Consider the following 57,671-nt stretch of genomic DNA (forward strand, 5'->3'; position numbering starts at 1 on the left):
TCGCTATCAGCAGAAACGAGAGTGAGATTGTGTTGAATTGCTGTTGCTGCTATCCAAAGATCATGATCGCTAAATCCCAAATTTTCAATGCTAAAATTACGACCTTTGCTTTTCTCTTGGGGAGCAAAATAATTAAAAACCGATGATTTTAGACGACTGTAAATAATGGCAGTTTCTTCATCAATAAAATATAAATCAACGTCGGACAAAAAAACCTGAACTGCACCTAAATTTTGAGATTTTAGTGCTGATTTTTCTGTCATATATAGCAGTTCTGCATAAGTGATAATGCTAATGCCAATGGTAACAGAGGAGGAAGATTTTAAGGTATCGGTAACTTGAGGATTACCATTAATAATGTAGCTACAGTGATTAGTATCGAGCAAATAAGACATAGTGACAAAAATTAAAACTGCGTTTGAGAACGAGTTTCTTCAACTAAACGCAGACAATCTTCCAAATCATCACCATGCCAAGTTCCAGTATAATGTAGTAAATCACCTGCTTTTTTACCTCGCTTAATGGGAGAAATACGACGTAATGGGCGTTGATTTACGGTGTTTTTTTCCTGAATAGAGTCGATAAAATCACTAACTAAGGAAAGCTGTTCTGGTGCTAGTTGGGATATCTGTTGTTCAACTTTTTGATGTAGTTCTAAATAAGTCATGTTTACCTCGTTTTTATAGAAAGACAAAATACTTGATTGATTCTATTTTATAGAGATATCCGGTAAGCGTAAAACTCAGTGTCTTTAGACCTGAGATATAAGCGACTCGTGCGGTAATAAAGCGCATAGAGTTTTTCTTTTTATAAAGATTGGTTAAAATGAGCAAAGGTTTATCGCCTTTGTATTTGATGATGTTATACTATTCACAACAGGAATGGTAATCAACCTGTATAAAAACCTAACTGCCTAACGGCAATCTGTACCTTGACAATTGAGGATATAGGGTTCTATTCCATAGTTTTAGTTTCCTACCCAGGAATAGGTAAAATCTTCATGGGAGCTAGACAACACAGAATTTAAACTCAAGCAAAATTTGCAGTAATGCAACTACCTTCGGGCAGAGGGAAAGTTAACGCTTGGGGAGAGAACCACCTCTGGCTTAGATACCGCAAGGGTTCTAAGTTAAGTGGACTCGTTGAACCAAGAATCTCAGCGGCTTTAGCCCTGAGAGTGTCAACTCATAGCCATACCTTCGGTGCGCTTCGCTATCGCACTTCCTAAAATCATCCTACAAGCGATTACTAGGTCGCGCTTCGCTATCGCTCTTGCAAAAATCGCACAAACGAGGATAGCGAAATGCTTGCAGCGGTGCTTAGGCGATCGCTTTTCACCAAACTGCCGTACCTCAGGCAATTTTCGTGTTACGTAGTGATTCTACTTGGGTGAAATACTATCTGCAAATAATACCAGAAGTATCTTACTCACGGTCAAATTCACTTGGCAATTTTTGAATAACGAAGTCTAGAACTAAAGTAGCCATCTCCAATGCCTCCTCAGCTTCGGATCTTTCCGGCTCAATTACATCCCCTGGATATCGAAATTCTGTTGCATAAGGGGTCAAAGTATCCGCTATATCTTTTAAATCATGAAACCCAGGTTCAAACAATGAACAGATATCTAACAAAACATCCAAATCATGGGTTTTTTTGACTACCTGCTCTTGATATGTCAAATAAGCCTTTAATGCTTTTTCGGCAGCCTGTTGACAATGGTAAACAACAGCATCCAACAGAGATTCTTCATTATTAATAAGTAACACATACGCAGCCTTTAAATCTCGCTGGCTCTTGATTAACCACTGTCTAGTTTCTGCAAATTTTGCGTTATCCATACAGGAGTTTACCCTGACGTATTACTTGATTGACTAGTGAGTTGGCTACACTAGCCTTGAGTTCAACTTCTGAGCGGGTCATCACCAGAATATCTTTTGGAATACCAATACCACGCAAAGCTTTATATGCCTGACGCGCTCGACGATAGCGTGGTTCATCTGATTTTGAGATAATCACCAATAAATCAATATCGCTATCCTCGGTCGGTTCACCGTAAGCATAAGAGCCGAACAAAAAAATCTGTTCTGGTTCGAGCGCGCTCACCAGTCGGTTAGTAATTTCATTTAGAAAGTGAGTGCTTAAATGCTTGGCAGCCATAAAATTTAACTTATTCTAATACTTTCTCTAAAATACACTAAATAAGATGGGGCAATGAACTTTTGCAAAATTTTGAACAACCAAAGCGATCGCCATGATTAATATTAGTATAGATTAGGCTGGTTTTAGAGAATTCCTTGCAGCAGCACTGAAGCGATCGCTATGAGTAGTATTTTTAGAAAGGGCAAGTATAGATTAGTATGGCTGGTTTTAGCGATCGCCCTTGGCTTATCTACTATAATTTCTGTGAGGATAGCGATCGCGTAAGCGCTGCTGCAAGCAGTTCGCTACTATTGTCCTTAGTAGTCAAGGGATTGTGGTTACACCTCTTGCTGTACCTTCAGCCTGTGACAAGTCAGAATCTCTGATGCGGGTCTGAAGATAAACTATCTAAAAACTGACTCGGTGTAACAATCAAGATATCTCGAAAAGGATGCAGTTCTAATAAGTCTTTGTCTCCTGTGATAATATGAGTGGCATTTCCAGAAATGGCTAATTCTAAGAATTTATTATCTTTAGGATCTCGACAAATATCAATTGTTTCATTAATTGTGATTAATTCTGTTTCTCTAGCTAAACTGGCTAAAAAGTCTTCACGAATTTTTCTCGATAGATAGCGGTCAAATTTTGGACGACTGAGTACATCAATTAATTCTGATAAAATTTCCACAGAAATTAAGATTACTCCGTTTTGTTTGGCTTCTCTAAGAGCTTGCATTGTGGTAGATTTAGAGAAGATTAATGCACTGACAATTACATTTGTATCAATTACGATACGGTTAGTTTTCATCCTTGAGAATAGATTCTAAAATTTCCGGGGTCATTCCCTTAGCAATGGCTTGTTGACTCGCTTCTTCCATGATATCTAAGAGTGGTTTTTGACTGACTGCTTTTTGTAGCATTATGTTGAGAAATATTTGGATTTTTTGCTGTTTTTCTGGTTCTGCTTCTCGGTACGCTTTGGCAATTTCTGGGTCAACTTGAATGGTAATGTTTTCCATGATAAGTTACAAGTTAATTAGTCTAGTTTTATTATAGCGATCGCCAGTTATTTCTGTTTTACACTATCCTGAATTATCTTAATCTCCTCTTCTGTTAACCTATACAATTTGTACACTATAGGGTGTGTTGGCTAGTGTTAAGGATGTTTTAGATGAGATGCAAGCACAGGGAATGAGAATTTCAGACCCGCTGTATGTGCAGGTTTTGACTTTTTTGATGGCATATCTACGAATACAGTTACTAATTTTACATCTATGGTGAGCGATCGCTACTGCATTGAATATTTTAAAAATCTCTAAACCAATTAATTCTGTAGGGGCAAACCCCCTGTGGTTGCCCATAAATCAGGGTAGCCACGGGGCGCTACCCCTACATTAAATCCAAAGGTCAAAAGCGATCGCTAATATTGTCCTTTCTCCAGAAACTAACTCAATCAAATTAATCTTTGAGAGGTTCTTTGTTCACGCTCAATCCTTGATATATATATCTCTGGTTTATGTTCTTGAATAGTTAATCTCTATTTTAGAATTTATAATTTTTACCAGCCATTTAAACCAAGAATTTTATGTTTTATTAGCTGATAAGCATAACCTAAAGAATGAGCAATTGGCATTGTTAATAAGACTATTCCACAGAAAAACCAGCGACTTAAAAAGGATGGTATTTTACCTTTATCACCTCGCCAAATTTCTGACTCGAAACTAGTTCTTGATTTTAATGTGACTCGCAGACTTTCTAAAAATGGTAATAACAGCCCTAAGATAACTAATATTACCATAGGTAGCCCCAGTCGAGGAAACAGTAAATCAATTAACAACAATAAAGTTATTGATGATATTACCAAAAATGGTACTATGCCTCTTATTTGGGACTTGATAGAGTGTTTAATGCTGGTTAAATAACGACCTCGACCGTATTTAAAATATTGAATATAGAGAGACTTGAATGTTTTTCGGGGATAGTACCAAACACGGATTTTGGAACTGATGTAGATTACATTTTGATCTTTTTTAAGTAGTTTTTGGTTTAGTTCCGCATCTTCATTAGCAGTTGCTTCTGTTGAATAACCTGATACTTCTGTCAAAGCCTTCTTCCAAAAACACCCTAAATAAACAGTTTCTGCATAACCGTTATAATTTGGGTCTCTATATTTTGCGCCTCCACTGCCTAAAATACTCTTGGAACTTAGAGCTATTCCCGCTTGAAAAGGTGTTTTAGCGGCAAAACGTTGCGCTCCACCCACATTTAGAGCTTTGGATTCTAGTAATGCTTCTACACATTTTTCTATATAGTCAGGAGCGTAGTCTGAATGAGCATCGGCTCTAAGGAAAATATCACCCGTGCATTCCTGTAATATGAGATTTAGTCCAGCAGATTGAACCTTTAAAGGGTTATGTATGAGTTTAATTCGGGAATCTTGTGTAGATAATCTTTTTACTATCTCTTGAGTGTTGTCATTACTCCCACCATCAGCGATTATGACTTCAATTAAATTCTGATATTCTGTTGCTAAGAAACCTTTGATTACTCGTTCTATATTAGCTGATTCGTTGTAAGTTGGAATAGATATACTTACAGATGGATTACTTTCTAATATTGATGATGTAAATAAATTTGAATTAATCATGATTAGATGATTCATTTTAGGTGGGAATGGATATACTTACAGATGGATCACTTTCTAATATTGATGATGTAAATAAATTTGGCTGCCCTAAACTTCCTTTGATAAATTAATACTAAAAAATACCTGATATAAATAGGTTTCGCTAAAATATAATGTAACTGTTCACACTCCCCCCTATCTTTAACGAGAGATCAAGGGTTTCGATCATTTTAGAGGGGGGGGAGTGAATAACTACAATATAATCAAAGATTAAATAAAAATATGTTTTCTGATTCTTGAATAGTTATATTGCCAATATTTAGCTATAGAATACTTTGATAAGGCAAATAAAATCCTTGTGTAATAAAGGCAAAATATATTTTTAATAGCATAGAAATAATAATAACTATAGTAACAGTTTTTTCAGTTAAATTAGATTTAAATACATAGGGTAGATAACTGATAATTATTGCTTCAAATGGTCTGCCAAAAATAATTGTTCTCCCAGAAAAATTTTGAGATACACCTAGAAATAAAGCAAATATAGCATAATATACAGAGCAGATAATTAAAAAACTTTTATTTTCTGCCTTAAGCTTTATTAACTTATCTCCAAATAGCACAAATGACAGCAATGTAATTGTATTTGATAACAAAATTATTATATTTCTAGACTCATAGTCTAAACCAGGATTCAAATATTCTTGCCCGTCGATATAGGATGAAAATCTAAAGAAATTTAATCCTTGCAATAAATAACTAATCAATTGAACTAAAGGATTTTGTCCGCGATTAATTAAAATTAATAAATTTATTAAGAAAGAGCTTATAACTACAATTCTTAATTTAAATTTATTTGAACAAAAACTAATGAGTAGCAATGTTAAGCTACTAATATGAAACTGAATTGCAAGTAGCCAATAAAAAGTCGATAAAAATCTCGTTTTTTTCAAGAAATATATTGTACCAACACAACCTAGAACTAAGGCAATAGCCTGGCGATTTCCGCCCCAAAATATGACATAAATATTTGAATAAAGAAACAAGCCAAATATCCATTTATTACAAGCAAAAGATTCTAGTAAGTAATAAAGTAATGCGTATAATCCAGATATTAATATTAAAAGTAAATTATAATTTACGTTTAATTTAGAAAATAAATAATTAAAGAAAAGATATCCTAATTCAAAGTGAGATAACCAATAATTATCAGCATTTTTAAACATATCATAATAGATATCCCAGTCAGATCCAGTTTCATATCTAAGTCCTGAAAATAATACACATAAAATTATTAGAACAAATAAAATATAGTTTTCAACAGTAGAAAAGTGACTATTTTTTGGGTTTTTTGGAAACAGTAACATTCCCAGGATAAAAAAGCACGGAAGAATATAGTAAATCATATATAATAGTTATTACAATTTATTCGCATTATCTTTTAAATAATTGACTAGTTGTTCTGTTGTTCTTTCCCAGGAAAGATGTTCTTCCACAAAATTTCTAGACCATGTTGCAATTTCGCTACGCAGTTCATGACTATTTATCAATCGAGAAGCCTTATCTATATAAGATTTAGAATCCGTGGCTACACATAATTCCTTCAAATGATCCATTTCAGGTTGAAAAATCATTCTAGGTGGGAAAATAGCTGGTATTCCATATGCAAATGATGTAATGAGTTTGTTTTGAATACCACTCGCCACCTTTAGGGGGAATATCATCATATCAATAGAAGGAAGAATTTCTTCCAAATTTTCAATAAATCCTGTAAAGAATAAATCAGGTACATTACTAAATTTAGCTTGTATAGAAGGATTCTCTCTACCGATAATATAAAGTTGAAGATTGCCAAACTGCTTCTTTAATGGTGGAAAAATCTCTTCTATCAATATTTCTACGGCTTCTTGGTTTGGATACCAGTTTAGGCTTCCTATGAAGCCTATTCTAAATTCGGATAAAATAGTAGGCTTCGTGATTAAGTTTTTTTCAGGAATATCAACACCATTAGTAACAACTAAGATATTTTTATGTCCATCATTTTTTCTTGTTTCTTCTAAATATTCACGTTCTTTTATGGTTGATAAAATAGTTATATCAGATTTATTCAAACATAGAATTTCTTCTTGCAATAATCGTTCTTTTTCAAGTGAATAATAAATTTTTCTAAAAACTGATTTAGGGTTAGACTCAGAATAATGTAATGAGTTCGCATCCACTAAATCAGTGATAAAAAATTTGGCAGATCGAATATTTTGAATATTTATTGCTGTATAAATCCAACTAAAGTAAACAAAATCATATTCAGAACTTTCAATAAAGTTTATTAACTTATAATTAATAAATCTTTTATGGAATGAGGAACAAGTGAAAAAAGACTTAAGAGTTCTAATCAAAACCTCAAGCTTTGAATTGGGAATGTATATTAACTTGCGAAAAGGTAAATCATCAATGTTTTCTAAGCACGAGTAATTTTGATATGCTATATCAACATGAAAGTGTTTATTTAGCTGTCTGGCAATACCAATTTCTCTAATTTTTACACCATGATTATTTGATGATGCTATATCTCTTGTAACGAATAGAATTGATTTCATAGTTGTCAAAAATTTATTATACAAGAATCCGGTTTGATTCCTGAATTTACTTATGTAGTCAGGGAACAAGGAAGATAGAATTGATAGCTACTAAGCTACTAAGTCTTGTATGGATACGCCAAGCAAGCTATCAGAAATCAAATATAGGACTCCGGTTTGATTCCTGAATTTTCCTGCGTAGGAAGGCAAGAGGCAAAAGGATTTGAAAATATGAAGGTGTACCGAGTTTTGTTCAAAATCAAATAGGAGTCCTATAGGAGTTTTATGTATCTTATTAAAAATTACTAATTTTTAAATTGCATATCAATTAATATACTATCATACATAAATATGTTATTAGCATGATTTGATATTAAATTTTCATTCTTAATGCTCGACAAAAGTATAAAGTATGTTTATACTAATTATTAGTAATAGCCTCATAAAAACTACGACCAAAATTCTCGACATCAAATTCTGAAATAATCTTTAATTTATTTTTTTTTATAAAATCTGTATTATCCATATTTTTAATTCGTAATAAAGATTTGATAAATGAGTCGCTGTCACAACAATCAAATAACCACTCTTCTGGTAGAACCTCCTTCATTCCATCTCGATTCGAGGCAAGAACAGGAACATTATGATACATGGACTCTAGCATTACTAAAGGCAAACCCTCGAAACGTGAAGGTATTAACACGACATCTAGAGACGAGTATACAAAGGATAGGTCATCATGCCAGGGAATAAAAATTACATATTCAGCTAATCCTTGCTGATTAACCATTGACTCTAAGGCATAACGATCTGGTCCATCTCCAACAACTAATAACTTAAAGTTTCCTAACTGATCTACATTTTCTGACAATGCATTAATCAAAAAATCATGTCCTTTCTGCTTAAATTGTATGCGACCCACAATCCCCATAACATAATTAACGTTTGTTATTCCATAATTATTTAGTATATTTGTACTATTTTCTAAACTGCTGGTTTGACAATATAAGTTAGTATCTATACCACAATAAACTACACGAATTTTCTCTGAAGAAACGCCGTGTCTAATAATCTGCTGACTCATGCTATTACTTACAGTAATAAACCGATTAGGCAATTTATAAAAATATTGATTAACTATATCTCTAATTACGCCTAATCGGAATTCAATCTCTGCAAGTTTAAATGCCATTGGAATATAGCTAATGATTTTACAACCAGATTTATAAGCAGCAAGTAATCCTAATGAAGATAGTTCAATACCACCTTGTGATACTATCACTACTTCGGGCTTGTATGTGTTAATAATGTTGCGAATTATACCAATTTTTCTTAATGAAAATAATGTTCTTATGCTTTGTAGACTTCCAGACTTGAAATTGAGAGTATAAAGAGAAACTCTATTTTCATTTCCTTCTACTAAAAACTTTAGCTTCTCATGTAGCTTTTTATTACCACGATAAAAAATAAATCCTATATCTAGATTTGTATGCCTTATTAAGTAGCTTACCGCATAAACGGTTGCAACTTCATGACCACCAAAAACATCCGAATCGTCATAAAATAATATCTTCATAGCTAATTCCAACTGGAAAATCAAAGTATTTTATTTATTACTTGGCTAATACACAACGGTGTAAGTGAATGAACCATTTTTAAGCCTTGTAATCTATCAAATTTTCAGAGCTTTTAATGGTCATGTTATTTACACTAACCTGTACTAGTATCACAAAAAATACAAGCTAAATCAAAATCAGTTTCTTTAACAAGATATTTCAATGCATCTAGTAAAGTTTTTTCATGACCTCCAAAGTCTAATGTATCATTATAGAAAAAGTATCCTCATAATTCAATAATTACTCCCTAAATTTATAAAAAAAGTACGGACATCAGTATTCGGTATATCTCTAGCCCATTTTTTTACATCAAAATCGGTTTAATTATTTGTTTTTACTTAATATGCACAATGTGTTTAGATAGTATTTTTTCGGTAGATAATCTCCCACTAATTTGCTTAAAACAATGACAACCGAGTTAATTACTATTCGAGATATCAAGCCTATCAGAAAAAACAGATTTTTACTGAAATTTTTGCTATTCATTCTGATCCACATATTGTCTAGAACAGTTGCGACTACTTCCAATTCATTGCCTGATGTAATTAATTCTACAATATTTAAGTTATTATCTCTTGCACATTGTGTAATTTGGTAAGGTGTGAGCCTAACAAAGTCAAAAGGTTCTTCATGAAGAGGATAAGTAAAAGGCACTGTTATGATGATTACTCCTCCAGGTTTAATCAGTCTAGATAATTCCTTAAACGCTTTGTAGGTATCAGAAACATGCTCTAGCACTTCAGTACAAATGATTAAATCTAGTGAATAACTTGTCAGTGGTATCTCTGTTATTGGTGCAACTACATCTACTGTATTTTGTGAATTTTGAATAATATCTACACCTATATATGTTGCGTTCATACCTTTAATCAAATCACAAAATGGCTGCTCTCCACAGGCAATATCCACTACTGTAAAGCCAGGGGATAGATATTTTGTGATACTATCAACAATAAATTTCCGAATATGACTGACAACAAAATAATCTCCGTTGTATAAGTTAACTGAATAAGTCGAATAAGTCTTTTTTCTTTTGACTAAATTCAATGATGACTCTTTCATGTTGTAAAGATATTAATATAAATGTGGTAATGACTTACAGTAACACTCCATTACAGCCTATGGCAAGTTTAGTCACAAGCTAAAATTTTTAAGTGTAAGTACAGTAATATAGTGAACTGAGATACATTTAATTATATTTAGCATTTTGACTGAAATGTTGTTTATATTTTAACTGAAAATAGTAATAGCCTCTTAGTATTAGCATTAGCAAACGCCAGAAATAAAAATATATTTTGTTTTTACTCCTATCTACATAAGATTGATATTGAGCGCGTAGAAATAAGTTGTTGATCCCAGAAAAATGACTGAAGACTTTACCAGATATGATATGAAAATCTTTTCTTTTACTATTTGTGTCCACTCCTGGTGTAACTTCTTGTCGTATTCTTACTCTATAAGCATAAGCACGAGTATCTATAAATCCATAAGCTTGTTTTGCTAACAATCGTAAACACATATCCCTATCTTCAAAACACATGGTTTCATCATACAGTCCAACACCGATTATTGGGTTGAATGCTTTTTTCTTAAAAACCATAATTTGCATAGGAGGAGTCCAAAACATAATAATTTGCTGTGCCATTAAGTTGGTAAATTGCAAAGCATAACGATTAACATTGTAATATTCTATAGCACTATGACTAACGATATTACTATCTGGATCGATTAAAATTGCATCACTAAACACTGCTAACCATTGTGGATTTTTTTTTAATGCGCTAACTTTAGCTTCTATTCCTCCCTTGATTAGATAATCATCACTAGCCAACAAGACTATATATTCACCTTCTGCAATCGATACCAGACGATTTAAAGTCTTACATATTCCTTGATTTTCTTGAGTTTCAATGTGAAATCTATGAAACTTGCCTTGATGAGATTCTCTCCATTTTTTAGCAACTTCTACAGATTCATCATTTGATCCATCATCAATAATAATTAACTCAATATTAGGATAGTCTTCATTGTAAACGCTATCTAAACACTGTTGAATATATCGAGCATGATTATACATCGGGACTATCACACTAACCAACTCAGACATTTCGTTTAACTCCATTATCACTAGTTTAAATAATATTCCAAGTATAAGCTGATGCTGCCAGTACAAATAAAAAGCCAATAAGACTAACAGAGGCTGTGGTTATTGATGGCAGAAACTTGTATCTATCCCAAACAAACCATAATGTGAAAATTAGATAAGAGATATAACAAGCAAGAATAGAAATTCCAATTCCTTCTAAACTGTCTAATCTGGTTAATGACCAATAACAACCAAACAGTATAGTAGCATTCCAGAAAATTTCTGTCCAGAAAAAGATTTTTAAGTGTTTAAATGCCAATATGGGAAATCCTAATACCCAAGATAACATTTTTAAAAAATCTGCAATTAATAACCACCGGATCAGAGATAAACTAGGAATGAACTCACGGGAAAATAACAATGTAACGATTTGTTGTTTGAAAAATACCATACCCACAATTACTACTGTTGATATTATTGCTATAAACAACAATGTTCTTTCTATCATATCACGAATTAACTGCCGATCTTCAAGCTGACTTAAAGTGGGTAAATAATAGGTACCAAAAGCGCCTGTAATTAGGCTAATATAAGTCCCGCAAAGAGTCCATGCCGCGTCAAATATTCCCACTTCTGCTAAAGAATGCTTTTGAACTATTATTCCACGAACTCCTAACATGATCAGATTTTGAAATAGACTCGTGACTACAGTCACTCCTGCAAAAGAGAAAAAATAACGAGCAGAAACTTTATCGAAACTATTTCGTAAATTATGTAAAAGGGGTTGTAAATATTTATTTCTCCACAGCCACAATCCAAATAATCCTAAGCTAGTTGCTTGAGTAGCCGTCATAATCCCTACTAAAGCCAAATCGTAACCACTTTTGACAGCCATAGCGACTGGATAGCTTAATGCCAAGGTTACAACTGAAGCTAGAGTTTGCACTAGTGCCATGTAGCCCAAAGCACGATGAATATTTAAAACTCCACTTACATATCCCGTAATGACAGTTAAAAAAACGGGAATAGCTAACCCTCTGATTAGAGTAACTGCCATTTCATCTTGACGATTTAGAAGATGTAAGGATAGGGTAGGGGCTAAAACAAACAATAGGATACTAAACAGTGCAGCACTGATGATAAATAAGATCAAAACTGTTTTTAGGTAAGCATCTCGATCATCATCTTGCCTTGATGCTCCTCCTTGTACCAAAGCAGTTTGACCGCCCATTGTTGCCGCAATCAAGGTTGTAGAATGAATTTGACGCAAGATAGAATACAAACCCATTCCCGATGGTCCTATAATACTGGCGATAATCTTGACAGATAAGCTACTTATAACCAGAGATACCGCTGTTCCAGAAACTGTTTTAGTGAAAGCCTTGAGTATCTCACGCATATAAATTTTGAATTGACTTAATCACAAATTGACAGTCACTCTCAGATAGATGTGGTCCCATCGGTAAACTTACCACTTCTTTGGCAATGGTTTCAGTAATTGGTAACTTACCTGCTAAATCATTCATTTCCCCATAAGCCTCTGATAAATGTGGCGGAATCGGATAGTGAATGAGAGTACCAATTCCAGCAGCTTTTAAGCTTTCCTGAAACTTCTCCCGTTCTGGATGACGGATTACAAACAAATGCCATACAGGGTCGGAATAATCAGGGATATTCGGCAAAATTAACCCCGATAAACTAGCTAATTCCTGTAAATAAACATTGGCAATTAATCTCCGTCGTTGATTCCATTCATCAAGTTTGGCTAGTTTTACCCGCAAAAATGCTGCCTGTAATTCATCTAACCGTGAGTTTACACCCTTAACTTCATTATGATACTTAACCCGTGAACCATAATTAGCCAGAACTCGCACCTTATCCGCAATTTTATCATCATTAGTCGTTACCGCACCACCATCGCCAAAGGCACCAAGGTTTTTACCTGGATAAAAACTAAACCCTGCTGCATCTCCTAGATTACCTGCTCTTTGCCCTTGATACTTAGCTCCATGAGCTTGAGCCGCATCTTCAATTACTTTCAACCCATATTTTTTGGCAATTAGATTGATTTGCTCCATATCAGCAGTTTGCCCATATAGGTGAACCGCCATAATTGCCTTTGTCCGAGGTGTAATGGCTGCTTCAATCAGTTTTGGATCAATATTATAGGTTTTCTCATTTGGTTCTACTGGTACTGGTATAGCTCCAGTATAGGAAACTGCTAACCAAGTGGCAATGTAGGTATTAGCAGGGACAATAACTTCATCTCCAGCACCAATTTCTAAAGCCCGCAAGATTAGACATAGGGCATCTAAACCGTTACCAACACCAATACAGTGTTTAGCTTGGCAATAATTGGCAAATTCTGATTCAAATGACTGAACCTCCTTGCCCAAAATATAGAAACCTGAATCAAGTACACAACGACAAGTTGCATCTAGCTCTGATTGAAGTTCTTGATAAGTGGCTTTTAAGTCTAAAAAAGGAATATTCATTGCTTGATTTTCACGGCTTCTAAAAACTCTTGATAGTCTCGATAATAATCAGACTCTTCATAGACTGTGGAGGCTAAGACCATACAAACTGATGCTGATGAAAAATTATCTAGTTCTCGCCAAATCATTGAGCCTAGATACAAGCCATAATAAGACCGACTCATATGAAAGCGTCGTTTTTCATAACCGTCATCTAAAATCACATCAAAGCTTCCAGAAATACTTATGATAAGCTGCTGAAGTTGTTTGTGTGCGTGACCACCGCGTTCAGCACCACCTGGAACATCATACAAGTAATATACACGCTTAATGTCAAAGGGAATATGATGATTTCCTTCAATAAAAGTTAAATTACCACGAGGATCAGTGATTTTTGGGAGTTGAATTAGTTTGCATTCTTTAATACTCAATGTTAAGCCCCCTGTAAATACTTAATTATTTTAGCTGGATTCCCGATCGCCACAGCATCATCGGGAATGTTTTGTGTAACCACTGCACCTGCTCCTACCATGGCATTTTTACCTATGGTGACACCAGGCAAGATTGTTGCATTTGCTCCGATACTGGCACTCTCTTCGACAATTGTTTCAGGATATCGATCAAGATATTTTTTAGATCGGGGAAATGGATCATTTGTAAAGGTAACATTAGGACCCACAAAAACATTATCTTTTAATCTGATTCCGTCCCAAACTTGGACACCACATTTAATAGTCACATTATTACCTATTTCTACATCATTTTCAATGAATACATGATCGCATATATTCACATTCTCCCCAATTTTTGCACCTTTTAAAACATGAGCAAAAGCCCAAATTCTCGTTCCTTTACCAATTACTTCTGTTTCTACAAAAGCTAGATCATGTATAAAATATTTTACTATATCTCCCCCCCCCCGTCTAAACTTTTAATTACCCGTGCTGGATTACCTGCAACCATTTTTCTTGGTAGTACATCTTTGCTAACTACAGCAGATGCAGCCACTACCGAGCCTTCACCAATGGATACTCCTGGTAAAATATTTGCACTCGCACCAATAGCCACACCATTACCGATATTTGGACCAATTACTTTCTCCTCGGCATAACCTGATTGACCAATTGCGCGATCATTTGTGGTAGCTACCAAGACACTTATAAATACATCGTCACCGATTTGGCAGTTGCCGGTAATGTGTGTCATATCCATGATTTTAGTTCTATTGCCAATAGAGGTATTGTAATTAATAGTTACACTCCGACTAACAATGCAAAAATCGCCTATGATCACCTGTTCCCGAATAGAGGCATTATCACCAATTAAAGTATTACAACCAATGATGACATCAGAATAAATAATGGCATTCGGACCGATTACACAATTATCGCCAATTTTGACTTTCTGCTCATATTCAATTTTTCTAGCTACCGCTCCAGCACCCTTAGGGGGTTTTCCAATATAAGCGCCTGGAAATATTTCTACATTATTGCCGATAACAACACCAGCTTCTATAGTTACATGAGGATGAATAATAACGTTACTACCAATAATTACCTCCTTATTAATTACTGCAAAACTTTTTATCAAAGTATTTTCACCTATACAATTTGTATCTACCATTGCCATTTTATCAATCATCATAGACCATAATTACAAATTTATACTTCTTACTATACAGTAAGACTCTTATCTTGTCTGAGGTATTGCTTAGTTAAGCCATTTTCAACCAGCCAAATACATCATCAACAGTTAATTTTAACTCTATTCCTGCCAATACAGGCAGAATATCGGTTTTTTCCATTAGTATTGGTTGGCGATCGCACAAAAATACTAGAATACTTAAATCATCAGGATCAAGAAACCATCCTAATTTACATCCATGCTCCATACAATACAAGATATTGCCAATCACTTTATTTGATTTCTGTTCAGGAGAAAGAATCTCAATTACCCAATCGGGAGCTAGTTCAAATCTATCTGGGACTTCTCCACTACTGAGGAAAGGAATATGTTCCCATGTAAAAACTGCTATATCGGGAACAATTGAGCGATTACCAAAGCTACATCTAAGTTCAGGGAAAGCATAGGCAATTTTTTCAGATTCACTCACCAAATTAATTTCGCTGCTAAGTTTCCCTTGCAGTCGGCTGTGTCTTCCTTTCGGCATAGGTTTTTGAATAATTTCCCTACCCAAGAACTCCGATGCTGGCTTTGTTTCTGGTAGCATCAGAAACTCCTGCAATGTGAGAGATTTTATGGTGCTGATGGTCATAAAGGATGATTATTGTAGCCCTTAGTCGACATCGTTTTGAGAATTATACCATAATTTAGACATAGCTTTCCCCTGCTCCGGCCTTCCCAATTACGAGCAGGTTGCGAGGGAGGAACCGAGATCAAAAGACCATCAAAGCTCAACTCCTAAAACACAGACAATTTAATTAATCTCGTCAGAATGTAAAGACAGGTCACACCCGACCAAAAAACCCTGACCGCACATTAGCCTCCGAAGACTTCTTCTTGTCTTCTTTACCTCCGTAATAACCACTGGCATAGTAATATCCACCATAACCACTTTCCTTACCAATACCATTCACCACCATTCCCAAAATAGGCACTTTCGCCTGCTCAAGTAATGACTTCGCCGCAGTTACCGCTGAATACTCCACTGCACCGGGACGGACAACCAGCAATAACCCATCCACATACTTGCCAACAATCAGGGGATCAGTAACAGCCGTTAAGGGAGGTGTGTCAATAATTACGAAATCATAATCCTTACTAGCCTCTTCAACCAAGGTAGCCATGCGCTGGGAATCTAACAGTGCCACTGGGTTAGGCGGAATTTTTCCTGCTGGTAACATATTCACCAGAGGGGATACTTCCTGGACAGCATTTTCTAACTGCGCCTGACCGGCTAAGATATTGCTTAATCCCAGCAAATTGTGTATTTCCCAAATCCGGTGCTGACGGGGACGACGCATATCAGCATCCACTAACAGGACTCGTCTTCCTACATAAGCTGCTGCTAGAGCCAGATTTGCCGCCACAAAAGATTTACCCTCTCCAGGGGTTGCACTAGTCACCAAAATCACCCGCAATTCTTTGTCAGAAACTGTGAACCCCAGGTTAGTCTGGAGCATTTCAAAAGACGTACTGACTGGTGAATAGGGGTTATCCAATAATGGCAACTCTTGCCGACCTTCCTGCCGATTTTTCGGATTTTTTTCCCCATATTGGGGAATCGTCCCCAGCAAAGGAAAGCCTAACAGCCGATTGGCTTCTTCAATATTTTTGAGGGATTGATTCATGGATTCCAACACCAGTGCCGTTCCTGCGCCTAAAATAACTCCCAAAAATCCGCCTAGTGCTAGGTTGAGGGGAATCTTAGGAGAAATGGGACGTTCAGGAACTAAAGCTCCAGAAATGATCCGCGAATTACCTACATTCTGATTCTCTAAAACCTGAACCAACTGGAATTGCTTCAGAAATTCTTGGTAGGTGATTTGTGCGACAGTTAACTGTCTCTGTAGCTGTAGCTGTTGTTGTTCCAGTCGAGGCAAGCTATCCAAACGTTTTCTGTTAACTATAAATACCCTTTGCAATTCCTCCACTTGTTTTGTTAATGCTAACCTTTCTACCTCCGATTTGACAAGGTCTTGAGTTAATGCCTGTTTAAGTTCTCCTATTTGCAAATTCTGTTTAGATAGGGACTCAAAATTACCAACGGTCTGGCCGACTCGTTCTTCTAGTAATTTTTTCAGAGATGTCTCTTTCATGGCTAAATCCACGACCTTTGGATTATCACCAGTATAAAGACTTCGCGCCACTGCTAGTTCAGATTGGGTTTTTTGGTATTCTGTGAGGACTTGTTGTACACCGGGTGATTGACTTAAGGTACTGAGATTCACAGCCTGTTGTGTACCCAGTTTCATTTCATTCTGTAAAGCTACGGAACGAGTCAAGGCCGCCGCCAATTGCCCTTGGCTCTGGGTAATTGATTCATTCAGCTTTCCCAGAGATTCCAAACTAGTTTTCGCTTCTACATCCAGAGCCACCACTCGGTTGTTCTCCTTAAACCGGCGCAAGTTCATTTCTGCTTTCGTAACTCGGTGTTCAACCTCTGGTAATTGCTTGGATAAAAATTCTCGCGCTGACCTAGCTTCGGTGCGGTTAGTGCGAACATTACTCTCTAAGTAATATTTCATCAGGGAATTCACCACATCTGCTGCTTCCTGGGGATTTGTACTTTTGTAAGAAAGCTGCATCACATCTGTTCCTCGGACAGTCTTCAGCTTCAGTTTTTTGAGAAAAACTTCCAAAGAAAGCTGTTTGCCTTGATTATCTGTCAACTTTAGTGTGGTAATAGTTTTTATAACGATGGGATAGGAACGGATGATCTCAGATTCAGTATCTACTGGGTTGCTAAGGTTTGTCAGTGCGCCCAATTCTCCCATCTGTTGAGAGAGACTTGAGAGTGATGAAGCCCCACTTTTTTTAGTGAAAACCAATTTCCCTTCTGACTCGTAAACTGGTTTTGTTGAGTAAGTGACAAGGGCTGTGACTCCGAAGACAAAAGCAAATACGACTGATGCCACAGGCCAACGTCTTTTGAATATTAGCCAGTACTGTTGAATATCAATAGGGGAATCTTGGTCTTCTTGGTTAATGGACATAAATTAATTTAAGAAAATATACTAAGTGTAGGAAGCGCTGTACAAGTTGTAAGTAGGTGAGCGTTGAAAATTGTCGTTATGGCAAGGCAAAAGACAAGAGGCAAGAGTGAAGAGGGTTTGGGCGATTTTACATTTCTTTACACAGTTTGGTTTTATTGTGTTCACCTACTTAGATCATCCGTTTGAACAAAAATCACTCATCCCCGGCTTTTGGCATTTAACATTTGTAAAATAGCGATTATTTGTTACGCAGTTTGATTGTCGTATTGAGTAGGGTGCGTCAGACAGAGGAAATCTGTTTTTTACCAAATTATTGGGTCTGACGCACCCTACAAGAGTAAAATCACTCAAAACTCTCTTCCTGTTCCCTGTTAAGAGTTCCCTGTTCCCTTGCCCCAACGACAATTTTTAACGCCCACCTACTTATAGCTTTGTAACAGCTTACCTTTCTCCCAGGCGAGAAAGCTGGAGATGATATTATCCAGGTCATTATACTTGGGTTGCCAATTCAATACCTGTTTAATTTTTTCTGCATCAGCCGTCACACAGGCTGGATCTCCGGGACGACGCGCCACTTCAATCACAGGAAAATTTACCCCAGAAATGTCCTTAACTCGTTCCACAACTTCCCTGACACTATAACCTTTGCCATAACCACAGTTGAGAATTTGACTTTCTCCACCCCGTTCTAGATAGCGTAACCCATCAACATGGGCTGTGGCTAGATCTTCGACATGGATATAGTCTCTAATTCCTGTCCCATCTGGGGTGGGGAAATCATTGCCAAATATCTTGAATTCTGCTTGGCGTTTCAGGGCTGCATTACAAGCATTGGCAATTAAATGAGTTGCATTGGTTAAGTTTTGTCCAATTCTGCCACCGGGGTCGGCTCCTGCGACGTTGAAATAGCGGAGAATTACATACCGCAGACGAGATGCCAGTCCGTAGTCTTGAATCATCCATTCGCTCATCAGTTTGGAGCGACCGTAGGGGTTAATCGGTAAAGTGGGAGTAAACTCTGTGACGGGATTTTCTCTAGGTTCGCCGTAAACTGCCGCTGTGCTAGAAAAGATCAATTGGTCAACACCCATGATACTACAGCACCGGAGTAAATTCAGGGTATTCCGGGTGTTATTGGTGTAGTAATCGAGGGGATAGGCAACGGATTCTGGTACAACTAGACTGGCAGCAAAATGCAGCACTGCGCTAAATTGATGTTTGCCAAAGACTTGGTAAAGGCGGTCTATATCTCCTAAGTCGCCAACAATTAGCTGACCATAAAGTACAGCTTGTGCTACTCCTGTAGAACAATTATCATATACAACCACATCATAGCCAGCCTCACCTAGTTGACGCACGACGTGGGAACCAATATAGCCAGCACCTCCAGTTACCAAGACTTTTTGATTCATCTGCCTTTACCTAATAAAACAACTCTGATGGTTTTCAAGACTATCACTATGTCCAACCATAATGAATAGTTTTTGATGTAGTAAAGGTCGTAAGATAGCTTTTCATAGGCATCTTCTAGAGAAGATCCGTAGGGATAAAGCACCTGCGCCCAACCAGTAATTCCTGGTTTGACTAAATAGCGCATTTCGTAATAAGGAATTGCTTCTTTGAGCTTGACATCAAACTCTGGCCTTTCTGGACGTGGACCAATCAGACTCATTTCTCCACACAGCACATTCCAAATTTGGGGGAGTTCATCAATTCGCAGAACTCGTAGCCAATATCCTACTCTGGTAATGCGGGGGTCACGTTGACTTGCCCATTGTGCGCCCCTCTTTTCCGCGTCTTGATACATGGAACGGAATTTGTAAACCCGAAATGGTTTACCATATAATCCTGTTCGTAATTGGCTATAAAAAATTGGTCTTGGACTATCTAATTTGATGATTAGTCCTACAAATATCATGAGTGGCGACACCAGCAGAGACAACAGACCAGTGACGATTATATCCATAACCCCTTTTATTTTGAGACTGTGACCACAAAATACTAGGTTAAAACCACTGCTGAAAGCAAACCACTCATCTTCGAGTAGAGATGAGGGAAGTTTGTAGCATAGGGTTTCCCAAATATCAGGTAGACGGTAAACGGGAATCCCTTTCAGTCGGAGTTGCATGAGACTGTGTACTTGTTGATCAGAGAGACCTTTTTGAGTTCCTACTACTACTCCTGATAAGGGTTGATGACTCCAATAAGATAAGTCATTGAGAGATCCTTCATGACTTAATTGGGGTTCGATTTCTGCTAATTCAGGGATATGTTGACCAGTTTCCGTCAAGATAACTAATCGCCCCAGTGGATTTTGGGTTAAGAACATTTGGGCAAATTTTATGGCATGATTGTTGGCTCCTAGCATTAACCAACGACTTTGTTGAGCTTGCGATCGCCACCAATTAAATGCCCATATTCTTAAGATCATTGCCCAGATAGTAAAAATTCCCAGGCTAACTAATAATATACCCCGCATTCCTACTGAATTACCTTCCCAGTTTCCCGACAGATTAATTAACACGGAAGTTATGATGGCAACTATTAGACTGCTGATCAGGATGCGAGTCGGAGCTTGTAACCCAGCAATTTCTTTCTCTGGATGGTATGTATTTAACAAATACATTCCTGTTAAAGTCAGTAGTATAAATCCATATACAAATGGATCAAATCCTATCAATGGATGATCCAGAGTCCCGTAAGAACTAATTCCTAAACAGACAAATAGGCCAAAAATATCTCCCATTATCAGAAATAGAGAGATAAAGCGTGAGAGTTTGACTAACTGAATACTGCCCCTATTATTCTCAAATCCTATCTCTAGCATAAGTATTTTTTTTTAGAGCTTGGCTTGTAAAAACATGAATTTGTAAACAATACCTTGTCCATTTTCTGTAGGTTGGGTTAAGCGACAGCGCAACCCAACGCATTTGTTGGGTTTCATGCTTCAACCCAACCTACAAATCAAGGCTTTTTTAAATTTGGACAAGATATTGGTAAATCAATACCTTTTTGCATTTAAGGTAAGAAAAGAGATTAAGCCAGATGATATGCAATTGTGTAGCAGTAAATCCTGTACTTCACAAATCTTCCCAAATAGACACATCCTACTACACTGCGCGATTTTATAACAGTTAAGTAGTCGGACAAAATTCAATTCACTCGTTGAGAGAGGGAACAGGGAACAGAAAAATCAATTGTGTAATTAATTCTGTCCCATTATTTAGTAATTGAATCTTAAATATATCTACTTGGTATTAAATACTTAATCACAACGCATACCAAATTGTCAAGTTCCTAGCCACTTGAGTTTAGACTCAGCGATAGAAAGAGGAACAGCATCAGATTGAGTTAGGAATGTGAATTAAATAAGGTGCAAAGGTAGGGTGTGTTAGCGACAGCGTAACGCACCATTCCAGGTTACATTAGAATTGCAGGTTATTAAATTTGCGTTCCTTAGTCAGATACTTACATCAGAATTGAGGAGTCAGTATTCAGCGGAAGAAGCAACAGGGAACTGGAAAAACTCATGTTTAAAAACATGAGATTGAAATAATGACACTGTTTTTTCGTGCTACGCATCTTTTAAAAACATCTTTTTCTTGACTGAAGCTCTAAACTGGTGAAACTTTAGTTTCTTATCTGTTCCCTGTTCCCTGTTCCCTGTTCCCTTCTTTTGTAAAGCTAGATTGCTGTTTGGCTTTGAATTAAGATCCTGTACCTCATTAATCTATAATATGCTGCATCAACTTAAACGCTGTCTGGAAAATAGGATTAAGTATCATCGGGGAATGTGGAATGTTGATGGTTTGTAAAATGTCTTTTTGTGATGTGTAAGAAGAACTAACTTTTATTTTTGGTTTACATTTCTTGTTCAGTAATTACAGATGATGAAGCTTAAAATACGGAATATGTAGTGAAATTCAGTGGATACACCATTTTGTATCCGCTCAATAATCCGGGGGAAATCGTTCAATGACAACCCTCAAATGGCGTAAAATTTTTCCCAAATTAGGTAGTTGCCCCTATTTATTGAGCCGATACCCCATTTTAGTCCAAAGTTTCCACATTGCCAATACCAAAAAATAAATATACTTGAGAAGGTAATAACTTGCATTTTTACATCCATATATTCCCTTTAAGAGGGTGTTTGAAAAGTTATGGTTGATGTATCAAATATTTTTTACCCCACCCTAACCCTCCCCTTGTAAAGGGGAGGGAACTGGATTTTTATTGTTTCCCCCCTTTACAAGGGGGGACTAAGGGGGGTAGCAATGTGATGAAAATTACGGAATAACACTTTTCAAACATCCTCTAAGTAAAAGCTCAAATTGTAACCTTACGAAGTACAATAAAACACAATCTATGCTGAATATTCCCAAAAGTTTCTTTGATTTCACCCAAACTCCCCATAGCGGTTATCATTGGGATGGGAGCGATCGCCGTTTTTTTGAGGGCTGGTATTACCGCGTCACACTGACCGAAATTCGGCAAACTATCGCCTTCATGTACTCCATCGAAGACCCAAGAGGCAATCAGCCCTACAGTGGCGGAGCAGCCCAAATACTGGGTATAAATGATGAATACCTTTGTCGCACTTTTCCTGATATCAACAAATTTTGGGCAAGTCGGGATATTTTGGGATTAGGACATTGGGGAAAAACCAACTTACAAGTTTCACCTCTGTATCTTATTCCTCGTGAATTTGCACACCATATTCAAGAAGGCTATCAAGCCACAGCTACCTTAAACCAAGGCATAATTACAGATCCTACCACTGGTAATTATTGCCGATGGGAGTATGCAATTCAACCCATGTACGCATGGGGAAATCAAAATAGTCCTCAGCAATCAACCGCCGGTTGGTTATCATTTTCTCAGATATTTGAACCTGGTTGGCAAATTTTAATGGCTCATGGTTTAGCCAGCGGTTGGATAGATTGGCATGGTAAAATTTATGAATTCACAAATGCCCCAGCATACGCGGAAAAAAATTGGGGTGGTGCTTTTCCCCAAAAATGGTTTTGGCTAAATTGTAATGCCTTTATCAATCAACCAGACTTAGCTTTAACAGCCGGTGGCGGCAAACGTGGTGTATTATGGTGGATGGAATCAGTCGCCATGATTGGTATTCACCACCAAGGCAAATTTTATGAATTTGTTCCCTGGAATTCAGAGGTAACATGGCAAATTCAACCCTGGGGTAGATGGCAAATGCAAGCCAAAAACCTCAATTACGAAATTGAACTGACAGGGACTACCCATCTTCCCGGTACACCCCTCCGCGCACCTACAACTAATGGTTTAACTTTTTGTTGTCGAGATACCATGCAAGGGGACATCACTTTAGAATTGCGAGAACTTAATAGCGGCAAATCTCAAGTTATCCTGACTGCAAGTAGTAATCTTTGCGGGTTAGAAGTCGGTGGTGATGATTGGGATTATTGTTGGCGATCGCAATAAAAATGCTGCTATTATGATATTTACGTCATCCTTGGGGTTGTAGCTCAGTTGGATAGAGCGAGCGCCTCCTAAGCGCTAGGCCGTGCGTTCGATCCGCACCAATCCCACTTTTAAGTAATTGGACAAAAATATTTACAGTCATTGCGAGGGAAGGGAAGCAATCAGAACTCTTGCGATTGCTTCATTTCACTTCGTTCCATATTTGGACAAAAATATTTACAGTCATTGCGAGGGAAGGGAAGCAATCACAACCCTTGGAATTGCTTCATTTCACTTCGTTCCATATGGCTAACGCCACGCAACGCTTACGCAATGACATTGTGTAATTAATTCTGTCTCACTACTTATTTACTTGAGTTTGGACTAATTGACATTTAGAAGCAATGAAAAGAAGCCAAGAGAAAATTACCCAAAGTCTTTGAGAGACTGAGTGAAGTCGAATCGTGGAAAAAGAAGCAGAAACTAAGCATTGCACTTTGGACTAAAGCACAACTACAAAACAGCTTTTTTTCAGGTAAATGAACCACATTTTTAAATCTCATACAAAGAGAAGAATTAAAATAATTCAGGCTCTACCGTTCCCTTTATGTAAAACAATATTTATTGTAGGTTGGGTTGAGGGACGAAACCCAACACCTCCTACTATCTTCTCGCTAATGTTGGGTTTCAGTTTGTTCAACCCAACCTACAAAAATTAAATTAATATTTTATTCCATAAGGGGAGCGGTAGAACCATAATTCATGTGGTGTAAATACATAAAAACTGCTGTAAGTTTATTGTAATTTACTGTAAGCAGCCAAAATAATTCTTTCGGTTTCTTGCCAATTGATACATTTATCAGTTACGGAAACACCATATTTTAAATCTTCACGATTCCCTGTAATTACTTGACTACCTTCATACAAATTCGATTCTAGCATCATTCCTACAATGGAATTAGTGCCATCTACTATTTGCTGGATAATATTCTCAAACACCATAGATTGTAATCTGTAATCTTTATTAGTATTACCATGACTACAATCAACAACTATTCTTGGTGATAAGTTAGCTGCTTTTAATTGTTCCTCTACTAACTGAATATTCTCGGCATCAAAATTAGGCTGATTTCCACCGCGCAAAATTACATGACCATGAGCATTTCCCCTAGTTTGAAATACACTCACTTGTCCCTTTTGATTAATACCCAGGAAATTATGGGGAGTCTTTGCTGATTTGAGGGCATTTACAGCAACTTGAATATTACCGTCAGTACCATTTTTAAACCCTACTGGCATAGATAAACCACTAGCCATTTCTCGGTGTGTTTGGGATTCGGTTGTCCTTGCACCAATTGCAGACCAGGAAACCAGTTCGCTTATATATTGAGGTATGATTGGATCAAGTGCTTCTGTAGCAGTGGGTAATCCTAAATCTGTTAACTTTAATAGTAAGTTTCTGGCAATTAAAATTCCTTCTTCTACATGAAAAGAATCATCCATTTTGGGATCATTAATTAATCCTTTCCAGCCTACAGTAGTTCGGGGCTTTTCAAAATAAACTCGCATGATTAACAGTAGTTTATCCTGAACTTTTTCTGCCAAACCTAGCAACTTTTCTCCATATTCTATCGCTGCTTTTGGATCATGAATTGAACAAGGACCGACTACAATGAATTTACGTCGGTCTTGAAAATCTAAAATATTTTCTATTTCTTGTCTGAATTTTAAAATTGTATTTTCAGCAGTTTTAGTTAAAGGTAATTTTGCCTTAACCTCATTAGGAGTTGGTAAAACATGAGAACTCTTAATGTTAGTATTAATTAATTTGTTGATCATAGCAGAAATCTCTTGATTTGTGTTATACAGTAGTAATCCTATCTAAATTATTTGTGAAACCGTTTTTGATTCTTGTTAGCCCTAAAGTAGTTAGTTAGAACAACAAGTTGCACAAATTAGCTAAGATTACTATATGCAAGGGTAGAATATATTAATATACACAGTTTTGTAAAAAAATACAAGATATGTCCGTGTTATTTCCATAACATTTGGACATAAATCCTGCCTCTAGCAGTTCGTCAAATTTATTTTGACGGGTAATGTTCCCCCAACTCCCCCAACTCCCCCCACTCCCCCAACTCCCCCTACTTCCCCCACTCCCCCCACTCCCCCACTCCCCCCACTCCCCCAACTCCCCCACTCCCCCACTAACTACTTAGAGAAGTTGGGGATATTTTAAGTAATTGCTAGATAAGTAATTGGACAAAAATATTTACAGTCATTGCGAGGGAAGGGAAGCAATCACAACCCTTGGAATTGCTTCATTTCACTTCATTCCATATGGCTAACGCCACGCAACGCTTACGCAATGACATTGTGTAATTAATTCTGTCTCACTACTTATAGCAATTTTACTCAATTGTACCAGTGGTTATTAACATATAACTTAATAACCAATTTGCTGATGTGGCTCTGCGAGTTTGTCGAGGACCAAATTCACCAATTTTGTAGCCTTTAAAACCGAGTCTTTCCTTGAGTATCTGTTTATTTTCCTGGGGAATAGAACGAGTTAATTTCATAATTGCTGGACGAGAAGCAATAAAATCCGGTGGTTGTGAATATTCATCTTGCCATGTTGATGATACTTGACTATTATCCCAAGTTTCTGTAATCGCATCATAACGATAACCTAAGTGATACCATAATAATTGGTTTACAGTGGCATCATCAATTGTATCGTTAATAATTGCCCAAATTGTTTCTGTATTTAGCGGTGGAAGATTAGACATGATTTTTAGGTAAGAGGAAGGAATGGATAATAGGTAATAATTTTACCAATTACAAAAAAGGGAACAGGGAACAGGGAACAGATAAGAAACACTCATTTGCTGAGTTTAGGGACTTCCAAGAAATAAATTATCCTGATTAACGAACCACAGAGGCGCAGAGGACACAGAGGAATAAGGGTTTGAGAGATTTTTGCGTTAGGTGGTTGAGTATTTTTTTATTTGGAAGTCCCTTAGAGCTTCAGTCAAGAAAAAGATGTTTTTAAAAGATGCGTAGCACGAAAAAAAACAGTATCATTATTTCAATCTCATGTTTTTAAACATGAGTTTTTTCTGTTCCCTGTGGGATGGGCATCCTGCCCGTCCTTGATGATTAGCGGGCAAGATGCCCGCACCACAAGAAATTTTTGGGGATTTTATTTCTTGGAAGTCCCTAAGACTGTACCACCACCGAAGCAATACCCAATGACAGCAATGTGTTTAGAGTCAGTTAAGGGATAATTTGTAAAACTTGTAACCCAGCTTTTGCCCGTTCGCGGAGTAATTTTCGATCTTGACGATAAATAGTTGCTTGTTTACCTGATTCTTCGATGTTTTTTGGTCTAATTCCTTTACCATAAATATCGGCGGCAAAAGCCAATTTAGCCAACTGTTGAGTCCGTTTTTTGGCATAAAACTGTAACCCATTCCATTCATGAACTACTAATACACCGGGACGTTTAACTTTAATAGCATCATCATAAGCAAGATATCCTTCCAATACTGTGTTTCCTTGCTTATACTCAATTGTTTTAGTTTTAATTGCTGCTAATACATGAGCAGAACTCAACAAAACCACCGCAGGTGTCAGCAAAACAGAAAGTAAAAATTTCATACCTTTATTACGTATTCAAAATTGATTATGGTGAATTATCGCCACAAAACTCGACAAAATAAAAGTAATTATTGGGAGTTAGAGTCCGGTTTGATTCTTGTTCATTATACCGAGGCTCAATCGTTGATTCGATGGGGTTTACGGTTTACAGCTTGTATGGCTTACGCTACGCTATCAAAAATCAAATAGTAGCCCTATTAGTCTGTCAAGCTTAAAATTGTGAGTTATTAAATTTTATAACCGTTTGTTAGCAATACTTTCAAACTTCGTTAACACACAAAATTAATATTGACAGACCACTATGTATCTGAGCTATCAAAAACAAATTCAGTAGTTATAAAGTTGCAGCAGTATGGTTTACGCCACACTACGATACGCTATCAGAATGAACTTTTTGTATAACTGGCATAGGAATAGAGGTAGATTTAATTATTTTTCGTATAGAAATATACTTATTTGATTCTGGTCTCCTAACTTCTGTATCTGTTGAGTAAGATTGCCATTCTAGCAACGCGAAATTTTGTCGCAACGTTAAATTATTAGTTATATAAAGAAAAATCAATCGTTGTTCCCCACTAATTCATCGGCTATTAACTCACTACCATGCGTGCAACTGCTACTATTTATCAGAATCCCCTACTTCAAAGCTGTAGTTTACCCGTATTTGCGGATATTAAATCAGAGCAAGTCGAACCAGCTTTTAGTCATCTATTGGCAGAACTGGAAAAGCAATTAATTGACTTAGAGGCAAATATAGAGCCTACTTGGAGCGGTTTAGTAGAACCTCTAGAAAAACTGACAGAAAGACTAAATTGGAGTTGGGGAATACTGAATCATTTAATGGGTGTAAAAAATAGTCCAGAACTACGTATTGCCTATGAAAAGGTACAGCCGCAAGTAGTTCAGTTTATGAATATCCTGGGTCAAAGTAAACCTATTTATAATGCTTTCAAAGCAATTCGGAATAGTCCTAGCTGGGAAACTTTAGATTCAGCCCAGCAGAGAATTATCAAAGCTGCAATTCGGGATGCAGAATTGTCTGGTGTTGGTTTAGAAGGAAAAGATAGAGAGCGTTTTAATACTATCCAGATGGAATTAGCAGAACTGGCAACTAGGTTTGCTAATCACGTTCTAGATGCGACTAAAGGCTTTATTTTAATTCTCACCACCCCAGATGACATTGATGGCTTACCAAGTAGCTTGTTGAGTCTTGCAGCCCAAGTTGCTCGTGCATCTGGTGAAGAAAATGCCACCCCGGAACATGGACCTTGGCATATTACTTTAGATTTTCCTAGTTATTTCCCATTCATACAGCACAGTACCAGGCGGGATTTGCGGGAAAAACTCTATAAGGCTTACATTACCCGGGCATCTTCCGGGGAATTAGATAATAATCCTTTGATTATACGAATTTTAGAGCTAAGAAAAGAACTAGCTAAATTAATTGGCTTTGAAACTTTTGCTGAACTGAGTTTGGCTAGTAAGATGGCTAAGGATATTCCCTCTGTAGAAAGGCTGTTAGAAGAACTCCGTCAAGCTAGTTATAATGCTGCTGTCAAAGATTTAGAACAACTCAAAGCCTTTGCCAAGGCGAAAGGAGCCGTAGAAGCCGAAAATTTGCAGCATTGGGATATTAGCTTTTGGGCTGAACGTCAACGGGAAGAACAATTTGCCTTTACTGCCGAGGAGTTACTTCCCTATTTTCCCCTGCCTCAAGTTCTAGATGGGCTATTTGGGCTGGTAAAAAGGCTTTTTGGGGTGACGGTGACACCTGCTGATGGTCAAGCCCCAATATGGCATGAGGATGTTCGTTATTTCCAAATTGCTGATAAATATGGTGAACCCATTGCCTATTTTTACCTAGATGCTTACAGCCGTCCTGCGGAAAAGCGTGGTGGTGCTTGGATGGATGCTTGTATTCACCGTCGCAAAGTTACAGAAAATGGTTTAACTACTATTCGGCTACCTGTAGCTTATTTGATTTGTAATCAAACTCCCCCTGTAGATGGTAATCCGAGTTTGATGGCTTTTGATGAAGTGGAGACATTGTTCCATGAATTTGGACATGGTTTACATCATATGCTGACTAAGGTGGATTATCTGGGGGCAGCAGGTATTAATAATGTTGAGTGGGACGCAGTGGAATTACCGAGCCAGTTTATGGAAAACTGGTGTTATGACCGCCAAACCTTGTTTGGCATGGCGAAACATTATGGAACAGGGGAAGCATTACCGGAACATTACTACCAAAAATTGTTGGCGGCACGTAATTACATGAGTGGTTCAACTATGTTGCGGCAACTGGATTTTAGTAGTGTGGATTTGGAGTTACATTACCGCTATTGCCCTAATAGTCAGGAAACTGTGACAGATGTGCGAAACCGGATTGCTAGGTTAACGACTGTGTTACCACCATTACCCCAGGATGCGTTTTTATGTGCTTTCGGTCATATTTTTGAAGGGGGTTATGCAGCGGGATATTATAGCTATAAATGGGCTGAAGTTCTCAGTGCTGATGCTTTTGCCGCTTTTGAAGAAGTAGGTTTGGAAGATGAAGCTGCAATTCATGCGATTGGCAGACGTTACCGAGACACGGTGTTAGCACTAGGTGGCAGTCAGCATCCAATGGATGTATTTAAAACCTTCCGGGGACGAAAACCCAGTACCAAGGCTTTACTCAAGCACAATGGACTGCTGGCTGCTGTGTAAGTTAGAAGTCGAAGGGATGAGGGAATGAGGAGTATTGCCTTGGGAAGATAGATATAGAACCCCACCTCTGGTTTAGAGAACGCAAGGAATCCAAATTAAGTGGTTTTGGTGAACCAAGAATCTCATTGAGAGTGATGAACTACCCCATCTTACTTCGTTGAAGATGGGGTTTCTACATCCCCATCAGTAAGTTGAGATTTTTGACGTTTCACAGAACCTAGTTGCTTCATACTTCCAGCATTCTTGCGTTTGCTAGTGTTTGAAGTAGAGCTAGAATCATCTACGTCTAAGAGGCTAGTTCCTAACCCCTGTAGATTATTTGAGTGCCAAAATAGCATGACTTCTGCGGCGGCGATATCGCGTTGTTGGGTGTACCCGCAGTTATGGCAAACATGAGTTCTTTCGGCTAAGGTTTTTTTCTCTTGATGTCCACATTTTGGGCAGGTTTGAGATGGTTTCACTTTGCGAGTAGGTACTTCTACAAACAAGCCACCAATATCTGATAATTTCGCTTTTAGAGCGGACTTTATCATCCCCATTCCTACATCAAGAATTGATTTATTCAACCCAGCTTTTTGCTTTTTACGTTTACCTTTTTTGGCTTTGGCACTCATGTTTTTGACTTCTAATTTTTCAGTAACTACCGTGCTATTACCGCTGATTATTCGTGTAGTTTCCTGGTGAACAAAGTTTTGTCTTTGGTTAGCAACTTTTCTCGAAAGTTTACTAACTAATTTCTGAACTTTTTTCCACCTTCTAGAAGCTTTGACTTTTTTCTTGAAATTGGGAGCGCGTTTTCTGCGTTTAGCTTTTCCTAATTGTTTATTTTTTTGTTCTGCGTTTCTGAAAAACCGAGGTGCAGGGACTAAACCATTTTCTTCACCGTTTGTCCAAGCAATTGCATCGTTGCAACCTAAGTCAATTGCAATAATCCTATTATCAGTTTTGCGGCTATTTTTTAACAAAGTATCATCAATTTCTAAGACGATGGAAGCGTACCATTTTCCATTACGGTTAACGATATCTAAAGCCTTGGGATGTCCCCAAAGCCTAGCTTTACCCCGCATTTGAATCTGACCAATTTTTGCTAATTCTAAATAACCGTTGTCTCCTGTACTGTGGACTTTCCAGCCCGTAAAAGATGGGTAAGTCCAACCAGAGTAATGACGAATTGACTTGAATTTAGGATACAATGCTAGTCCCTTGAAAAATCTTTGAAAAGCAAAATCAACCCGCTTCAAGGTAGCTTGTAACGCTTGGGAATTAATTACTTTATATTCTATCCATACTTCCTTGAAGTCCGGTAAACAATTCTGCTGCTCGAAGTAAGAAACAGATTTACCAAACTTCTTGTATGAAGTAATGCGGTTGGATACAGCAGCATTGTACAAATCTTTATGAAGTTTGCGGTGGTAGTGCAACATTTCATTGACTTGCTTATTAGGATATAGTCTGAAAGTCGCTCTACGTAACGCCATTGATAATTACCTCTCATTCACTTTCTTAACTTATGCTATACTAGCATTGTAAATTCGCCGACAACCTAATATTTTGTCAAAAACTCAACTGTCCTCAAAATTCTTTTACTGCAAGTAAAAACATTTTTTGAACGTTTCGTTTTTGACTTGCTTACATCCCCACCCTATGAGTACATTGAGGGTGGGGAATTACGCAAAATAGTTAAATGACAACTTCTTCCCGTTGGCAATCAAAGAAAAGCTCAAAAACAGTGTTAGGAATCATCTGACGGATGTGCTGAATATAGCCTTCGGCATCAGAACGACTGCGAAACCGGGAAACAATTACTTTTTCTTGTTCTGTGACAACACGGGCTACAGCCCAACCATTCAGCCTTTTTTTGTAGGCGTTATCTTCTCTTGCTGTAGGCATGGCTTGATTTTCTGAGGTGATATTTTTGTAATCCGTATTTTGTGGCATGATTATTTTATGCGTATGAATTTGAGTGAAGGGCGTTAGTATGTCTCTTAGCTAAAGATGTACTAGCGTTTTTTATTGATGATGCCACCTTGTTATTACACATTTTCAAAATTGTCAATACGTGATGCAACAACTTATCTTTTAAGAATGTTTAGTTTTATTTAATGCCAATGGTATTTACTGAGTAGCTTAGTGTTTAGATACACATAAAAACCAAAATCATTGTGTAATAAGTAGTGAGACAAAATTAATTACACAATGTTATTGCGTAAGCGTTGCGTGGCGTTAGCCATATGGAATGAAGTGAAATGAAGCAATCGCCAGGGTTGTGATTGCTTCCCTTCGCTGGCAATGACTGTAAATATTTTTGTCCAATTACTTATATGGCATAATTCAGGAATGATTTGAGGTTTCGGCTTGGGAAATATTTACGAATATTGTCATACTTTTTCAGGGTAATTTTGAAAGAATCCGAGAAAATAAAAAATGTCAATTACATCAATCATCCAAAAAGTAGCATTGCAAATAGGGGCTGTGGTTTTAGTTGAACCAGAATATGAATTTGTGGGGCATATTACTTTTAAAAATGGGAAAAAGTCAGTTTTTAGTCATGCCAAATTGAATATTAATGGTTTCGCCTCAGCCGAATTAGCTAAAGATAAAGCCTATAGTAATTTTTTCCTGAAGCACTTTGGATATCGGGTGACAGAGGGAAAGACATTTTTTAGTGATCAGATGTGTGCTAAAATAGCTCATCCTCGAAATATTGATGATGGATTTAATTATGCACAATCAATGGGATTTCCTGTGATTGTTAAACCCCTGAATCTGAGTCAAGGTATATTGGTGACTAAGGTGCATAATCAGGAGGAATATTATGATGTTGCTAATAAGATATTCCAAATTAAATCAGGGTTGATTGTTGAAAAGTTTTATAGTGGTAATGACTATAGAATTGTAGTGTTAGATGATGAGGTGATTACGGCTTATCAAAGAATTCCTTTATGTGTTGTTGGTGATGGTATATCTAATGTTTTGGAGTTGCTACAACAAAAACAGGAAAAAATTATTAGTACGGGTAGAAAAAATGTGATTAAATTTGATGATTTTCGCATTTCCCAAAAATTAAAAACACAAAATTTTGATTGGGATAGTGTGATTCCTCATGATCATACTGTTTATCTTTTGGATAGTGCTAATTTATCAAGTGGAGGTGAAGCGGTGGATTTTTCGGAAACTATTCATCCTGATTTTCAGAAGTTAGCAATTAATATGACTAAAGATATTGGACTCAGGTTAGCTGGGGTGGACATACTTACCGATAATATTACTATGCCGATGGTAGATTATACGCTGATTGAAGTCAATGGTTCTCCTGGGTTAAATCACTATGCTGCTAGTGGTAAATTAGCAGCAAAGAGAGTGGAAGAGTTATATTTGAAAATTCTTCAGGTGATAGAGAATGAGAGTTAAAGGTTACAAATTTTTGCCGAGTAGTGATTCAAGTTCCTCTGACAAAGAGTTCATATCTGCGACTCTAGCCACGAGTAAACTATCATGTCCGGCATCGTTTAAGCGGGATTTCCAATAGTTAATACTTTCAGCATTATTCATCCAAAACTCAATTACTGTATCTACTACTTGATCTAAGTTCCAACCCCATTTAACGGGGACTGGTTCTATAGATGCGAGGAAGGCATCTAAGGTACAAGTGTGAGTTCCTAGATATTCTATGCCTTGGTGCTGCGGTTTTACTAAACTCTGTTGTTGATGATTGAAAAAATGCAAAACAGGAGATACACCTACCAGATTGAAGCTGTATTTAATCATTCTAGTCCTCCTAATGAATTCATCAATTGCCGAGAAACTTGAATTTTGGGCAAAAAACTCTTGCGGAAAAGTCCGCTAACTCTATCTAGAAAAAGGAGAATTTTTGCCTACTACATCGGTTTCAATATTAAGCTAGAAATTAGCACTCAACCCTTGCGAGTGCTAGGGTTTATTTGGTTGTTACATTGTATTATCTATTATTTGGAGAATAATTTCAAGATTGTAGATAGCTTTTTTATTTTGTGTTATTGTAATTTCTATTCAAGGGAGGTACAATAGGAAATAATTAACCGCAAATGGAAGAAGATGGACGCAAATAAACGCGGATAAACTTGTACTTTATCAGACTAAGAAAAGTTATATTGTAAATGTATTGGGTTGCACTTCGTTTAACCCAGCCTACGATTAAGTGATAATAAAGTGCGATTTAACGATTTTTGGCTAAGGCTATATTAGTAACTGGCGGACTGGATTATTATGGTTTTTTCAGTTAAAATATTTTTAAGAAAGCGTATATGGCGGTTATCGCCCTTGATGCAATACAATCTAGGGCGCAGACCCTGCGCCCCTACAGGCTTTACAATTTGCTGACTGGATCTCGCTCAAGTGCATACCGCTATAATATCACCAGACAGGTACGTAAAAAATGGTATACAGCTTTATACTCCCAGAAGAGACTATTACCAACTTTCAGGAAAAGATAGAATTCCTGGAAAAGTGCCTGAATAATGCTAACCCGCAAGATGAAATATTTGCAGAAATAATTGAGTTGGAAAATAGCGGACTAATATCTCTCAATAAACTTATAGAGGAAGTGAAAAATCTACAGTACAAACTTAATAAAATTATTAAGTTTGTTAAGGCATTAAAGGAAAAAGTAGAATTGGATCAATCATCAGTTATACTTTTTGTTAGATACAATTTTCTGCTTAAAGAAATTTTAGAACAATGCTGCGAGTTTAGTTTTATCAAACATAGTAAAGAGATTTTTATGGACATAATTGTGTCTACTCTAGTGGTATATCAGAAAATTAAGAAGGAAGCTTCTTCTGTAACCTATTCGCAGCATGAAATATACATTCTTACAGAAACAAGAAAACACGTAATACAATCAATCATTAAAGCTAGTGTACAATTTAAAGTATTTACTGAAGATTTTCTTAAATCACTAGAATTGGAAGATGATATCACACCTAAAGAATCGGAAGCTATATTAACTTCTTTAGCATCTACGAAAAAATGGGATTATGTGTATAGAAAACTTGCATAGTCCTAAATTTATTGCAAAAGAAGATGTACTAAGTATACATAATAAGCAAATTAACCTATATGGTGGCTCATACGGTATCCGCGATGAAGGTTTATTAGATTCTGCGATTTACCAACCTCAAGCAAGTTTTGGAGGAGAGTTTTTACATCCTACTATTGTTGAACAAGCAGCAGCATATTTATTTCACATTACTAATAATCATGCTTTTATAGATGGAAATAAACGCACCGCTTTTGATGTTATAGTGACATTCTTGAACTTGAATGATTATGAACTGAACATGACACCAGAAGAAGCATATCAATTAACAATGCAGGTTGCTGATAATAAAGTTAGTAAAGAACAGTTAATTGAGATATTGAGAGATTGTATTATAGAATTATTTTAAAATATGATTTGAGATGTGGTGCGTTACGCTGTCGCTAACGCACCCTACAATTAAAGCTATTAAACTGTCACCCCTTCCAATTGTTCATCACTCAATTCATACAACTGACGCAATTTTTCTAACTTATCTCCGTCAGCTTGCCATAATCCGCGTCCTGATGCTTCTAACATTCTTCCCAGGATATTTTTAAAGGCTTCAGGATTGGCTTTGCGTAATTTTTCTGCCATTTCTGGATCTAAAGCATAGGTTTGGGCTGCTTGATCATATACCCAATCATCTTGGAAATCAGCAGTTCCACCCCAACCTATTAACGCCGTCATGCGTTGGGAAATTTCAAAAGCACCCCCAGAACCTTGATTAGCCATTGCGTCAGCCCATTTAGGATTTAATAACTTGGTTCTGTATTCCATTCGCAATAAATCATCTAAATTGCGGGGTGTGGTGTCTTTAGAAAAACTTTCGACAAAACTGGCTTGTACTTTTTTGCCGCTTTGTTTTTCTGCGGCTTTTTTCAAACCGCCTGTGTTGGCATAATATTCCTGAATATCGGTTAATCCATATTCTACCGAATCTATTTCTTGAATAATGCGATCGCTAGTTTTTAATAAGGTCTGTAATACTTCTGGTCTAGCTTGTCCTTTATCATTTCTACCATAACTAAAGACATTGCGACTTTCCCAAGTATTTCCCAAATCTTCCCCAGATTCCCAATTACCATCAACTACTCTATCATTAACCAAAGAACCAAAATCACCAGAGGGATTAGAAAACAATCTTGCGGAAGAATTTTCCACACCTTTAGCTTTCAAAATCAAAGCGTGTTTTCTAATAAAATTCATTTCCTCCGGTTCATCAATTTCCGCAGCCCGTTGAAATAAATCATCCAATAATTCAATGATATTCACAAAACTATCTCGGAAAATACCCGATAGATTTGCTAACACATCAATACGCGGATGTCCAACTTCAGCGAGAGGTTTTAAATCATATCTAACTATGCGTCCTGTTCCTTCCTTGACAGGTTCAGCGCCTACCAATTCCAAGAGAATCCCCAAAGATTCACCCTTAGTTTTAATAGCATCCAAACCCCATAATAAAACTGCCACTGTTTCTGGATATTTCTTATTTTCATCTAAAGACTGAGAAATAATTTTCTTAGCAATTTCCTTACCTCGTTCAAAAGCAGCAGGAGAAGGCATCCGATAAGGATCTAAAGCATGAATATTCCTACCCGTCGGTAAAACACCAGCACCATCACGCAATAAATCTCCACCAGGTGCAGGAGGAATAAATTCACCATTTAAACCTCTTAAAAGATTCGTTAACTCATCAGTAGATTGATTTAATAATCTTGTAATTTCCTCTTCCTCCTTCTCTCTGTGTTCTCTGTGCCTCTGTGGTTCGTTGCCAAAATAAGCATCCAAATAACCAGTTAACTCCTCCTGATTTGGTGCTTCACCTAAAGTATGTAAACCAGAAGAAAAAAGACGATTTTCGAGAACTTGGAGATACTCATACAACTTGACCAAATAATGATCAAAAGCATGATTACTAAACATCCTCACATTTTCCGGTGTAAAGGGAATACCCAACCTTTTAGCATCATCAAAAGGACAATCTACCTCCAAACCGGTATCAACAATTTTTTTACAAATCCCTTCCTTTAACAGATAATTCTTTTCTGGATCTTCCCGATATTCGGCGATTAAATCGCGTAAATTCACCAACTCTTTGTATAAACCGGCGCGTCCATAGGGAGGGACATTGTGAGAAATTAATACTCCATAACCGCGACGTTTAGCTAATATTGATTCAGAAGGATTATTTGCGGCATAGATATATAGATTGGGCATATTTCCCAAGAGAATATCCGACCAAGAATAGCCAGTATTTCCTAATGGTGAACCGGGCAACCATTCTACCGTTCCGTGCATTCCAAAATGAACAACTGCATCAGCTTCAAATTCATTTTGTAACCATTTATAATAGGCTGCATATTGGGGATGGGGGGTTAAATCTCTTTCAAACATTAACCGCATGGGATCACCTTGAATTCCCAAAGGTGGCTGGACACCTATCCACACATTTCCTAATTGCACACCACCAATATTGAACTCATCACCATAGGTTTTAATGCCGCTACCGGTGAGGTATTTCCATTGTTTTTCAATGCGAGTTGTGAAAAGATAACCTAACCATTTTTCTAAGGTTCTGGCATTAACGGTAGAACCCCCCCTAGCCCCCCCGTAAACGGGGGGGGATATGCCTTCCTCTCGGCTGGCGATAGGATTAATTTCATCTGCTTCTTTAATTTGTTGGATTAATACTTCACCATCTTCAGGAATATCACCAACTGTATAACCCTGTGCTTTGAGTGCATTTAGTAATTTAATTAAACTGCGAGGAACGTTTAATAATGCAGCAGTTCCCACTGCACCATAGCCAGGGGGAAAACCATATAAAATAATGGCTATTTTTCGTTGGGAAATAGGTTTTTGGCGGAGAGAAACCCAACTTTTGACTCTATTAGTTAATCGCTGCATTCGTTCAGGAACTAAATAAATTTGTTCACCGACTAAACCACCGAGGGGAATTGTATCAATCGCACCATCTAATTCTGGCAAAGCATACAGTACAACACTTTGCAATCCGCCTACACCTTGGCGCGTCCAAGAGTAAATATCTTGAATTAATAACGGTGCAGCGACGATATAAGGGACATTTTTGGCTGTGAGAATGCGTTTAGCAACTTCCACCTGTCTTCCTGCTTCCATTGAACCAGCCGGACCACCAACTAGGGGAAATCCAATGGTAGAAACTATGGCATCAATTTTTACTGCTTCTGCGGTAAGGGAAGGAGTTTCAATGTTACCTCTTTGACGTTGTTGGGTTTCGTAGTCGCTGGTCATCCAATCTCTGACGGCTACGTGACCTTCTACGCCGTTGATAAAGATGGGTAAGGGAGTTAAACCGACTTTTTCAAAATAGCGGATCAGTTGGGGAATATAGGGCAATTTGGTGATAACGTGCTTTCGGTAAAGTAAAATACCAATGATTGGGCGCAGGCCCTGCGCCCCTACGTCCTGGTCTCTTTTCCGATACCATTGTAAATATTCACGCGGTGATCTAAAAAACCCTTGATATTCGGGATGTAATAAACCCATGTCAGGGGTTTCGATAGGTGGGGGTATATCTCCAACTTTTAAATCTAAGTATTTTTCCGCAATTGTCCAAAATAGGGCAGCGACGTTTTCTGAACCGCCGGCGTTCCAGTAACCATAGATAATTAACCAATTACGAAGGTCTTGAACTTTTTGGACGGGGATAAATTTTAATAACTTTGGTCCAATTTTCAAGAAACTGATATAACCGGCGAGTTTGTCTTCTTCTTTACCGTTGCTGAATTTGTCAAGGATGAATTTAATGGGTTTGGGCATTCCTGCGGGTTTGTCACCGATAGCGAATGCTCCTATTTTGGTTAAACTAATTAATTCCAGTGCTGACTCGAAAATGAGACGGATAGGAATATTGGCGACGCGCTCTCGCAACCACACAACTTGGTCATAATCGAAGAGTAAACTGCCAAAGAACACATCTGCGTTTTTGAGGGCTGCTTCTACTTCTGGGCTATTGGTGGTAATATTGCGATCGCTAAATACTCGAATATCCAACTCTGGACACCGGGAACTAGCCAAATCAGCCGCTTTTCGGTACAAGTCCACGTTAAACGATTCAAACCCAGCAATCAAGACAATGCGTTTCATGCGCTTTTGCTACGAAATATTTCTTTACATTGATCTTAAACATTTTTGGGGATTAATGGGGGAATCTCTACCTAGAGATTAAAATAATGTCTATGCTTTTTGGAACTAAATTAACCAGTAGCAGACTCTTGGCATAGCAACAAAGTCAATTAAGGAGATAAAAATGAAATTCGGCATTGATATTGGTCACAACTGCCCTCCCGATAGTGGTGCAGCTGGTATTAAATCGGAAGATAAGTTAACAATGGAAGTGGGTAACAAGGTTATCGCTAAGTTAAAAAGTTTAGGACATACAGTAATCTCATGCAAACCAAATAGTGCCAGTACAGTAAATCAATCATTAGGTAGCCGGTGCGAAAAAGCCAATAATAACCGAGTAGATTTTTTCGTATCTATTCATTTTAATGCTTTTAATGGACAAGCTAATGGGACAGAAGTATTTGCTATTAGCGATGCTGGCAAAAAAGTTGCCCAAAAAGTATTAGATGAAATTGTCAAATTGGGCTTTTTTAATCGTGGTGTTAAAAGTGGTTCACACCTGTATGTTCTCAAAAGAACAAATATGCCAGGAATTCTCATAGAAGGTTGCTTCATTGATTCTGCCAAAGATATGCAAATATATGATGGTGAAGCAATGGCTAATGCCATAGTTGCCGGGTTAACAGGTAAAGTAGCAAATATTTCTGTAAATCCTGCTTCTAATGCTCCTGCAAATACTGTGCCTAATGCTCCTGCAAATCCTGTTATAGATGAAGAGCAGAATAAAGATAAGAGCATTCTCAGACTACAACAGGCTTTAAATCGGCTGAAAATTACTGATAAAAATAATCGGACCCTAGTAGAAGATAATGGCATGGGGGCGGCTACATCTTCGGCAACGGAAAAATTTCAGAAAATTGTGGGAGTTTTACCAACAGGAATTGCTAGTAATACTACCTGGGATGCTATCAATCAGATATTAGCTAAACGAGTTATTCAAGGAACTCATGCTAGTGGTGTGATTATCAGATATTTACAATATCGTATAGGTGCTAATCCCGATGGTATTTATGGTTCGCAAACGGAAGCAGCGCTCAAGAAATTTCAACAGCAAAATGGTTTAACGGCTGATGGTATTATTGGGGCAATGACTTGGCAGAAATTGATAGGTTAGGAGCAATTTTTTACCTAATATCTATCCAGACTTCATAAAGGATATTGCTGGTAAATAGGGGGTTTTAAACGGTTATACTCCCTATACTAGTAGTCTGTCAACCCGAAAATGACGGGTGAAGGCAAGCAGGGGGAGAAGAGAGGCAGGGGGGGTGGGAGGGAAGAACAGAAGTTTTTTCCGAAGAACTCAACTCGTCTCATTCCCAGTCAGAGACTGGGAATGAATTCTAGAAGGCTCTGCCTTCAATGATATTAGAGGCAGAGCCCCCTTTAAGAAGGCTGGTATAGCCTGAATTGCTGTACTGCCTTCAATGATATTAGAGGCAGAGCCTCATCAACTGCATTCCTAGTCAGAGACTAGGAACGAGATGTGGTAGGGATTTGAGCTTAAGTTGACACCTATGAGTTTTTGCTTTACCCCTACACATCTCGGTTCTTTGTCATTTGGCAAAAGTTTAAATCTCACCCGTGTGTAGTATAAAAGTTCTATGGCTATTATTAGTCCTGAGTTAGCAGCAGCTTTTAATGATGAAACTAAGGAATGTGAATTAAATAAGGTGCAAAAGTAGGGTGTGTTAGCGACAGCGTAACGCACCATTCCAGGTTACATCAGAATTGCAGGTTATTAAATTTGCGTTCCTTAGAGACTTCCAAGAAATAAATTATCCCAAGAAACGAACCACAGAGGCACAGAGTACACAGAGAGAGAATTTTTGCATCAGTTTTGGGACATTTTTTTATTTGGAAGTCTCTTAGATCATTTTCAATGGGCAAATGGTGGTACTCATATTATTGGGATAACTGCTATTGGCAGAGGTACGGTTTTAGCTTTACGATTAAATAATGAAGATGTTGTCCAAGCTAGGGCTATTTGGATTGGTTTAAGTTGGCATCCTCCTAATGATTAATGATGGGGATTTTTGGGGTTTTTATTTCGCGCAAAGAAAAAATGAAACCCCAAACAAAGGTTTTTGTAATCTTACCTATTGACAAATGATAAGGGTTACGTATAATAGTACGTAATATTATCTTCATATTAAGTCAGCGTTTCTGGAAAACGCAGGTATCATGTCAATGGCAATTTTTAGCAATGCTTACTCAGATGAGTTAGTGACAGCTACTGAGTTAAATCGTCAACCTGGAAAGGTTTTAGATAAGGCTTATGAACACCCAATTACTATTACTAGAAATGACCAATCTTTTGCGCTGTTGCGTCGTGAGGATGTGGCTTATTTAGTGAAAGGTGTAACACAAAGTAAGGCGGTTTTTGAGGTATTATCGTTGGCGTTTCGGTTATTGTTGGGTCAAGAAATTGGTTATGAACATCCTTATGGTTGGTTGCGGGTTTTTGATGCTGATGAATTGCAAGAGTTTATTAAAGAAGTGAGTGAGGCTTTTCGCTTAACTGATACTTCTAATCAGGCTTGGGATTTGATTGATGCTATTATTTATGAATGGAAAGAAAGTTCTATAGCTATTAGTAGTCCTGAGTTAGCAGCAGCTTTTAATGATGAAAATAAAGAGGAAAAATCATGTTAAAATTTATGTTCAAATAATGATAAAAGTTGCAATTAAGCACAATTTAAGTTAAGATAATAAATAGAGTTAAAATTAATGATATGACTCACATAACATCAAAAAAAGTGGTAAGAAGAGGAAGAATTTTTCCTGAATTGATTATATCACCAGAAGAATTAGCTAGACGAGAAGCAGAAGATGAAATATTTTATCAACGTTGTCGGGCAATTTTTGATCGTGTCCGTCCTGAATATATGGAAAGTCACTATGGTTGGTATATTGCCATAGAACCAGATAGTGGAGAATACTTTCTTGATCAAGATAATATCCAAGCTCATAAAAAAGTCCATGAAAAATATCCAAAGGCTAAGAATTATGTGTTTTGCTTAAATGAAACAGGAACGACTGGGAGAATATGATTCAGGGAAATTTTGGTAGTGAGGGGCAGCTATTTTTTGAGCTTGATTTGATTACGGCTGATGGATTAAATCTACCTGTGGATGCGATGTTAGATACAGGATTTACCAAGTTTATGGCAATTAATACTCAAGATTTGGATGGACTGGATTGGGTTTTTCTTGGTAATGAACCTATGCAAACAGCACAAGGTGAATTAAGGTTTAATATCTATTTAGGTAAGGTAATATTGGATGGTAAGGAATATGAAATTCCTGTTCATGTGGGGGATAATATTACAGAAGTTTTATTAGGTTCTGAATGGTTGAAGTTTTTGCGTTTGGTTGTGGATTTTCCAGAAGGTATTTTGAATTTAGGATAATTTTTTATTTCGCGCAAAGGCGCAAAGGTGAAATCATGAATATCCAAATTAAACCGGAATTAGAGCAAATTATCGAAGCGCAAATTGCAACGGGTAGATATACAAATCCTGAAGATGTAATTAGTAAGGCTTTGAAGTTGCTTTTGGAGTGGGATAAGGGTTATCAAAATTGGGTGGAAGAAACATTCAGGGTAATCTAATTTTTCCATAATATTGGGAACTGGTTTTATTTCTGCCATCGCTTTACCTGATTCCATGATAATTATACTTTCTCCTGCTGCTACTTGGTGAAGATAGCTAGTGAAGTTTTTCTGGATTTCATCAATGGTTATGGTTAACATGAGATGATTGTTTAGGAATGTTTCTAGTATATCAAGAAGTTATGAATATTTTTATTTCACGCAAAGGTGCAAAGGAAGAGAAGTGTTATAAAATATATACAGGATAAATAGGAATAAATCATGAATGCTTACAAGACTTATATCACCATTGAAGACCCGAAGCAGGTAGTTTTATCTGATTTACCTTTTCAAGTTGGACAGCGTGTGGAGATTATTGTTTTAGCTGAAGATAACCCGCAGGTTACAATTAGTAATAAGTTGCGGAATTTATTTGATAAAACTCAGGCTATTCCTGGTGTGGAAGAGGTTACAGAGGAGGATATAGCCGCAGAAATTGAAGCTTATCAGCGTGGGGAATGAAAGTTATTATTGATACTAATGTTTTAGTTTCTGCTGTTCTCAAGGGGAGAGAACCAAGGGATGTTATTCAATTTGTTGTGGATAGTCCTAATTGTGATTGGGTTGTTTCTGAGGAGATTTTAGCAGAGTATCAGGATGTGTTAAGTCGGAAGAAGTTTAAGTTGACAGATGAAGTCAGAAAAGAATGGTTAGATATTATAGATTTGGTGACTACATTAGTTGATGTTCAGGTAACTATAGATTTTGCTAGAGATAGAAAGGATGAAAAGTTTTTAGCTTGTGCTATCGCAGCAGAGGCGGATTTTTTAATTACTGGAGATGCTGATTTTAATGAAGCACAGAATTTAGTGAATACTACTATTGTTTCTGTGTCTATGTTTAAGCGGTTGGTTTGTAATTTTAGGGGATAATCAGGCGATTAGAAAGATACATAAAAAATTTAACCCTCTGCAAAACCAGTAAACTGCCTAATATGAGGCGCTCTAAAACCTAACACAATATCTGTTTTCGGTACTCCTAACTCTACTAATTGATTAGGAATTCCTTCTTCTGTAAAATCGCGCTGAATCCAAATTTTTCCATCTTTAATATCTACATGAATCATTGTACCATAGGTTCTATTTTCACCTTCCCAACCTATATGAACTACTAGATAGCGATTTCTTTGAATATCAAAGATTACCTCGATTTCTGTTCCTTCAGAGCAATGACCGTCTGTATGTGTTCCTAACACTTGTTGTACTAATTCAGGGTAATCTAATTTTTCCATAACATTGGGAACTGGTTTTATTTCTGCGATCGCTTTACCTGCTTCAATGATAATAATACTTTCTCCTGCTGCTACTTGGTGAAGATAGCTGGTAAAGTTTTTTTGAATTTCATCAATGGTTATGGTTAACATGAGATGATTCTGTAGGAATATCAATGACAATTAATTTATGATTCATCAGCTAATAATTCTTCTAAAATTTCTTCTGTAAGTCCTTTAGATTGAGCATTTCTACCGATTCTATCAAAAACAGTAAGTAAATCTTCTTCTTGATTTTTGGGTGAGTTGATCTTTATTTGTTGAATAATTTCTTCTTGTTCTTGTGCGGGAAGTTGTAAAACAAGATTAAGAATTTGCTCGAAAGTTAGAGAATAGGTTTTTTGTGTCATGGTAGTTTATTAAGTATCAATAGCTGAAAATTCTGTAAATCTTGATTCAGAAATCTAAACCGATGCAAAACCTGTAAACTGTCTGACATAAGGTGATCTAAAACCTAAAACAATATCTGATTTCGGCACACCTAACTCGACTAATTGATGAGGGATTCCTTCTTCTGTAAAATCTCTTTCAATCCAAATTTTACCATCTTTAATACTAATATGAATGGGAAACCAGTAAATTCTCTTTTCATCCTTCCATCCTGTAACCAATAATAAATAAACATCCCTTTCTGTATCAAAAACAAGTTCGATATTTTCTGAATCTTCTACACATTCTTCTTGTGCATATTTTTGGATGAACTTTTTAACTATTTCTCGATAATCTAACTTTTCCATAGTAAGATTTCCTCTCTTTTTACATCAAACACTAATAACTTAATGTCATAAGTCTGTAAAACAGTTTGAATAAAAGAATCTAGAAAAAATCCTTCATATATATCTTGAGATATAGCTAGATATAATATCCTGTGAGGATCTTTCTGTGTTAATACTACCTTATAATTCAAAAACTGACCAATAGCTGTATGAAATTCAGAAATGGCTGAAAGTCCTATAAAACTTTTTACCTCTACGGCTATTTTTTGATTATCTTTCTCCGCAGTAATTAACTTTTCTGCACCTAAGTCTATTCTCACTTTAACTTTTTCAGTAAGTTCAAAAGATAAAGGATCATGAGTAATTAGCCAATTATCTTTTTCTAAAGCTAACCTAACTGCATTGTGAAAAAAGTCTTTTGCTGACATAAGAAGTTAAAGTGATATTTTATCTTAGATTATACCTAATTTGTTAAGTTGTTAATTTACAAACTATGAAGTTATGAAGCTATCTGATAAATTACAGGTTTATATCTTGCTTCTGGAATTGGTTTACCTGCTATTTCCGCAGCTTCTAACCAAGCAGTTTTGGCTTTGAGAACTTCTTGCAGTGCTTCTTCTTCAGTTAAACCGAATCCTGAACAATATTTTAAATCAGGAATATCAGCAATATAACCTTCATCTTCTTGACTGTAGAAAATATTAATGTGATACTGCTTCATTGCTCATTCTCCAAAGTGAGTGCATATTCTTCAATCAAAATCAAAAATTGACGAACCTGATAAGGAATAGCTTTACCATTGCGATTTTGTAAGTTAATAAGTTCAGGGATAGTTGGATGTGTAAAAATGTGATGACTACCGTTAATACGTGACAGGGAAAAACCAAAGGCTTCAACTAAAGTAACTAAATCATCGAATTGAAGATTTTTAGATCCTGAAAGAACTTTCTCCAGTAATTTACGCTTTTTCGACATTACTTTATTTTATCATTGTTTTATATTAACTTCTATCCTACTTTCATTATTCTTTACCCAGTAATAATTCGTAGGTTGGGTTAAGCAAAGCGCAACCCAACACGATAAAATTATAAAGATGTTGGGTTTCGTTCCTCAACCCAACCTACACAACTTGAAAAGATACGTAGGGTGTGTTAGCGATCGCGTAACGCACCAAATTCTTAATAATGATGCGTTACGTATTTTATACCAGTGTACCCTACAATGCTACAATACACGGTGGTGTATTAATTTGGGAATTTGCAAAAAGCCCTGGCGATTAGAAATCGCGGCTATACAAACGAAGTCCACCTGCGTGGACTAAAAGCAAGATTTTTGAACCCGCGAAGGCGGGTTTTGTCTGTGTAGACGCGAATTATATTGGACAGGGTAAGCTGAGTCTTATTATTGACATTGTAATACTTTATGCTAAATTGTATTGAAGACTTAAAACAGATATTTTACCCAATACCCAAGTACAATGACAGAAACTCATTCTCCCCTTATTCAGACCGAAGATTTTATTAGAAGTGGTTTTTTTCCTAAAGAGTTAGTCCCAGCATTCACAACAGAAGGACTTGCAAATAATCTTGATCAAGTGAACGATATTGTTCAAGCCACCTTACCAAAACATTTTAGTCAGTGTTCTTATTATTCATTTCCAAAAAGTAAATATTCTCGTCGGAATTTAGCAATTCCTAATCCTCTGCATCAAATTATCTTATGTAATACATTATCTGATAATTGGGCAACTCTGAGAGAAAAGATAGAAACTTCTCCTTTATATAAACCATTACTTTTTTGCTATGACAGAAGTAATCAATCCTTATCAGAAACTGAACCTTATCCAGGTATGGAATCTTCTCCTATTCCTGATTTAAGTATTAAACGGGCTGTATCTGCCAATTATAAAGATTTGTTAGATTGGCGCGTTATTCGTTCATCAGGTTATTCTTATTGTCTTCATACTGATATTTCAAGATTTTATTCTACCATTTATACTCATAGTATTCCGTGGGCGATTCATGGGAAATATATCTCAAAAAAAAATAAAAATAGGGAAGATGGAGAATGTGCAATAGGCAATAAAATTGATCGTTGTGTTCGTAATACGCAAGAGCAACAAACTAAAGGTATTCCTATCGGAACTGATTCATCATTAGTTATAGCTGAAATTATTGGTTCTGCTATGGATAAAAAACTTAACGAACTATTAGGTTCTACTTTATCTGGATTTCGTTATATGGATGATTATTATTTATATTTTAACTCTCTTTCAGAGGCAGAACTGGCACTCTCTCAACTACATAAAATATTTCACGATTTTGAATTAGAAACTAACTCAGAGAAAACATTTATTGTTGAACTTCCTGAATCTATTGAGCCGATTTGGGTTTCAGAAATGAGAAGACATCCTATTGATAATCAAAACAAAACAGAACAGCGCAATGATCTTATAACTTATTTTAGTAAATTATTTGAATATTCCAAAATATTTACAGATGATTTTGTAATTAAATATGGTCTTCGTAGAATTAGTAAAACTAAAATAAAATCCGAGAACTGGGAAATTTATGAAGCGTTTATACTGCAATCAATTTTATTCGCACCTAACGCCTTAGTTATCGCTACGGAAATACTATGGGCATATTCTAAATTAGAATATAACTTAAACAAAGAAAGAATATCTTTAACTATTAATTCGCTAATTTTACGTCATAGTATTTTGAATCATAGTCATGAAGTCTCATGGGCATTGTGGCTAAGTAAGACGCTGAATATACCAATTGAAGAAAACACGTTTAAGGCAATTTGTGAATTAGAGGATTCTGTTGTTGCACTTGTCGCTTTAGATTTATATCAAAATCATAATACTCTTATTAGAGGTATATTTGAATTTGAGAAATGGAAAAGTATAGTCACACCCGACGACTATAACAATAATTTATATTCTAAAAATTGGCTTTTATGTTATGAAGCTAGTATAAAAGGATTTTTTTCTAATGTTAGCCAAACTGAATATATTAACAATAATCAATTCTTTTCTACATTAAAAAATAACAATATAACTTTCTACAAAAATGACAATCAAGTTCAAGATTTATTAGAATATATAGATAATGATGAAGCAGATGATGATACAAGTAGCAATAGTTGGATGTCATACTAAATAATTCATATTCCTGTATAACTATCCTTTTACCAATTCAGGATAATTCATTCCTTCCATAAAACAATCTCCTTTTTAATAGCTTCAAATATCAGTTCATAGGGTGCATTAAGAGCGCGACGTAACAGACATTAATTCATGAGATTAAATTTAATCAATCTTGGTGCGTTACGTAACGCCTACACACCCTACTATCTGAATCAGGATTTCCATGATTTAAGGATGTACAGGATGAAGAGAAAATTAATCTTTAAAATCCGAAATATTCCCAGATAAATATTCATACAAAATCCTGTAAATCCTCTAATCCTGGAAATCCTGATTCAGACAAAAAATATTTGTAATTTAAACAAACCAATTCTCATTCTATCCTCCCTCTGCGCTCTCTGCGTCTCTGCGGTTCGTTAAAAAAAGGGATAAGCCCAAAAGCCTATCCCCAAAAAATCAACTAATCAATGACTTACGTTCCAGACTGCCAAGAATTGGTATAGTCAATTTGCGCTGCTGTCAAACTATCAATGAAAATACCCATAGCTTGCAACTTCAAACGAGCAATTTCTTCATCCACATCTCTAGGAATAGAGTGCAAACCAGCAGCTAAACTACCCTTATTCTTCACCAGGTATTCAACAGCCAAAGCTTGGTTAGCAAAACTCATATCCATAACTGCGCTGGGGTGTCCTTCAGCAGCAGCCAAATTAATCAAACGTCCTTGTCCGAGAACAACAACGGATTTACCATTTGTCAACTTATACTCTTCAGTGAAAGGACGGACATCCTTGATTTCCTTAGCATTAGCGGCTAAGTATTTCAAATCAAGTTCTAAATCGAAGTGACCAGAGTTACAAACGATCGCACCGTCTTTCATGATATCGAAGTGTTCACCGCGAACGACGTGCTTGTTACCTGTCACAGTAATGAAGATATCACCGTGAGGTGCTGCTTCTGCCATTGGTAGCACGCGGAAACCATCCATAACGGCTTCAATTGCCTTGATGTGGTCAATTTCGGTAACGATGACGTTTGCACCCATACCACGGGCGCGGAGGGCTGTACCCTTACCACACCAGCCATAACCGACAACTACAACAGTTTTACCAGCTAACAAAATATTTGTAGCGCGGATAATTCCGTCTAAGGTAGATTGACCAGTACCATAGCGATTATCAAAGAAGTGCTTGGTGTCTGCGTCGTTGACGTTCATCGCGGGGAATGTGAGAACGCCTTCTTTAAACATGGCGCGTAACCGCACGATACCTGTAGTGGTTTCTTCGGTGCTACCAATCAAATCAGCGATTTGGTTTTGACGATGTTGAACTAATTCTGCTACCACGTCGCTACCGTCATCAACAATGATGTTGGGGCGATGATCTAAGGCAATTTGCACGTGGCGGTTATATGTAGCGGCATCTTCGCCTTTTTGAGCAAATACGGCAATGCCATGATCAGCTACAAGACTTGCAGCTACGTCATCTTGAGTTGATAAGGGGTTACTAGCAATTAAAACTGCATCAGCACCACCGGCTTTGAGAGCGATCGCTAAATGTGCAGTTTCTGTGGTGACGTGGGCGCAAGCTGCCAGGCGTAAACCAGCGAAGGGCTTTTCTTTGGCAAAGCGATCGCGGATTTGCTTCAATACGGGCATTTCTCTTCCAGCCCATTCAATCCGTTGTCTTCCCAAGGGAGCGAGGGCGAGGTCTTTAACCTCGTGCTTTAATATGGGAGTTGTTGCAATCATGAAAAATTGTCCTCTAAAAAATGAAACAGGTCTATAAACCTTTACGTACTTTAACAATATTTTCTGACAACTAGCCACATTTTCTCGTAAATACTGATTCCCGATTTATCAGCAAAAGTAATTTTGCCAATTATATGCCTAAATATATCAGATTTGATATAGTAAAAATATGGAACAAACTGATAAACCTCTAGTTTTATTACATGGATAAGTTCAGAAATTAAGTACAAATCATGAGAGAACGAACCACGAAGGAACGAAGAAAAGAGGGTTTCAGAGATATTTTGTGTAAGTCATAAGATAGTCAACCCAGGATTGCTAATGCTGAAAATGGCGATGATTCTGTTTCCATTGAGTTATTAATACGTGCAATGTTAGCTACTGGTGCAACTCCCCAGGATATCGTCCAGATAATTGCTAGTGTGCAGGGGTGAGAGTATTTTCTAAGAGGATGTTTGAAAAGTGTTATTCCGTAATTTTCATCACATTGCTACCCCCCTTAGTCCCCCTTGTAAAGGGGGGAAACAATAAAAATCCAGTTCCCTCCCCTTTACAAGGGGAGGGTTAGGGTGGGGTAAAAAATATTTGATACATCAACCATAACTTTTCAAACACCCTCTAAGTTAATGAAGCCAAAGTTTGTATCAACAGATGAGATTCTTTACCAATATCACCTTGTAATAAAAATTGATACCATTGTTGTAACTGTTGCCGAGCTAAAGTATAAAGCGGATCATCAATACCTGAGTGAAAAAGTTCTATTATCGCCTGTCTTTGAGTCTTTCCCCGTCCTAAAATCCTCAACCAGAGAGTGGAAATATCTATAGGTAGTTCATTTGTAACAACGATAGTAGTAGAAAAAATTGCAGGTAAATTATAAACACCTGGAATATTCACAGCAGATGATTTAATTCCAAATCCTTGAAAATGGTCAGGAAAAATAGAGGGAACGATGATCAATTGAGTTTTATTATCATCCTCTTCCGATTTTTCCCGATCTATATCTTTTAAAGTTTCATTTACAGGAATAATCCCGCCATTAGTTTCACTTGTCCACGTTAAAAAATGATTTATACAGTTTCTTACTTCCTGCGTGTTTGGTGTCCAGCGTAGAGGTTGAATAATACAGGGAGTTGAAGTAAGTTCTCCCAATAATCCCAAGGATATCCTAGATTTATTAATATCAGGTTCAAACAATACATCTACTATTTTTGCTTCCGCCACCACTTCGGGACTAACTAATATATTAGGGTTATTAGTAAAGAGTGTTTCTATATATGTACGTTCCCAACCAAATCGAGAAGGATGTTTATAGACTCTTAATTTAGGGTTGCGGGGAATAAGTTCATTCAGGAAAACATTACCATAATTACTAAGTAGTGCAGAAAGGTAATTTTGGGCAAAAATTACAAAAGATGGTCGAGACATAGGAAATTTTTCAAAAATATTATTTCTAAGATATTATACATTTAATTAGCCATATTTTATCATAAATACCTATTAGCTAGTAGATACTACCTTTATCTTCAATATAAGTAAGATTAAGACCTGATCTAACTTTTGGCTTTTTCATCCTTCTCTGATAAGACTATAGCAACCTTGCGAATTACCCAAGGAGGTATTTGAGTGCTAGTTCAATTTTTAGCTATTACGGGTTCAATGATCATATCTATTGCACCTATACCTAAAGCTACAAACCAAACTCCAGAGAATTTACACAAAACTGCATTTATCAAAACAGCATTAACCCAACCACAACCAGAAACGCAAACTCAATTTTTCCAACAAGTTGGTATTGCTACTGCTAGTACCATCACTATGATGATTATGAGTTGGGGAGTCCGTCGTTTCCAAAAACGTTTAAGTAATAATTTACTAAAATCATTTGAGTCTAATTCCTTAGATGATCAACCCATTACCAAATTAATTAATCAACAACAGCAACATCTTCAAGAAGTTAAAACCAGACTATTTCAACTTGCACAAGCTGGAATTTGGGTCAGTGGCAATTTAATTATTTTAGGACTATTTCCTGCTACCCAAGCCTTACAAATTGGGATTCTCACCATTGCCAAAATTCCCATCAAATTAATTATTGTTGGTGTGGGAACGTATGTCATAGTCCGGTTTACTTATGCTATCATCGATCATTTTACCTCTACCATCATTAGTGGTGGAGCATTACTAACTCCAGAAACTTCCGAACGTCTACAATTGAGAATATCCACATTTTCCGGTGTCACTAAAAGTATCACCACCATTATTTGGGTAGGTGCGGGAATTTTAATGTCCTTAATTGCCTTGGGAATAAATATTGTTCCTCTTCTGGCTGGTGCCGGTTTGGTCGGTGTGGCTATATCTCTCGCTTCCCAAAACTTAATCAAAGACGCAATTAACGGCTTTCTAATTATTTTTGAAGATCAATATGCCCTGGGTGATATGATTACCGTCGGCAGTGTGGGCGGTTTGGTGGAAAAGTTGAATCTACGAATGACTCAAGTTCGAGATTCAGAAGGGCGTTTAATTACCATTCCCAATAGTGAAGTCAAGATTGTAGCTAATCTCTCCAGCCGCTGGTCACGGGCTGATTTAAGTATTCCGATTTCTTATCAAGCTGATGTAGACAAAGCTTTACAATTAATTGAAAATGTGGGTTTGGAGATGAGTCAAGATCCCGAATGGCAACATCAAATTCTGGAAAAGCCGAATGTTTTAGGAGTTGAACATTTTAGCGATCGCGGTATCATGATTCGCGTCTTAATCAAAACTCAGCCCCTCAAGCAATGGACTGTAGCCAGAGAATACCGTCGTCGTCTCAAAATCTCCTTAGACGCAGCCGGAATTTATATTCCCGTACCCCAACAAGCCAATTGGGTTACTGAATTTTAGCTTAAACAAGTTCAAAAATTTTCTAGTTATTCAGTCATCAAAAGACAACTTTTGCTATGAGACTGGGAATATAGCTAAGAGGGTGTTTGAAAAGTTATGGTTGATGTATCAAATATTTTTTACCCCTCCCTAACCCTCCCCTTGTAAAGGGGAGGGAACTGGATTTTTATTGTTTCCCCCCTTTACAAGGGGGGACTAAGGGGGGTAGCAATGTGATGAAAATTACGGAATACCACTTTTCAAACATCCTCTAAGGAATGTGAATTAAATAAGGTGCAAAAGTAGGGTGTGTTAGCGACAGCGTAACGCACCATTCCAGGTTACATCAGAATTGCAGGTTATTAAATTTGCGTTCCTAAGGCCACGCTACGCTATCATCATCTCGTTCCTAGTAGTTCGTCAAATTTATTTTGACGGGTAATGATCGGAAAAAACTTCTGTTCTTCCCTCCCCTACCCCCCCTGCCTCTCTTCTCCCCCTGCTTGCCTTCACCCGTCATTTTCGGGTTGACAGACTACTAGTCTCTGACTAGGAATGCAGTTAATGAGGCTCTGCCTCTAATATCATTGAAGGCAGAGCCTTCTAGAATTCATTCCCAGTCAGAGACTGGGAATGAGATGACTTGAGTTCTTTGGGGGATAAATGTTTTATGTTAAGTTGACACCAATGAAGCTCTTGCTTTACCCCTACCCGCAGAATCAAATAATTAAGCCGTATTGAGTATAAGTTGACACCATTGAATGAAGCATACCCCCATACTCAAAACTAACTAAGAAAGGTCTTTCAACTCAGCGGTGCGGACGGAAAGCATCTGTGTCTGATTCCCTCTTTGCACTTTTATCTGCAACGCTTGACCAAGGGTACTGTCTTCCACTACACCTTGTAACTGTTCAGCACTAGTAATTTCTTTACTATCAATCTGTACAATCACATCACCGCGACGGATACCCGCAGTTGCAGCCGGAGAATTAGGGACAACTCGCATGACTAAAACTCCTTTAACTTCAGGAATTGCAAACATGGAATTAGGATCATTGTTATTTTGTTTTGCTAATTCCGGTGTTAATGTCACCATTTGCACACCTAAATAGGGGTGAGCAACTTTGCCATCTCGTTGCAATTGTACAGCGATCGCCTTAGCCTTATCAATAGGAATTGCAAACCCAATCCCCATCGCGTCGGCGCGAATTGCGGTATTAATTCCAATCACTTCGCCTAAACCATTTAATAATGGTCCACCAGAGTTACCGGGGTTAATAGCTGCGTCAGTCTGGATGAAATCTAACCGTTTGTCACTGATTCCTACTTGAGCGCTCGAACGTTTTAGGGTGCTGACAATCCCCAAGGTAACAGTATTATCAAATCCTAACGGATTACCCACCGCGATCGCCCAATCTCCCACCTGAACATTATTAGAAGCACCCAAAGGGGCAACAGGTAAATCTTTACCAGCATTAATCTTAACTACAGCCAAATCTGTAACTTCATCAATACCTTTCACCTTACCCTCAAAAGTGCGACCATCTTTTAGACGGACTGTAACCTTATCAGCCTTATCAACTACGTGAGCATTAGTGAGAATTACGCCGCTTTTGTCAAGAATAAAACCAGAACCTAAACCCCGTAATTGTTCCGTCGGTGATTGTTGGGGAAAGCTATCACCAAAAAACCGCCGAAAAAATGGATCTTCCATCATCGGATCATTGCGGCGAGTAATCGTTCGTTCAGTATCAATTCTCACTACCGCCGCACCCACACGATTCACCGCTGCTGTCACAAAACTATGACTACCAATGACAGCAGTAGCAGAAGATGGTTTTTGAGCAACTTGTGTGAATGACTCAGTGACAGGATTTGGTCCCGGTTCTGCTGCTGAAGGTAACACCCGTAGGGAAGTGACAGTCAACACCACTCCCATAAAAATCGCTAACACATGGGTACTGAGTTGTCTAATAGACCGGGGCATTTGAAAAAATCGCATAATCACAACCTAATCTACAAGCCTAGTTTTTGCTGTTTCTTGATAAATCTATCTACATCTCATTCTAGTTTATTGACATTTTCACTCACATTTAAGTTTCGGGGATTTTGCCAAATCTTGGCTCAAACATGAATATTTCCCATCTGTCACTAATTCAGTAGCAGCAGTTAAACAACATACAAAATTCCTATCTCTCTAGGCTAAAATATTGATTAAGTAATTAGACAAAAATATTTACAGTCATTGCGAGCGAAGGGAAGCAATCACAACCCTTGGAATTGCTTCATTTCACTTCGTTCCCTATGGCTAACGCCACGCAACGCTTACGCAATGACATTGTGTAATTAATTCTGTCTCACTACTTAGAGCCAAAATGCCAAAACCAATATTCATAGAACAACTCATGAATGGAGCAACCCCCATCACAAACAACTCATCACCTGTATCAGAACCAGGCGAACATATCCACAATCACAGTCATACGGATCATACACACATTGATTCTGTTCATCCTCATGTCCACAGTGAAGAGTCCTTACGGCGAATTATTAACCGACTATCACGTATAGAAGGTCACGTTCGTGGAATCAAGACAATGGTACAACAAAATACGCCATGTCCTGATGTATTATTACAAATTGCCGCCGTGCGAGGAGCATTAGATAAAGTAGCACGAATTGTCCTAGACGAACATTTAACTGAGTGTATTGGTAGAGCCGCCCAAAAGGGTAATATAGAATTAGAAATTGAACAATTAAAAGCCGCTTTAGATAGATTTTTGCCTTGATTATCCATAAATATCAATTTCACTATTCTTTAAATCATCAACCAAACAAACCAATAATTCTGTTTTTACATGGCTTCATGGGGAATATTTATGAATTTGATCAAGCCATAAAACTACTAGTTGATGATTTTTCCCATCTTACCATTGATTTACCGGGACATGGCAAAACTCATGTTTTAGATGATGAATGTTATACAATGGCATCTACAGCCGCAGCTATTATCCAATTATTAGATCAATTAAAAATTGACCAGTGTTATTTAATTGGTTACTCAATGGGAGGAAGATTAGCCTTATATCTGACTCTGTATTTTCCCCAAAGATTTATTAAAGTTATCCTAGAATCTGCTTCTCCTGGTTTAGCAACAGAAACCGCAAGGTTGGCTAGAATTAAAAGTGATGCTCAAATAGCCAAAAAATTAACGAGAATGACAAATAAAGATGATTTTGATCACTTTCTCCATAATTGGTATCAACAGCCAATTTTTGGGGATATTAAAAATCATCCACAATACCAATCTATGATAGCCAGTAGATTAGCAAATAATCCGCTAAATTTAGTTAAATCACTGCAATTTATGGGAGCAGGTTCTCAACCTAGTTTATGGGAATTTCTACCTAAAAATACTATTCCTCTATTATTATTAGTCGGTGAGAAAGATGAAAAATTTATGAAAATTAATATGGAAGTTACCAAAAAATGTAACTTTGTTAAATTACAGATAATTGATCAAATTGCACATAATATTCATCTAGAAAACACTGTAGCATTTGTGCAAAATATGCAAAAATTTTTTAGTAGGGTGTGTTAGCGACAGCGTAACGCACCATTATCAATGATTTGGTACATTACAGATTTCTCCTTGTTGTTACAAAAGAAGGGAACAGGGAACTCTTAACAGGGAACAGGGAGCAAATAAGAAACACTCATTTGCACAAGTTTAAAGCTCAGTCAAAAAAAGGATGTTTTTAAAAGATGCGTAGCACGAAAAAAACAGCACTTCGACACCGCTCAGTGACCAGTGTCATTATTTCAATCTCATGTTTTTAAACATGAGTTTTTCCTGCGATGCACTGAGCTTGTCGAAGTGTTCCCTGCGATGCACTGAGCTTGTCGAAGTGTTGCCCGTTCCCTGTTCCCTCTGAATGAATTCTGGGCGCAGACCCTGCGCCCCTACGTTGCGAACTGTTTTCCTATTGCTGTTGCACTTAGAAATCCCAACTATTGACATCTTTATGAGTCCAACGATAAATTAAAGATTTAAAGGCGAACTCTGGTAAGGCTAACATTCGTTGCCACCGCCAAGGTTCTTGATATAGTCTATATAGCCATTCTAAGTTATTATTTGCTAACCAACGGGGGGCGCGAGTTTTTCCGCCTGACCAAATATCAAAACTACCACCAACACCTATCCAAATTGAGTGGGGACACAAATGACGGTGTTCAGCAATCCATAATTCTTGACGTGGTACTCCCAAACCAACAAATATTACTTGTGGCTGGATTTGGGTGAGAGTTTGCAATAACTGTTCTTCTTCTGCTGGGGAATGATAACCAGAATGTGTACCAGATATTTTGAGGGTGGGAAGTTGTTTTTGCCATAAATCTGCGGCTTTGGCGGCTATTCCTGGTGCGCCTCCATAGAAAAATATCGAGGTGTATGTTTGCTCTTGAGCTATTGTTTGTAAAAGTTTTTCGGCTAATTCAATTCCGGGAAAACGTTGAACTTTTTGTCCTAATAAATATTGTAAATATAGAACAACTCCTGCACCGTCGGGAATGACTAATTCAGCGTTTTTAATGATCTTTGTTAGGGGGAGATTGCGCTCTGCTTGCATAGTCATTTCGGCATTGAGGGTGACTACATGAGTCCCTTTACCTGCTTTTAAACAATCTAATAACCAGTTTGGATAATTACTCATTATATGCACTGGTAAGCCTAGTACGGGGAATGCTTGCGGGAATTTAAACATAGTTTTTTTAAAATCAGACTTTAGGAGAATGTTTGATAAAGATTAGTGTATCAAGTTTTTCCCTGAATGAATGACAAGAATTTGTCAAGTAAAACAGTTTAGGTGTTACAGCAATTCTCGGTTTCATGAAATACAGTGGAGGGCGCAGACCCTGCGCCCCTACAGGTTTTGCGATAGAAAAGTGTACCTCATAACATCAGAAAGTGGGGTTAAGATCCTCTGGACGATCAATATCTGCTAAAGTTTGCAGATAGCTCATTGATAAGTTT

The 57,671-nt window shown here is 37.2% G+C and carries 56 protein-coding genes, 1 tRNA gene and 2 pseudogenes (1 of these 59 running past the window's edge); 20 read left to right on the forward strand and 39 right to left on the reverse strand.

Features of this window, described 5'->3' with window-relative positions:
* The 6 genes from FJR37_RS08990 to FJR37_RS09020 form a co-directional block, all read right to left on the reverse strand.
* A partial coding sequence (locus FJR37_RS08990) for a type II toxin-antitoxin system VapC family toxin (protein ID WP_168465826.1) occupies positions 1 to 395 on the reverse strand: 395 nt, incomplete at its 3' end.
* A gap of 11 nt (positions 396 to 406) precedes the next feature.
* The gene (locus FJR37_RS08995) at positions 407 to 667 is read right to left on the reverse strand and encodes a hypothetical protein (protein WP_168465827.1); all 261 of its coding nucleotides are present in this window, start codon (positions 665 to 667) and stop codon (positions 407 to 409) included.
* A gap of 757 nt (positions 668 to 1,424) precedes the next feature.
* Entirely contained in the window at positions 1,425 to 1,838 is a 414-nt protein-coding gene (locus FJR37_RS09000; RefSeq protein WP_039199725.1) for a HEPN domain-containing protein, read from the reverse strand.
* On the reverse strand, positions 1,831 to 2,157 hold the full coding sequence (locus FJR37_RS09005) for a nucleotidyltransferase domain-containing protein (RefSeq protein ID WP_039199727.1): 327 nt from the start codon (positions 2,155 to 2,157) through the stop codon (positions 1,831 to 1,833). Before FJR37_RS09005 ends, FJR37_RS09000 begins: the two co-directional genes overlap by 8 nt.
* A gap of 355 nt (positions 2,158 to 2,512) precedes the next feature.
* Positions 2,513 to 2,947 carry a putative toxin-antitoxin system toxin component, PIN family gene (locus FJR37_RS09015; RefSeq protein WP_168465828.1) on the reverse strand — a complete coding sequence of 145 codons (435 nt, stop codon included), beginning with the start codon at positions 2,945 to 2,947 and terminating at the stop codon, positions 2,513 to 2,515.
* Complete coding sequence (locus FJR37_RS09020; protein ID WP_039199730.1) at positions 2,937 to 3,158, reverse strand: hypothetical protein; 222 nt, start codon at positions 3,156 to 3,158, stop codon at positions 2,937 to 2,939. The genes FJR37_RS09015 and FJR37_RS09020 overlap by 11 nt, the downstream gene beginning before the upstream one ends.
* A gap of 157 nt (positions 3,159 to 3,315) precedes the next feature.
* Between FJR37_RS09020 and FJR37_RS09025 the strand changes: the two genes are divergently transcribed.
* Positions 3,316 to 3,420 carry a hypothetical protein gene (locus tag FJR37_RS09025; protein WP_254434547.1) on the forward strand — a complete coding sequence of 35 codons (105 nt, stop codon included), beginning with the start codon at positions 3,316 to 3,318 and terminating at the stop codon, positions 3,418 to 3,420.
* A gap of 277 nt (positions 3,421 to 3,697) precedes the next feature.
* Here the strand turns inward: FJR37_RS09025 and FJR37_RS09030 are convergent, their stop codons facing one another.
* The 15 genes from FJR37_RS09030 to FJR37_RS09100 form a co-directional block, all read right to left on the reverse strand.
* The gene (locus FJR37_RS09030) at positions 3,698 to 4,786 is read right to left on the reverse strand and encodes a glycosyltransferase family 2 protein (protein WP_168465829.1); all 1,089 of its coding nucleotides are present in this window, start codon (positions 4,784 to 4,786) and stop codon (positions 3,698 to 3,700) included.
* Positions 4,787 to 5,088: 302 nt separating this feature from the next.
* Positions 5,089 to 6,171, reverse strand: coding sequence for an EpsG family protein (locus FJR37_RS09035; protein ID WP_168465830.1), 1,083 nt, complete (start codon positions 6,169 to 6,171; stop codon positions 5,089 to 5,091).
* 12 nt (positions 6,172 to 6,183) lie between these two features.
* Positions 6,184 to 7,362 carry a glycosyltransferase family 4 protein gene (locus tag FJR37_RS09040; RefSeq protein WP_168465831.1) on the reverse strand — a complete coding sequence of 393 codons (1,179 nt, stop codon included), beginning with the start codon at positions 7,360 to 7,362 and terminating at the stop codon, positions 6,184 to 6,186.
* Between the two features lie 400 nt (positions 7,363 to 7,762).
* A complete protein-coding gene (locus FJR37_RS09045; RefSeq protein WP_168465832.1) occupies positions 7,763 to 8,917 on the reverse strand; it encodes a glycosyltransferase family 4 protein in 1,155 nt (384 codons plus the stop codon).
* 364 nt (positions 8,918 to 9,281) lie between these two features.
* Complete coding sequence (locus FJR37_RS09050; RefSeq protein ID WP_168465833.1) at positions 9,282 to 10,019, reverse strand: bifunctional 2-polyprenyl-6-hydroxyphenol methylase/3-demethylubiquinol 3-O-methyltransferase UbiG; 738 nt, start codon at positions 10,017 to 10,019, stop codon at positions 9,282 to 9,284.
* A 127-nt stretch (positions 10,020 to 10,146) separates the two neighbouring features.
* The gene (locus FJR37_RS09055; RefSeq protein WP_168465834.1) at positions 10,147 to 11,079 is read right to left on the reverse strand and encodes a glycosyltransferase; all 933 of its coding nucleotides are present in this window, start codon (positions 11,077 to 11,079) and stop codon (positions 10,147 to 10,149) included.
* 10 nt (positions 11,080 to 11,089) lie between these two features.
* Entirely contained in the window at positions 11,090 to 12,442 is a 1,353-nt protein-coding gene (locus FJR37_RS09060) for an oligosaccharide flippase family protein (protein ID WP_168465835.1), read from the reverse strand.
* The gene (locus tag FJR37_RS09065; protein WP_168465836.1) at positions 12,435 to 13,538 is read right to left on the reverse strand and encodes a DegT/DnrJ/EryC1/StrS aminotransferase family protein; all 1,104 of its coding nucleotides are present in this window, start codon (positions 13,536 to 13,538) and stop codon (positions 12,435 to 12,437) included. The genes FJR37_RS09060 and FJR37_RS09065 overlap by 8 nt, the downstream gene beginning before the upstream one ends.
* Complete coding sequence (locus tag FJR37_RS09070; protein WP_168465837.1) at positions 13,535 to 13,948, reverse strand: FdtA/QdtA family cupin domain-containing protein; 414 nt, start codon at positions 13,946 to 13,948, stop codon at positions 13,535 to 13,537. Before FJR37_RS09070 ends, FJR37_RS09065 begins: the two co-directional genes overlap by 4 nt.
* Positions 13,949 to 13,950: 2 nt before the next feature.
* Entirely contained in the window at positions 13,951 to 14,424 is a 474-nt protein-coding gene (locus FJR37_RS27420) for an acyltransferase (protein ID WP_168465863.1), read from the reverse strand.
* On the reverse strand, positions 14,421 to 15,161 hold the full coding sequence (locus FJR37_RS09080) for a DapH/DapD/GlmU-related protein (protein WP_168465838.1): 741 nt from the start codon (positions 15,159 to 15,161) through the stop codon (positions 14,421 to 14,423). Before FJR37_RS09080 ends, FJR37_RS27420 begins: the two co-directional genes overlap by 4 nt.
* 70 nt (positions 15,162 to 15,231) lie before the next feature.
* A complete protein-coding gene (locus tag FJR37_RS09085) occupies positions 15,232 to 15,792 on the reverse strand; it encodes a Uma2 family endonuclease (protein ID WP_168465839.1) in 561 nt (186 codons plus the stop codon).
* 193 nt (positions 15,793 to 15,985) lie between these two features.
* On the reverse strand, positions 15,986 to 18,193 hold the full coding sequence (locus FJR37_RS09090; protein WP_168465840.1) for a polysaccharide biosynthesis tyrosine autokinase: 2,208 nt from the start codon (positions 18,191 to 18,193) through the stop codon (positions 15,986 to 15,988).
* 419 nt (positions 18,194 to 18,612) lie between these two features.
* Entirely contained in the window at positions 18,613 to 19,605 is a 993-nt protein-coding gene (gene galE / locus FJR37_RS09095) for a UDP-glucose 4-epimerase GalE (protein ID WP_168465841.1), read from the reverse strand.
* Positions 19,602 to 21,020, reverse strand: a complete 1,419-nt coding sequence (locus FJR37_RS09100; RefSeq protein WP_168465842.1) for a sugar transferase — start codon at positions 21,018 to 21,020, stop codon at positions 19,602 to 19,604. Before FJR37_RS09100 ends, galE begins: the two co-directional genes overlap by 4 nt.
* Positions 21,021 to 22,558: 1,538 nt before the next feature.
* Here FJR37_RS09100 and FJR37_RS09105 point away from each other — a divergent pair.
* Both FJR37_RS09105 and FJR37_RS09110 read left to right on the forward strand, forming a co-directional pair.
* Positions 22,559 to 23,656 carry a tocopherol cyclase family protein gene (locus FJR37_RS09105; protein ID WP_168465843.1) on the forward strand — a complete coding sequence of 366 codons (1,098 nt, stop codon included), beginning with the start codon at positions 22,559 to 22,561 and terminating at the stop codon, positions 23,654 to 23,656.
* Positions 23,657 to 23,689: 33 nt separating this feature from the next.
* A tRNA-Arg gene (locus FJR37_RS09110) sits at positions 23,690 to 23,763 on the forward strand.
* 667 nt (positions 23,764 to 24,430) lie between these two features.
* On the opposite strand, the gene FJR37_RS09115 is transcribed toward FJR37_RS09110, so the two are convergent.
* The 3 genes and pseudogenes from FJR37_RS09115 to FJR37_RS09125 all read right to left on the reverse strand — a co-directional run.
* Entirely contained in the window at positions 24,431 to 25,474 is a 1,044-nt protein-coding gene (locus tag FJR37_RS09115; RefSeq protein ID WP_168465844.1) for a 3-deoxy-7-phosphoheptulonate synthase, read from the reverse strand.
* A gap of 572 nt (positions 25,475 to 26,046) precedes the next feature.
* Entirely contained in the window at positions 26,047 to 26,424 is a 378-nt protein-coding gene (locus FJR37_RS09120) for a DUF1823 family protein (RefSeq protein WP_039202681.1), read from the reverse strand.
* A 431-nt stretch (positions 26,425 to 26,855) separates the two neighbouring features.
* Positions 26,856 to 27,295: pseudogene (locus tag FJR37_RS09125) on the reverse strand (dienelactone hydrolase family protein); the annotation flags it as partial.
* 27 nt (positions 27,296 to 27,322) lie between these two features.
* On the opposite strand from FJR37_RS09125, the gene FJR37_RS09130 reads away from it, so the two are divergent.
* Entirely contained in the window at positions 27,323 to 27,484 is a 162-nt protein-coding gene (locus tag FJR37_RS09130) for a hypothetical protein (protein ID WP_168465845.1), read from the forward strand.
* A gap of 414 nt (positions 27,485 to 27,898) precedes the next feature.
* On the forward strand, positions 27,899 to 30,004 hold the full coding sequence (locus FJR37_RS09135) for a M3 family metallopeptidase (RefSeq protein ID WP_168465846.1): 2,106 nt from the start codon (positions 27,899 to 27,901) through the stop codon (positions 30,002 to 30,004).
* A gap of 149 nt (positions 30,005 to 30,153) precedes the next feature.
* Here the strand turns inward: FJR37_RS09135 and FJR37_RS09140 are convergent, their stop codons facing one another.
* Positions 30,154 to 31,482, reverse strand: a complete 1,329-nt coding sequence (locus FJR37_RS09140) for an RNA-guided endonuclease TnpB family protein (protein WP_039202677.1) — start codon at positions 31,480 to 31,482, stop codon at positions 30,154 to 30,156.
* 202 nt (positions 31,483 to 31,684) lie between these two features.
* On the reverse strand, positions 31,685 to 31,942 hold the full coding sequence (locus tag FJR37_RS09145) for a hypothetical protein (protein WP_027402924.1): 258 nt from the start codon (positions 31,940 to 31,942) through the stop codon (positions 31,685 to 31,687).
* A 486-nt stretch (positions 31,943 to 32,428) separates the two neighbouring features.
* On the opposite strand from FJR37_RS09145, the gene FJR37_RS09150 reads away from it, so the two are divergent.
* Positions 32,429 to 33,415 carry a cyanophycin synthetase gene (locus tag FJR37_RS09150; RefSeq protein WP_039202676.1) on the forward strand — a complete coding sequence of 329 codons (987 nt, stop codon included), beginning with the start codon at positions 32,429 to 32,431 and terminating at the stop codon, positions 33,413 to 33,415.
* A gap of 3 nt (positions 33,416 to 33,418) precedes the next feature.
* Here the strand turns inward: FJR37_RS09150 and FJR37_RS09155 are convergent, their stop codons facing one another.
* Positions 33,419 to 33,769 carry a hypothetical protein gene (locus tag FJR37_RS09155; protein WP_168465864.1) on the reverse strand — a complete coding sequence of 117 codons (351 nt, stop codon included), beginning with the start codon at positions 33,767 to 33,769 and terminating at the stop codon, positions 33,419 to 33,421.
* Between the two features lie 649 nt (positions 33,770 to 34,418).
* Between FJR37_RS09155 and FJR37_RS09160 the strand changes: the two genes are divergently transcribed.
* Together FJR37_RS09160 and FJR37_RS09165 are read left to right on the forward strand one after the other, a co-directional pair.
* Positions 34,419 to 35,042: a hypothetical protein gene (locus FJR37_RS09160; RefSeq protein ID WP_168465847.1), complete on the forward strand. Its 624-nt coding sequence runs from the start codon at positions 34,419 to 34,421 to the stop codon at positions 35,040 to 35,042.
* The gene (locus FJR37_RS09165; protein ID WP_254434545.1) at positions 35,020 to 35,430 is read left to right on the forward strand and encodes a type II toxin-antitoxin system death-on-curing family toxin; all 411 of its coding nucleotides are present in this window, start codon (positions 35,020 to 35,022) and stop codon (positions 35,428 to 35,430) included. The genes FJR37_RS09160 and FJR37_RS09165 overlap by 23 nt, the downstream gene beginning before the upstream one ends.
* Before the next feature lie 59 nt (positions 35,431 to 35,489).
* Here the strand turns inward: FJR37_RS09165 and bchH are convergent, their stop codons facing one another.
* Positions 35,490 to 39,194, reverse strand: a complete 3,705-nt coding sequence (gene bchH / locus FJR37_RS09170) for a magnesium chelatase subunit H (RefSeq protein ID WP_168465848.1) — start codon at positions 39,192 to 39,194, stop codon at positions 35,490 to 35,492.
* A 163-nt stretch (positions 39,195 to 39,357) separates the two neighbouring features.
* Here bchH and FJR37_RS09175 point away from each other — a divergent pair, with 163 nt between their 5' ends.
* The 8 genes and pseudogenes from FJR37_RS09175 (at position 39,358) to FJR37_RS09210 (ending at position 43,753) form a co-directional block, all read left to right on the forward strand.
* The gene (locus FJR37_RS09175) at positions 39,358 to 40,347 is read left to right on the forward strand and encodes an N-acetylmuramoyl-L-alanine amidase (protein WP_168465849.1); all 990 of its coding nucleotides are present in this window, start codon (positions 39,358 to 39,360) and stop codon (positions 40,345 to 40,347) included.
* A 712-nt stretch (positions 40,348 to 41,059) separates the two neighbouring features.
* Entirely contained in the window at positions 41,060 to 41,254 is a 195-nt protein-coding gene (locus FJR37_RS09180; RefSeq protein WP_228043854.1) for a hypothetical protein, read from the forward strand.
* 166 nt (positions 41,255 to 41,420) lie between these two features.
* Positions 41,421 to 41,885 carry a hypothetical protein gene (locus tag FJR37_RS09185; protein ID WP_254434546.1) on the forward strand — a complete coding sequence of 155 codons (465 nt, stop codon included), beginning with the start codon at positions 41,421 to 41,423 and terminating at the stop codon, positions 41,883 to 41,885.
* An 80-nt stretch (positions 41,886 to 41,965) separates the two neighbouring features.
* Complete coding sequence (locus tag FJR37_RS09190; RefSeq protein ID WP_027402913.1) at positions 41,966 to 42,283, forward strand: hypothetical protein; 318 nt, start codon at positions 41,966 to 41,968, stop codon at positions 42,281 to 42,283.
* On the forward strand, positions 42,280 to 42,642 hold the full coding sequence (locus FJR37_RS09195; RefSeq protein WP_039202667.1) for an aspartyl protease: 363 nt from the start codon (positions 42,280 to 42,282) through the stop codon (positions 42,640 to 42,642). The genes FJR37_RS09190 and FJR37_RS09195 overlap by 4 nt, the downstream gene beginning before the upstream one ends.
* A gap of 35 nt (positions 42,643 to 42,677) precedes the next feature.
* Positions 42,678 to 42,827 (forward strand): annotated as a pseudogene (locus tag FJR37_RS09200) (type II toxin-antitoxin system ParD family antitoxin); the annotation flags it as partial.
* 276 nt (positions 42,828 to 43,103) lie between these two features.
* Entirely contained in the window at positions 43,104 to 43,343 is a 240-nt protein-coding gene (locus FJR37_RS09205) for a hypothetical protein (RefSeq protein ID WP_168465850.1), read from the forward strand.
* Complete coding sequence (locus FJR37_RS09210; RefSeq protein ID WP_168465851.1) at positions 43,340 to 43,753, forward strand: putative toxin-antitoxin system toxin component, PIN family; 414 nt, start codon at positions 43,340 to 43,342, stop codon at positions 43,751 to 43,753. The genes FJR37_RS09205 and FJR37_RS09210 overlap by 4 nt, the downstream gene beginning before the upstream one ends.
* A 29-nt stretch (positions 43,754 to 43,782) precedes the next feature.
* Here the strand turns inward: FJR37_RS09210 and FJR37_RS09215 are convergent, their stop codons facing one another.
* The 6 genes from FJR37_RS09215 to FJR37_RS09240 all read right to left on the reverse strand — a co-directional run bounded on the left by FJR37_RS09215 (position 43,783) and on the right by FJR37_RS09240 (position 45,842).
* Positions 43,783 to 44,112, reverse strand: coding sequence for a XisI protein (locus FJR37_RS09215; protein ID WP_168465866.1), 330 nt, complete (start codon positions 44,110 to 44,112; stop codon positions 43,783 to 43,785).
* Between the two features lie 167 nt (positions 44,113 to 44,279).
* Complete coding sequence (locus tag FJR37_RS09220; RefSeq protein WP_039202666.1) at positions 44,280 to 44,501, reverse strand: hypothetical protein; 222 nt, start codon at positions 44,499 to 44,501, stop codon at positions 44,280 to 44,282.
* A gap of 54 nt (positions 44,502 to 44,555) precedes the next feature.
* Positions 44,556 to 44,888: a XisI protein gene (locus FJR37_RS09225; protein ID WP_168465852.1), complete on the reverse strand. Its 333-nt coding sequence runs from the start codon at positions 44,886 to 44,888 to the stop codon at positions 44,556 to 44,558.
* Positions 44,876 to 45,295 carry a XisH family protein gene (locus FJR37_RS09230; protein WP_168465853.1) on the reverse strand — a complete coding sequence of 140 codons (420 nt, stop codon included), beginning with the start codon at positions 45,293 to 45,295 and terminating at the stop codon, positions 44,876 to 44,878. The genes FJR37_RS09225 and FJR37_RS09230 overlap by 13 nt, the downstream gene beginning before the upstream one ends.
* Positions 45,296 to 45,366: 71 nt before the next feature.
* Positions 45,367 to 45,588, reverse strand: coding sequence for a type II toxin-antitoxin system HicB family antitoxin (locus FJR37_RS09235; protein WP_168465854.1), 222 nt, complete (start codon positions 45,586 to 45,588; stop codon positions 45,367 to 45,369).
* Positions 45,585 to 45,842 carry a type II toxin-antitoxin system HicA family toxin gene (locus FJR37_RS09240; RefSeq protein ID WP_168465855.1) on the reverse strand — a complete coding sequence of 86 codons (258 nt, stop codon included), beginning with the start codon at positions 45,840 to 45,842 and terminating at the stop codon, positions 45,585 to 45,587. The genes FJR37_RS09235 and FJR37_RS09240 overlap by 4 nt, the downstream gene beginning before the upstream one ends.
* A gap of 502 nt (positions 45,843 to 46,344) precedes the next feature.
* On the opposite strand from FJR37_RS09240, the gene FJR37_RS09245 reads away from it, so the two are divergent.
* Positions 46,345 to 48,033 (forward strand): RNA-directed DNA polymerase, encoded by a 1,689-nt coding sequence (locus FJR37_RS09245; RefSeq protein ID WP_168465856.1) that lies wholly within the window; start codon positions 46,345 to 46,347, stop codon positions 48,031 to 48,033.
* A gap of 460 nt (positions 48,034 to 48,493) precedes the next feature.
* On the opposite strand, the gene ahcY is transcribed toward FJR37_RS09245, so the two are convergent.
* Positions 48,494 to 49,771 carry an adenosylhomocysteinase gene (gene ahcY / locus FJR37_RS09250; RefSeq protein ID WP_168465857.1) on the reverse strand — a complete coding sequence of 426 codons (1,278 nt, stop codon included), beginning with the start codon at positions 49,769 to 49,771 and terminating at the stop codon, positions 48,494 to 48,496.
* A 618-nt stretch (positions 49,772 to 50,389) separates the two neighbouring features.
* On the reverse strand, positions 50,390 to 51,199 hold the full coding sequence (locus tag FJR37_RS09260) for a hypothetical protein (protein WP_053541013.1): 810 nt from the start codon (positions 51,197 to 51,199) through the stop codon (positions 50,390 to 50,392).
* A gap of 198 nt (positions 51,200 to 51,397) precedes the next feature.
* On the opposite strand from FJR37_RS09260, the gene FJR37_RS09265 reads away from it, so the two are divergent.
* A complete protein-coding gene (locus FJR37_RS09265) occupies positions 51,398 to 52,660 on the forward strand; it encodes a mechanosensitive ion channel family protein (protein ID WP_371416111.1) in 1,263 nt (420 codons plus the stop codon).
* A 769-nt stretch (positions 52,661 to 53,429) separates the two neighbouring features.
* Here FJR37_RS09265 and FJR37_RS09270 read toward each other — a convergent pair.
* Positions 53,430 to 54,641: an HhoA/HhoB/HtrA family serine endopeptidase gene (locus FJR37_RS09270; protein ID WP_027402897.1), complete on the reverse strand. Its 1,212-nt coding sequence runs from the start codon at positions 54,639 to 54,641 to the stop codon at positions 53,430 to 53,432.
* A gap of 403 nt (positions 54,642 to 55,044) precedes the next feature.
* On the opposite strand from FJR37_RS09270, the gene FJR37_RS09275 reads away from it, so the two are divergent.
* Both FJR37_RS09275 and menH read left to right on the forward strand, forming a co-directional pair.
* Positions 55,045 to 55,428, forward strand: coding sequence for a metal-sensitive transcriptional regulator (locus FJR37_RS09275; RefSeq protein WP_039204850.1), 384 nt, complete (start codon positions 55,045 to 55,047; stop codon positions 55,426 to 55,428).
* Positions 55,425 to 56,240 (forward strand): 2-succinyl-6-hydroxy-2,4-cyclohexadiene-1-carboxylate synthase, encoded by an 816-nt coding sequence (gene menH, locus FJR37_RS09280; protein ID WP_168465858.1) that lies wholly within the window; start codon positions 55,425 to 55,427, stop codon positions 56,238 to 56,240. The genes FJR37_RS09275 and menH overlap by 4 nt, the downstream gene beginning before the upstream one ends.
* 397 nt (positions 56,241 to 56,637) lie before the next feature.
* On the opposite strand, the gene FJR37_RS09285 is transcribed toward menH, so the two are convergent.
* Both FJR37_RS09285 and FJR37_RS09290 read right to left on the reverse strand, forming a co-directional pair.
* Positions 56,638 to 57,402, reverse strand: a complete 765-nt coding sequence (locus FJR37_RS09285; protein ID WP_168465859.1) for a WecB/TagA/CpsF family glycosyltransferase — start codon at positions 57,400 to 57,402, stop codon at positions 56,638 to 56,640.
* Positions 57,403 to 57,598: 196 nt separating this feature from the next.
* A protein-coding gene (locus tag FJR37_RS09290; protein ID WP_168465860.1) for a TIGR04282 family arsenosugar biosynthesis glycosyltransferase crosses the window boundary here: on the reverse strand, positions 57,599 to 57,671 show its 3' end. The gene runs 545 nt beyond the window's last position; only the last 73 of its 618 coding nucleotides appear in the window; its start codon lies off the right edge, out of view; its stop codon occupies positions 57,599 to 57,601.

The sequence above is a fragment of the Aphanizomenon sp. UHCC 0183 genome (assembly GCF_009712065.1).
In the GTDB taxonomy this organism is placed as follows: domain Bacteria; phylum Cyanobacteriota; class Cyanobacteriia; order Cyanobacteriales; family Nostocaceae; genus Dolichospermum; species Dolichospermum heterosporum.

What these genes read in the sequence shown, in the direction of transcription:
- FJR37_RS09050 (WP_168465833.1), bottom strand. Translation starts at nt 10,019, where the DNA reads ATGAAAGAGTCATCATTGAATTTAGTCAAAAGAAAAAAGACTTATTCG.
- FJR37_RS09005 (WP_039199727.1), bottom strand. Translation starts at nt 2,157, where the DNA reads ATGGCTGCCAAGCATTTAAGCACTCACTTTCTAAATGAAATTACTAAC.
- ahcY (WP_168465857.1), bottom strand. Translation starts at nt 49,771, where the DNA reads ATGATTGCAACAACTCCCATATTAAAGCACGAGGTTAAAGACCTCGCC.
- FJR37_RS09175 (WP_168465849.1), top strand. Translation starts at nt 39,358, where the DNA reads ATGAAATTCGGCATTGATATTGGTCACAACTGCCCTCCCGATAGTGGT.
- FJR37_RS09230 (WP_168465853.1), bottom strand. Translation starts at nt 45,295, where the DNA reads ATGTCAGCAAAAGACTTTTTTCACAATGCAGTTAGGTTAGCTTTAGAA.
- FJR37_RS09035 (WP_168465830.1), bottom strand. Translation starts at nt 6,171, where the DNA reads ATGATTTACTATATTCTTCCGTGCTTTTTTATCCTGGGAATGTTACTG.
- FJR37_RS09145 (WP_027402924.1), bottom strand. Translation starts at nt 31,942, where the DNA reads ATGCCACAAAATACGGATTACAAAAATATCACCTCAGAAAATCAAGCC.
- FJR37_RS09090 (WP_168465840.1), bottom strand. Translation starts at nt 18,193, where the DNA reads ATGTCCATTAACCAAGAAGACCAAGATTCCCCTATTGATATTCAACAG.
- FJR37_RS09000 (WP_039199725.1), bottom strand. Translation starts at nt 1,838, where the DNA reads ATGGATAACGCAAAATTTGCAGAAACTAGACAGTGGTTAATCAAGAGC.
- FJR37_RS09245 (WP_168465856.1), top strand. Translation starts at nt 46,345, where the DNA reads ATGACAGAAACTCATTCTCCCCTTATTCAGACCGAAGATTTTATTAGA.
- FJR37_RS09215 (WP_168465866.1), bottom strand. Translation starts at nt 44,112, where the DNA reads ATGGAAAAATTAGATTACCCTGAATTAGTACAACAAGTGTTAGGAACA.
- FJR37_RS09100 (WP_168465842.1), bottom strand. Translation starts at nt 21,020, where the DNA reads ATGCTAGAGATAGGATTTGAGAATAATAGGGGCAGTATTCAGTTAGTC.
- FJR37_RS09025 (WP_254434547.1), top strand. Translation starts at nt 3,316, where the DNA reads ATGCAAGCACAGGGAATGAGAATTTCAGACCCGCTGTATGTGCAGGTT.
- FJR37_RS09055 (WP_168465834.1), bottom strand. Translation starts at nt 11,079, where the DNA reads ATGGAGTTAAACGAAATGTCTGAGTTGGTTAGTGTGATAGTCCCGATG.
- FJR37_RS09165 (WP_254434545.1), top strand. Translation starts at nt 35,020, where the DNA reads ATGTGTATAGAAAACTTGCATAGTCCTAAATTTATTGCAAAAGAAGAT.
- FJR37_RS09105 (WP_168465843.1), top strand. Translation starts at nt 22,559, where the DNA reads ATGCTGAATATTCCCAAAAGTTTCTTTGATTTCACCCAAACTCCCCAT.
- FJR37_RS09225 (WP_168465852.1), bottom strand. Translation starts at nt 44,888, where the DNA reads ATGGAAAAGTTAGATTATCGAGAAATAGTTAAAAAGTTCATCCAAAAA.
- FJR37_RS09085 (WP_168465839.1), bottom strand. Translation starts at nt 15,792, where the DNA reads ATGACCATCAGCACCATAAAATCTCTCACATTGCAGGAGTTTCTGATG.
- FJR37_RS09135 (WP_168465846.1), top strand. Translation starts at nt 27,899, where the DNA reads ATGCGTGCAACTGCTACTATTTATCAGAATCCCCTACTTCAAAGCTGT.
- FJR37_RS09040 (WP_168465831.1), bottom strand. Translation starts at nt 7,362, where the DNA reads ATGAAATCAATTCTATTCGTTACAAGAGATATAGCATCATCAAATAAT.
- bchH (WP_168465848.1), bottom strand. Translation starts at nt 39,194, where the DNA reads ATGAAACGCATTGTCTTGATTGCTGGGTTTGAATCGTTTAACGTGGAC.
- FJR37_RS09270 (WP_027402897.1), bottom strand. Translation starts at nt 54,641, where the DNA reads ATGCGATTTTTTCAAATGCCCCGGTCTATTAGACAACTCAGTACCCAT.
- FJR37_RS09015 (WP_168465828.1), bottom strand. Translation starts at nt 2,947, where the DNA reads ATGAAAACTAACCGTATCGTAATTGATACAAATGTAATTGTCAGTGCA.
- FJR37_RS09115 (WP_168465844.1), bottom strand. Translation starts at nt 25,474, where the DNA reads ATGATCAACAAATTAATTAATACTAACATTAAGAGTTCTCATGTTTTA.
- FJR37_RS09020 (WP_039199730.1), bottom strand. Translation starts at nt 3,158, where the DNA reads ATGGAAAACATTACCATTCAAGTTGACCCAGAAATTGCCAAAGCGTAC.
- galE (WP_168465841.1), bottom strand. Translation starts at nt 19,605, where the DNA reads ATGAATCAAAAAGTCTTGGTAACTGGAGGTGCTGGCTATATTGGTTCC.
- FJR37_RS09185 (WP_254434546.1), top strand. Translation starts at nt 41,421, where the DNA reads ATGGCAATTTTTAGCAATGCTTACTCAGATGAGTTAGTGACAGCTACT.
- FJR37_RS09080 (WP_168465838.1), bottom strand. Translation starts at nt 15,161, where the DNA reads ATGATGATTGATAAAATGGCAATGGTAGATACAAATTGTATAGGTGAA.
- FJR37_RS09140 (WP_039202677.1), bottom strand. Translation starts at nt 31,482, where the DNA reads ATGGCGTTACGTAGAGCGACTTTCAGACTATATCCTAATAAGCAAGTC.
- FJR37_RS09120 (WP_039202681.1), bottom strand. Translation starts at nt 26,424, where the DNA reads ATGTCTAATCTTCCACCGCTAAATACAGAAACAATTTGGGCAATTATT.
- FJR37_RS08995 (WP_168465827.1), bottom strand. Translation starts at nt 667, where the DNA reads ATGACTTATTTAGAACTACATCAAAAAGTTGAACAACAGATATCCCAA.
- FJR37_RS09160 (WP_168465847.1), top strand. Translation starts at nt 34,419, where the DNA reads ATGGTATACAGCTTTATACTCCCAGAAGAGACTATTACCAACTTTCAG.
- FJR37_RS09045 (WP_168465832.1), bottom strand. Translation starts at nt 8,917, where the DNA reads ATGAAGATATTATTTTATGACGATTCGGATGTTTTTGGTGGTCATGAA.
- FJR37_RS09065 (WP_168465836.1), bottom strand. Translation starts at nt 13,538, where the DNA reads ATGAATATTCCTTTTTTAGACTTAAAAGCCACTTATCAAGAACTTCAA.
- FJR37_RS09210 (WP_168465851.1), top strand. Translation starts at nt 43,340, where the DNA reads ATGAAAGTTATTATTGATACTAATGTTTTAGTTTCTGCTGTTCTCAAG.
- FJR37_RS09130 (WP_168465845.1), top strand. Translation starts at nt 27,323, where the DNA reads ATGGTGAATTATCGCCACAAAACTCGACAAAATAAAAGTAATTATTGG.
- FJR37_RS09260 (WP_053541013.1), bottom strand. Translation starts at nt 51,199, where the DNA reads ATGTCTCGACCATCTTTTGTAATTTTTGCCCAAAATTACCTTTCTGCA.
- FJR37_RS09030 (WP_168465829.1), bottom strand. Translation starts at nt 4,786, where the DNA reads ATGATTAATTCAAATTTATTTACATCATCAATATTAGAAAGTAATCCA.
- FJR37_RS09285 (WP_168465859.1), bottom strand. Translation starts at nt 57,402, where the DNA reads ATGTTTAAATTCCCGCAAGCATTCCCCGTACTAGGCTTACCAGTGCAT.
- FJR37_RS09275 (WP_039204850.1), top strand. Translation starts at nt 55,045, where the DNA reads ATGAATGGAGCAACCCCCATCACAAACAACTCATCACCTGTATCAGAA.
- FJR37_RS09195 (WP_039202667.1), top strand. Translation starts at nt 42,280, where the DNA reads ATGATTCAGGGAAATTTTGGTAGTGAGGGGCAGCTATTTTTTGAGCTT.
- FJR37_RS09235 (WP_168465854.1), bottom strand. Translation starts at nt 45,588, where the DNA reads ATGAAGCAGTATCACATTAATATTTTCTACAGTCAAGAAGATGAAGGT.
- FJR37_RS09220 (WP_039202666.1), bottom strand. Translation starts at nt 44,501, where the DNA reads ATGACACAAAAAACCTATTCTCTAACTTTCGAGCAAATTCTTAATCTT.
- FJR37_RS09190 (WP_027402913.1), top strand. Translation starts at nt 41,966, where the DNA reads ATGACTCACATAACATCAAAAAAAGTGGTAAGAAGAGGAAGAATTTTT.
- FJR37_RS09205 (WP_168465850.1), top strand. Translation starts at nt 43,104, where the DNA reads ATGAATGCTTACAAGACTTATATCACCATTGAAGACCCGAAGCAGGTA.
- FJR37_RS09060 (WP_168465835.1), bottom strand. Translation starts at nt 12,442, where the DNA reads ATGCGTGAGATACTCAAGGCTTTCACTAAAACAGTTTCTGGAACAGCG.
- FJR37_RS09240 (WP_168465855.1), bottom strand. Translation starts at nt 45,842, where the DNA reads ATGTCGAAAAAGCGTAAATTACTGGAGAAAGTTCTTTCAGGATCTAAA.
- FJR37_RS09150 (WP_039202676.1), top strand. Translation starts at nt 32,429, where the DNA reads ATGTCAATTACATCAATCATCCAAAAAGTAGCATTGCAAATAGGGGCT.